This is a genomic window from Microbacterium lacusdiani (genome assembly GCF_054779895.1).
In genome coordinates this window covers 1-55,721 of the sequence record NZ_BAAGXJ010000016.1, presented here as the reverse complement: position 1 = coordinate 55,721, position 55,721 = coordinate 1, and the positions used below count along the sequence as shown (strand labels likewise).

Sequence of the window (55,721 nt, the reverse complement as noted above, 5' to 3'; positions counted from 1 at the left end):
AGCCCACGAGCAGGCCCTCGCCGTAGCGCACGTGGCCGTGCTCGCCGGGGAAGTTGCCGAACGACGGCACGTCCTCCAGGCGCAGCGGGATCGTCTCGGCCAGGCGGCCCGAGGGGTTCACCACGCCGTACAGCACGTCGGCGATCGCGCCGCCGCCGGCCTGGCCGAGCAGCCAGCCCTCGACGATCGCGGGCACCTCGCCCGCGAACGGCAGCGCCACGACGCCGCCGTTGGACAGCACCACGACCACGTTCGGGTTGGCCGCCCGCACGGCGTCGAGCAGCTCGAGCTGCACGGCGGGCAGGTCGATGTGGGTGCGGTCGAAGCCCTCGGACTCCTCGTGCGGCGGCACCCCGAGGAACACGACGGCGACCTCCGCGGCCGCCGCGGCGGCGACGGCCTCGTCGCGCAGCGCCGCCGCGTCGGACGCCGCCTCTCCCGGGGTGCCGATCGCGTATCCCGCCGCGAAGCGCACCTCGCCCTGCGCGAGCGCGCGCAGCTCGTCGAGCGGGATGTCGAGCCGCGTCGGGTTGATCTGCGACGACCCCGCGCCCTGGTAGCGGGGCGTGCGGGCGAACTCGCCGATCACCGCGATCGACGCCTCGCGTCGCAGCGGCAGGATGCCGCCCTCGTTCTTCAGCAGCACGATCGCGCGCCCGGCGACCTCTCGCGCGAGCGCGTGGTGCGCCTCGGCGTCGAGCGGGCCGGCCGCCGCGGGGCGGGCCTGCGCCTTCCGCGCCAGCTCGATCAGCCGGTCGGCCACGACGTCGAGCGCCGCCTCGTCGAGACTGCCGTCGCGCACGGCGGCGACGATCTGCGCGTCGGTGCGGCCGCCGCTCGACGGCATCTCGAGGTCCAGGCCCGCGGCGATCCCCGCGACGCGGTCGTTCACCGCGCCCCAGTCCGACACCACGATGCCCTCGAAGCCCCACTCGTCGCGCAGGATGCCCGTGAGCAGCCAGCCGGCCTCCGACGCGTAGTCGCCGTTGATCCGGTTGTACGAGCACATCACCGTCCATGGCTGGGCGTCCTGGATCACGCGCTGGAAGCCCCGCAGGTAGATCTCGCGCAGCGTGCGCGGGTCGACGTCGCTCGAGACCCGCAGTCGGTCGGTCTCCTGGTTGTTCGCGGCGAAGTGCTTGACCGACGCCCCGACGCCCTGAGACTGGATGCCCCGCACGAGCGCCGCGCCCATCGCGCCGGAGACGACCGGGTCCTCCGACATGTACTCGAAGTTGCGGCCGCACAGCGGCGAGCGCTTGATGTTGATGCCGGGGCCCAGGATGACCGCGACGTCCTCGATCGCGGACTCCACGCCGAGCGCGACGCCGACCCGCTCGGCGAGGTCGGGGTCGAACGTCGCGCTCAGGCCGACGGCAGGCGGGAAGCACGTGGCGGGCACGCTGTCGGCGAGCCCCAGGTGGTCGCCGGATCCCGCCTGCTTGCGGAGCCCGTGCGGGCCGTCCGTCAGCATGATCGACGGGATGCCCGCGCGTTCGACGGCCTTGGTGGTCCAGAAGTCCGCGCCGCTGGTGAGCGACGCCTTCTCCTCCAGCGTGAGGTCCGCGCTGCGGGCGGGCGTGGTCTGATCCGTCATCGGGCTCTGCCTCTCGTCATCGAGTCTCGGTGTGAAATCCATACTTGCGCACGAAAACCTTAATCGTCTAGGTTTTCGTGCAGCACGAGCGGAGATTCCCCGACACGCGCCGATGCGTGAGCCCTCCGCCGGCGGCCAAAGGAGGCGCACATGAGTTCTGTCAGCGGTTCGGCGGCGGGCATCCCGTCGCAGATGACCACGGCGACGGCGGTCGCCCGCGAGCATCACTGGCTCAAGGAGCCGACCGAGCCCGCCAAGGGCGGATACGTCTTCTGGCTGATCGCCGCGCAGCTCGTCTTCTTCATCGCGCTGCTCGGTCCCGCGATCGTCGGCATCGGCATCAAGATCCAGTCGCTGGTCCACGCGGGCGCCATCACGGCGGACGGCGCCACCGCGGCCGCCGCGGTGCTGGGCGGCGTCGGCGCGCTCTTCGCGACCATCGCGAACGTGGTGTTCGGCCGCGTATCGGACCGCACCACGAGCCGCTGGGGCCGCCGTCGCATCTGGATCGTGCTCGGCACCGTGATCATGACCGGTGCGTTCCTGATCATGGCGGTCGCACCCGATCTCACCACCGCGACCGTCGGATGGGCGCTCGCGCAGCTGGGCGCCAACATGGCGCTCGCGCCGTTCATCGCCACGGTCGCCGACCAGGTGCCGAAGTTCCAGCGCGGCAGCGTCACCGCAGCGCTCGGCATCGCCCAGAACGTCGGCATCCTCGGCGGCACCTACGTGGCGCAGTGGTTCGTCGACGACCTGCTCATCATGTTCGTCGGCCCGAGCCTCCTGGCGATCGCGGTCATGGTCGTCTTCGCGGTCGTGCTGCCCGACCGCGCCCTGCCCGTGAAGCCCCCGCGCGCGACCTTCCGCGACTGGTGGGAGACCTTCTGGGTGAGCCCCCTGAAGCATCCGGACTACGCGCTGGCGTGGTGGTCGCGGTTCCTGATCACGTTCGCCGCCTTCGGCTTCACGGCGTTCCGGTTCTTCTACCTGCTGAACCACGTGGGCGTTCCCGAGGCCGAGATCCCGGCCGTGATCTCGACCAGCGTCCTGATCTACACGATCGCCCTCGTGCCCGCGAGCATCCTGGCCGGCCGGATCTCCGACCGGATCGGGCGCCGCAAGGTCTTCGTGTGGAGCTCGACCGCGCTGTTCGCGGTCGGCACCGTCGCGCTGATCTTCGTTCAGGACGTCGCCACGTTCTACATCCTCGAGGCCCTGATGGGCATCGCGTTCGGCATCTACGTGGGTGTCGACCTGGCGCTGGTCGTCGACGTGCTGCCCAATCCGGACGACTCCGGCAAGGACCTCGGCGTGTTCAACATCGCCAACGCGCTGCCCCAGACCTTCGCGCCCATGATCGGCGGCTTCATGGTCTATATCGGCAGCGCGAACGGCAGCAACTACGCGCTGTGGTTCTCGGTCTGCGGCGTGCTCGCGCTGATCGGCGCGCTCGTGATCTTCCCGATCAAGAAGGTCCGGTAGCGCCCGCCGCGCTCCGTGCGGCGGCCCGTAGAATCCCACGGGTCGCCGTACGCGCGGCGCGGACGTCGCGAGGGAGTGCATCCATGAGCCGGGGGGCCTACGCCAAGGGCATCGCCAAGCGCCGGGAGATCCTGGAGGTCGCGCTCGAGGTGGTCGCCGAGAAGGGCTTCCGCGGCGCGTCGAACAGCGAGATCGCGCGCCGCGTGGGCCTGACGCAGGCCGGCCTCATGCACTACTTCGGCTCCCGCGAGGAGCTCTACATCGCGGTGCTGCGGGCGCGCGACGAGCGCGACGGTGCCGCGTTCGGGGGCGACGAGCCGAGGTTCCAGGACTTCCTCGACGTGATCGCGCACAACACCCAGGAGCCCGGCATCGTCCAGCTCTACGTCGAGTTCTCGGCCGAGGCGAGCATCGGCGAGCACGCTGCGCACGACTTCTTCGTCGAGCGCTACGCGTGGGTGCGCGGGCTGTTCGCGCACATGATCCGGCGCGCGCAGGCCGAAGGCGAGTTCGGGCCCTCGATCGATCCCGCCGCCGCCGCGGACATCATGATCGCGACCGCGGACGGCCTGCAGCAGCAGTGGCTGCTCGACCGCTCCATGGACATGGTGCAGCGGCTCAAGGTCGTCTGGGCCGGCCTCGCGGCGCTCTCCTGGCGGAGCGACGCCGACGCGACCTGAGGTCCGCGGCCCGCGAGACCGCGATCGGCCCGCGAGACCGCGATCGGCCCGCGAGACCGTGCACGATGTACGCGGTCTCGCGGGCCGGATGCGGTCTCACCGCGGATCAGGCGCGGATCACTCCTGCGCGGGCGTCACCGAGGGCGTCGGCGTCGGGGTGAGGGTCGGCGTCGGGGTGAGGGTCGGCGTCGGGCTCGGCGCCGGCGTCGTGCTCTCCGGCGTGGGCGTCGGCTCCGGCGTCGGCGTCGGCTCGGGGCTCTGCTCCGGCGTCGGGGTGGGCGTCGGCGTGGCCTCCGCCTCCGGCGCCGTGGTGAAGACGTTCGGGAGCGAGGCGGAGCGTCCGCCGGCCGCGGACGTCGCCACGACGAACCACGCGTACGTCTTCTCCGGCTGCAGGCGCGTCCACTCGACCGAGGCCGTGCCGCCCGAGGCCGCGACGTCCTCGCCGATCACCGCGATCGGGTTGTAGAGCGCGATCGCGTCGGTGCGGAAGCTGGTCGTGCGGGTCGTGATGTCGACCGGCAGCACCATGTTGTCGGCCTCGGGCCCGTAGCGCAGCGCGGGGTCGTACTCGCCCGCCCCGAAGTCGTCGAGGAACGGCGAGTAGGTGTCGATCATCATCTCGCCGCGGTCCACGTCGAACTGCAGCAGGCGCAGGTAGCTCGCGCCGAACCGCAGGCGGTCGGTCGGCGCGTAGCCCCCGATCTCGGTGAGCCCCAGCTCCTCGGCCGTGACCGTGTAGGCCTGGTAGTCGGCGAGCAGCTCGACGACCCCGTGGCTCACCTGGCCCACCTCGGGCTTGACGTTCGTGCCCACGCCGTGGATGTGCCCGGCGAGGATGAGGAACACGTTGGGGTTGTCCTCGACGATCGTCTTGAACAGCATCGATCCGTCCGGGGCGGCGAACCAGGAGTCGCGCCCGTCGCGCTGCGAGCTCGCGGCGAGGTAGTCGTGCGAGAGCAGGATGCCGTTGCGGTCCGGATAGCGCTTGTAGATGGAGTCGGCCCACGAGGCCTCCTCCTTCGTCACGCCGTACGAGAGGCCGACCGCCACGAAGTCGATGCCGCCCGCGGAGAACAGCGTGTAGTTGTTCTGTTTGTCGCCCTCGCGCCACGGGCCGCCGTACTCGGCGTCGATCCACTGGTCGTCGGCCGCCTGGTAGCGGTCGGGGCCGTAGAACCGGTTGAACAGCGTGTCCGCGCCGTTCTCGGTGCCCGAGCGGTTGTCGTGGTTGCCCGCGATGACCTGGTTGGTCACGCCCGCCTCATCCAGGATGGCCTGCTGCTCGCTCGAGACCTCGAACTCGCCCATGACCTGCTGCATCATCGCCGCGTCCTGCGGCGTGCGGATGTTGTTCTCGATGATGTCGCCCGTGTGCGCGACGTACTCGATCCTGCGCTCGGCCGCGTTGTCGGCGATCCAGCGCGTGGTGTCGCCGTAGGCCTTGGCCCACAGGGCGCGCTCGGCCTCGGTCTCCTGCTCCACGGCGCCCTCCGACAGGTACTGCGTGTCGGTGAAGTGCGCGATCGAGAAGTCGTACGTCGCCGGGTCGGCGAAGCCCTCGGCGCCCGGGTCGATCTCGTCGGCGAAGGGGTCCTCGCCCGTGATCATGGCGTGCACCTGCTGGCCGTCGATGTAGCGCTCGTCGACGATGGCCGACAGCTCCGTGGCGCCCTCGACGGCGCCGCGGGCGCTCGCGAGCACGTCCCAGGCCCTGGTCTGCAGGTTCCAGGCGCGCAGCGACACGACGCGCGTCGGGTCGATCTCGCCCTCCCAGCGCAGCACCGGCTCGGCGACGCGTCCCTTGACCTGCACGTCGAAGCGCTGGAACGCCACGTCGCGGCTGGCGGGCGAGTCGAGCGTCCGCCCGTCTCCCGGCGCGAGAGCGGTGGTGTCGCCCGCGGCCTGCTCGCCCGGCACGCGGAGCGTGGTCGGCACGTCGGTCGCGCTGCCCTGCCACGCCTGGTTCGGGGTGAGGATCTCGGCCTGCGTGAACGCGGCCGTGACATCGCCCCCGTCGGGCTCGGCGACCGTGGCCTCGAGCGTGACGGCGTCGCCGACGTCGCGGGTGCCGCTCGCCGGCGCCAGACCCGCGGGCACGTCCGGGATGCCCGCCGAGGCGAACACGATCTCGCGCGTGGCCGAGTTGCCGAGCGCGTCGGTCGCGGTCACCGCGATCGTGTGGTCGCCGGCGCTGAGGCCCGGGCCGATCGGGTCGCCGAGCGAGATCGGCTCGCCGTCGAGCGTGAGCTCGGGCGTGCCCATCAGACCCGTGGCGTCGTCGAGCTGCACGTCGAGCGCGACCGCGGCCGAGATCGTGGCGCCCGCGGCCGGGGTGCTGGCGGCGACCTCCGGTGCGGTGTTGTCGGTGAGCAGCGTGCGGGTCGCGGTCTCTCCGGTCGTGGAGGCGGCCGCGATCGTGTGCTCGCCGTCCGGGATCCGGGTCGTGTCGAGGTCCGCGCGCAGGCCCTGGGCGCCCGCGCCCTCGACCACGAAGTGCAGGTCGACCTCGCGGAACAGGTTGATGTTCGAGCCGCACGTGCCGTCGCCCATCGCGTACGACGTCTTGGGCCGCTGCGGCGTCGCCGTGCCGGCCGCCGGCTCGAGCGCGACGTTCGAGATCGTGAAGTCGTCGCGGTTGCATCCGGTCTCGGTCGTGCCCGTGACGACCTCGATCGTGTTCCAGCCGGGCAGCAGCCACTCGTTGGGCACCACGATGTGGGCGCGCTCGCTGACGAACAGGTCGCCGATCGTGTAGCGGTTGCCGTTGACGAAGATGCGGTTCAGGAACTGCGGGTCGATCGAGTTGGTGCCCACGTCGAAGCTGATCGTGGCCTCGCCCGATCCGAGCGTCGGCAGCGTCGAGACGCCCGGGGCGTCGATCGACCAGGCCGTCTCGACGCTCGGCAGCGCGGTCGTGGAGGTGCCGCACGAGCCGTCGCCCATCGAGTACGCGGCGGCGACGCCCTCGCCGGCCGCGGTGCCCGTGGTCACCTCGAGCTCGAGGTTCGAGATCGCGAAGTCGTCGAGGTTCGCGCCGCAGCTCGAGCTGACATCGCCCGCGACGACCTCGATCGTGTTGGCGCCGGGGACGAGGTACCGGTTCGGCACCGGGACCTCCACGCGCTGGCTCACCCAGTCGCCCAGGATGTCGACCTTGTGCCCGTTCACGAGCAGGTGGTTCTGGTATCGGTGCTCGATCGAGTTCGATCCCACGTCGAAGCTGAAGGTGGACGCACCCGTGCCGAGCGTCTCGGCGGCCGGCGCCTCGGCGCCGTCGACCGTGAGCGACGCGACGCCGCCCTCCGAGACGGCGGGCTGGGACGCCGAGACGGTCTGGACGCCGCGCGCGAGCGTGCCGTCCTCGGGCGCGATGCGCGGGGCGCCGGCCGGAGCGTTGTTGACCGTCACGGCGTGGGTCACGGCGCCGCCGGCCTGCGTGGTCGCGGCGATCTCGTGCGCGCCGTTCGCGAGCGAGCGCGTGTCGACCTCGGCCGACAGGCCGGTGGACGCGCGCGGGTCGCCCTGCACGAAGAAGGACAGCGTCGCCTCCGTGATGTCGTTCGGCTGCGTTCCGCAGTCGCCGTCGCCGAAGGCGAACGTGAACGGGTTGTCCTCGCCGTCGGCGACCTCGCCGAGCAGCTCGAGCCCCACGTCGGTGATCTGGAAGTCGTCGTAGTTCACGCCGCAGGCCGTGTCGGCCGTGCCGGCGTGGATCTCGACGATGTTCTCGCCCGTGACGAGCCACTCGTTCGGCACCGGGATGTCGACGCGCTCCGAGACCCACGTGCGGTCCTGGTCGATCCGGTGTCCGTTGACGACGATCCAGTTGCCGTACGACACGGCCGCGGAGTTGCTGCCGATGTCGAAGCTCAGGTGCGAGACGCCGTACGTGGTGGTGGCGTCGACGGGCGCGCCGTCGATCGTGAGGCCGGTGACCGGGTCGCCGGCCGTCGTGGCGTCCGACGCGACCGTGACCACGCCCTCGAGCCAGGCGGCGTCCTCGGGCGTCAGCGTCGGAGCGGCGGCGGCCGGCGGCGGGGTCGGCTTGGCGGCCGGCGCGGCCGGCGCGGCGTGCGCCGCGGGAGCGATCGCGAGCGGCAGGATGACCGCCGTCGCCGCGACCGCGGCGGCGGCGACGCCGCGCATCCGGTGGAGATCGGGACCTCGGAGACCTCGGGCGGGGCCACGGGTGATCGACCGCATCGGGGCGTCGTCCTTCCTCTTGCACATCGGGGGACGGGCACGCCGGGCGGCGCGAAGCGCGGGGGAGGGGCGGGCCCTCGCTCACTGTGGTGGCGGCGGGTGAACGCGCGGAGAGCAGGCGGCGACGTGCGGGAGACGCGGAGGAGACGCATCGCGGCGCAGGGCCACGGTGCGGATGTCCGGCGCGTCACTCGGCGGTGTGCCGGACCTCGAAGCGGTCGTAGGGCGCCGAGGGGAACACCTGCTCGGTCAGGCAGACCGTGCCGCCGGCGGCGAACACCTCGACCACGGTGCCGTCCGCGACGATGAGCAGCTCCACGTCGCCGACGCCGGCGGGGAGCGGAGCGCGGGCCACGGCGCGGAACTCCGCGTGGAAGCCGGTGTCGCCCGACGCTCCGCGGTCGCACGCGATGACGCGCGCGTCGGCATCTACCGTGACGACGAACTCCTCGCCCGACGCGTTCGACAGCGACGCGGTGGTGCGCCCCGCGCCCCGCGGGGCCGAGAACCTGTGCGCGCGGAGCATCGACGGTGCGGCCGGAAGCACCGGAGCCTGCGCGAGCGCGAGCGTTCCGTCGGCCCGACGCACGAGCGACATCTCGCGCACCAGCGACATCGCCGAACGCCACGGGCCCGTCGGCGTCTCTTCGGCGTACAGCCAGTTGCTGGCCCATCCGACCATCAGGCGGCGTCCGTCGGGCACGTTCGCGAAGGACACGGCCGCGTAGTAGTCGTGCCCGTAGTCCACCCAGTCGAAGTCTGCGAGGTCGTCGGATTCGACGATCCGCTCGGGGGTGAACGTCGTGCCGTCGAAGTCGCCCAGGAAGTACTGCGTGCCCGAGCCCCCCGCGATGCCGCCGGGGTTGAGGCTGACGATGAGGACCCAGCGGGTCTCGCCGGTCTCCGCGACCGTCAGAGGGAAGAGGTCGGGGCACTCCCACACGCCTCCCGTGGCGTGGGCGGGGCCGAACTGCGACGCCTTCGTCCACGAGATGAGGTCGGGCGACGTGTAGAAGAGCACCCGGTGCTCCGTGGCCGCGACGACCGCCATGACCCAGTGCCCGTCGTCGCCGCCGTACCAGAACACCTTGGGATCCCGGAACTCGCTGGATCCGATGTCGAGGACGGGGTTCCCCGCGTAGCGGGTCCACGTCTCGCCCGCGTCGACGCTGAAGGCGAGCGACTGCGCCTGCGTCGTGCGGCCCGATCCGGGGTGCGCCGCGGCCGTGTAGATCGCCACGAGCGCGGTCTCGCCCGGTCCGGCGAAGCCGGCGGTGTTGTGAGCGTCGACCACCGCGCTGCCCGAGAACGCCATCTCGTCCTCGGTGTGAGGGATCGCGATGTCGCGCTCTGTCCACGTCACCAGGTCGGTGGACGTCGCATGGCCCCACGAGATGTTCCCCCACGTGCTGCCCGACGGGTTCGTCTGGAAGAACAGGTGATACACGCCGTCGTGGAAGAGCAGGCCGTTCGGGTCGTTGAGCCAGCTCCGCCGCGCGGTGAAGTGCGCGGACGGGCGGATCGAGGTGGTCGCCGGGCTGGTGGCGGTCGAGGTCACGAAAGGGTCTCCTGGGATTCGAATGCGGTCCGATGCGGCCGGGCGAGGACGCCGATGCAGGGGAGGAATTCAGCAGAGGACGACGGGGAGGGGGGGAAGGCCGGGGCGCCGCGCGGGACGCCCCGACCCCGGATCACTCGCCGCCCTGCTGGAAGCGGTCGTACGCCTGCTGATAGACCCCGATGACGTCGTCGACGCCCATGGTCTGCAGCTGCGACACGTAGCCGTCCCACTCGCTGTCGATTCCGCCCTTCACGACCCACGAGGCGAACTTCTCCTTGACGAGCGCGTTGATCTCGGGGACGGTCAGCGAGATCTGGTCGAGCTCCTCGTTCGAGAGCATGACGGGCGGGTAGCCCTCGTTCGCGCGGTGGGGCTCGTAGAACTCCTGGACGAGCTGCTGCCGCTCCGCCGCGCGGGGCTCGGGTGCGACGACGGTCGCGAAGTCCTCGGCGGTCGTGATGCGCGGCCCGCCGGGAGCGACGCGCTGGCGGCGCTCGCCCTCGGACTCGCCGGCGGCGGCGGGGATCTGCACGAGCATGCCGGTCTCGTCCTCCTCGAGCGTCACGCCGATCGGGCCCCACGCGACCTGCGCCGACATCGCCGGGTCGAACAGGCGGTCGGCCCAGCGGATGGTGGCGGCGGGGTATTCGTTGGCGCGCGTGATCGCCATGGCGCCTCGCCCGATCTCCTGGTTGTTCGCGACGCTCGCGAGACGCTCGCCGTCGACGCCCTCCAGGACGCCCACCAGCGCGTAGTCGTCCATGCGGTCCTCGCCGACGAACTCCTTCAGCTCCCACCAGAAGAACGAGCCCAGGACCGGCGTCTCGGACTTGCCCTTCGCGAGGTAGGCGACGTCATCCTGCGAGAACGACTCTGGGTCGATCAGGCCCTCGGCGTACCAGTCGGCCAGCGCGCTCACGCCGGCGCGGTACTCCTCGGTGTCGGCCGTGAACTCGACCGTGCCGTCGCGCACGATGCGGTGGTCGTTGTTCTCCGGCTGACCGCCCAGCGCCGCGATCAGGTCGTGCGGGTTCGCGCAGAACGAGTCCGTCCGGAAGGAGAGCGGGATCTCGTCCTTCAGGCCGTTGCCGTTGGGATCCTGGGTGGCGAAGGCCGCCAGTGCGTCGTGGTATTCGTCGATCGTGGTGGGCATCGGGAGCCCGAGGGTGTCGAGCCACGCCTTGTTGATGTACAGGAAGTTGGGGAACGCGAGGATCCCGAGCTCCTCGACGTTCGGCAGCGAGTAGATGTGGCCGTCGGATGACGTGATCGCGGCGCGGATGTCGGGACGCTTCTCGAGGATGCCCGACAGGATCGGCGCGTGCTCGGCGATGAGGCCCTCGAGCGGGAGGAGCGTGCCGTTGCTGCCGTACTCCACGATCTCGGCGTCGCTGAGCCCCGTGTTGTAGAGCACGTCGGGCAGATCCTGGCTCGCCAGCATGAGGTTCTTCTTCTCGGCGTACACCTGGTCGACGAGGTTCTCCCACTCGATGGCGATGTTGGTGTCGCTCTGCCACTGCTGCACGAGCTCCATGTCGCCGTACTCGGGGGCGAGCGCCGACTTGGTGCCGCCGAACGTCAGCGTGAGCGTCTCGTCCACGATGGGAAGGCCCTCCGCGTTGAAGCCGTAGTCGGCGGACTTGTCCTCGATCTCGGTGGGGCCTGCGGCGGCGCAGCCGGCCAGGGCGATGCCGGCGGCGGTCAGCCCGGCAGCGGTGACGGTGAAACGACGGTGTCTCATTGACGGTTCCTTCTGTGGGTGGTGGTGGGGGTCTGGGGCGGACCGCTCAGCTCTTCACCGCGCCGAGGAGAGCCCCCTGGGCGAAGTGCTTCTGCATGAACGGAAGGACGATGAGCAGGGGGACCGTCGAGATGACGATCATCCCGTACTTGATGAGCTCGCCCAGGCGCTGGGCGGCGGCGTACGAGTCGAGCGCTCCGGAGCCGCCCGCGGCGGTGACCTCGGACTGGATGAGCACGTTGCGCAGCACGAGCTGCAGCGGGTACTTGGCCTCGTCGCTGAGGTAGATGAGCGCGTCGAAGAACGCGTTCCAGTTGGCGACCAGGTGGATCATGATCATCAGGAAGATGAGCGGCTTTGACAGCGGCAGCACGATCGTGAAGAAGAACCGGAAGTCGTCGGCCCCGTCCAGCTGCGCGGCCTCGCGCAGCTCGTTCGGCACGTTGTTCTCGAAGAACGCCCGCGCGATGATCAGGTTCCAGACGCCGACGGCGCCCGGCAGCACGATCGCCCAGATCGTGTCGAGCATGCCCAGGTCGCGCACGACCAGGTAGCGGGCGATCAGACCGCCGTCGATGAACATCGTGATGAGGAAGACGAGCATCAGCACGCGGCGCCCGAACAGGTCGCGACGCGAGAGCGCGTACGCGCCGAACAGGATGGTGACCACGCTGATCGCCGTGCCGACGACCGTGTAGAGCACGGAGTTGGCGAAGCCGCGCACGATCGTGGGGTCGGAGAAGATCCGGGTGTAGCCCTCGAGCGTGAAGCCCTTGGGCCAGAGCCACACGTTGCCGTTGAGGATCTCGGCCGGCTCGCTGACCGACGCGATCACGATGAAGTACATCGGGTAGAGGATCGCGGCGATCGCGACGAGGAGCGTCCCGACCGCGATCGCGTTGAAGAGCGGATCCGCCGCGCGCTCGCGCCACGAGGAGCGACGAGGGGTGCGGGGGCCGCGCGCGACGGGCGCGTCCGGGGCGATCAGTGCCTGGGTCTGTGTCAGGGTCATGGCTTCGTCACCAGAGGGTCGATTGTCCGGCGCGCTTCGCGACCCCGTTGAAGGTCAGCAGCAGAACGAGGTTGATGAGGGAGTTGAACAGGCCGATCGCGGCGGAGTAGCTGAACTGCGCCTGCTGCAGCCCCGCCTTGTACACGTAGGTCTGGATGACCTCGGACGCCGGGAGGTTCAGGTCGGTCTGCATCAGCAGCACCTTCTCGAACCCGAGGTTGAACAGGTTGCCGATCGCGAGGATGAACAGGATCGTCACGACCGGCATGATCCCGGGGATGTCGATGTGCCGGATGCGCTGCCACTTGTTGGCGCCATCCACGCGGGCGGCCTCGTGCAGCGCCGGATCGATCGCGGTGAGGGCGGCGAGGTACACGACCATCGAGAAGCCGGCGTTCTGCCAGATGTCCGAGCCGATGTAGAGCGGCCGGAACCACTCGACGGAGCCCATGAAGAACACGGGGTCGCCGCCCAGCAGGACGATCGCGTTGTTCACGATGCCGGAGCGCGGCGAGAACAGCAGGAAGATCATCCCGACGACCACGACGACGGAGATGAACGACGGCGAGTACAGCACGGTCTGCGTGAACCGCTTGAAGCGCCGGCTCTGCAGCTGGTTGACGATGAGGGCCAGGACGATCGGCACCGGGAAGGCGATCAGGAGGCCCAGCCCGTTGATCGTGAGCGTGTTCACCATGAGCCGCTCGAACTGGAACGACTGCATGAAGCGCACGAAGTGCTCGAGCCCGACCCAGGGGCTGCCGGTGAAGCCGAGCGCGGGGTTGTAGTCGCGGAAGGCGATCTGCGCGCCGTACATCGGCCAGTACTTGAAGACGACGACGTAGATCAGCGCCGGGGCCAGTAATACGTATAACTGCCAGGAGCGCAGGGCGCGCCGCGCGGCCGACGCGGCACGCCGGTGCGGCGGGATGCGGGTCGGCGCCTCCGGGGCGCGGTCTCGGGTGAGGGTCATCGATGCACCTTTGCAGTCGCGGTCGAGGGGGTGGAGACGGAGTCGCGCGCGATCAGCGCGCACTCGATGGGGATCCGCTGCGGGTCGGACGGGGTGCCGTCCAGCAGGATCTCGAGCGCCCGGCGGGCCATCCGCTCGTAGGGCAGCTCGACGGTGGTCAATCCGGGGTCCAGGTAGGGGGCGAGGGTCTCGTGGTTGTCGAAGCCCACGATCGAGCAGTCCTCGGCCGGGCGCAGTCCGAGCGCCTCGAGTGCGCGGTACGCGCCCCACGCCGTGCGGTCGTTGCCGCAGAAGATCGCCGTGGGCGGCGCGTCCCCCGTCATCAGGCGGGTCGTCAGGGCGAGGCCGTCCTCCACGATGCCGGTGCCGTAGAGCACCAGCTCCGGGTCGGCCTCGATGCCGGCCTCGGCGAGCGCACGGTGGTAGCCGGCGAGGCGGCCGATGCCGGCCGGCAGGTCGCTCACGGGCGGCTGGATGTTGATCATCGCGATGCGCTCGTGGCCCGCCTCGATCAGGTGGCGGGTGGCCGCGTATCCGCCGCCTTCCTCGTCCGGGAATACGCTGGCGAAGCGGCGGTTCCTGTCCTGCGCGTTGACCACGACGGTCGGCACGCCCTCGAGGCCGGGGGGCAGCTCGAGGTTGCGGTGGTACATCGAGGTGTAGACGACGCCGGCGACGCGGTACGACAGCATCATGTCGACCGCGGCGGCCTGGAGATCGGGGTCGTCGAACGTGTCGACCGAGAGGATCACGTTGCCGGTCTCCCACGCGAGCATCTGCGCGCCCTTGAGGAGGCGTCCCGCGAAGGGGGAGCTCGCGACCTCGTCGGAGATGAAGCCGATCATGCCCGAGCGCCCGCTGCGCAGCGACTTGGCGAACGCGTTCGTGCGGTACCCGAGCTGCTCGACCGCGAGCATCACGCGGTCACGGGTCTCGTCGGCGACGCGGCCGCCGTCGACGTTGTTGAGGACGAGGGACACGGTGGCCTGGGAGACGCCCGCCTGCGCGGCTACCTGTGACATCGTCACCGCCTGCGACCTCCGCGCCATCGCGTTCACCTGCCTTCACCTCGTCGTGGGGGTTAATCGTATAACGAGGATCAGCGTACGGCCACGTCCGTCGGAAAGTCAACTGTCAGTCGAGCTCGTTCGCCCAGGGGAGGTCGGCGCCCGCGCGCGAGACCGTGATGGCGGCCGCGCGGACCGCATCCGCGCCCATCCGCTCGAGCGCGGCGCGGTCGGGCGTCGTCCCGCCCCGGGCGAGCGTCGAGTGGATGAGCGACGCCATGAACGTGTCGCCCGCGCCGATCGTGTCGACCGCGCGCACCTGGACCGGGGGCACGTGCACGCGATCGTCGGCCGTCGCGAGCGTCGCGCCGGCCGCGCCCTGCGTGATGGCGACCACGCGTGGTCCGAGCGCGAGGACGGCGCCGAGGACCTCGTCGATCGCCCGCCCCGGGAACAGCCAGGCGGCGTCCTCGTCGCTCATCTTGACGACCGTCGAGAGCCGCGAGACCGCCTCGAAGGCCGCGAACGCCTCGTCGTGGGCTCCCAGCAGATCGGCGCGGATGTTCGGGTCGAACGTCACGTCTGCCGCCCCTGTCCGGGCGAGCAGGTCTCGGATCGAGGACGCCCCGGGCTCGAGGAACGCCGCGATCGAGCCGGTGTGCACGAGGCGCGGCGCGAGCGCGACGGGCGGCAGGGCATCCCATGCGATGTCGAACTCGTATTCGGCGCTGCCGTCGGCCGCGAGGCGGGCGCGGGCCGTCGAGGTCGGGTGCCCGATGGTCGACTCCGGCAGGATCCGCGCGCCGGACTCGGTGAGCCGCTGTGTGATCGCGCGCCCCCGCTCGTCGTCGCCGAGCTGCGTGAGGAGGGCGACGTCGACTCCGCGCCGCCCGAGCCCGAGCGCGACGTTGGCAGGACTGCCGCCGACGTGCTCCACGGTGCCGGTCTCCGACTCGACGATGTCGATGAGCGCCTCGCCGATCACGAGGACCTCGACGTGCTGTGCGGTGTCCATGGTCGTCCCTTCGTTCGAGGCCCGACACTATCGCGCCGCCGGGCGGGCAGAACACACCGGGCAGAGCCGCCCGGGCCGTCCTGCCCTCGCCCCGTCCGTGCGCCGGTTGACAGGATGGGCGCGTGAGACGTCGAACCGGTGACGAGACCCGGGCCCTGCTGCTGAAGGTCGGCCTCCAGATGCTGTTCGAGCGGGGCGCCGCCGCCGGCGTCCAGCACATCCGCCTGCAGGATGTGCTCCGCCGCGCGGGCCTGACGACCGGAGCGGCCTACCGGCTCTGGGCGGACCAGACCGACTACCAGCGGGACCTGGCCGTCGCGATGGTCCGCCTGCGCCTGGCGTCGCCCGTCGAGAGCGCCGCGTCGGCGGTCGGGGACCTGGTGGCGCGCCGGGCCCCGCTCGACGACGTGATCCGCGCCGCGGCCGAGACCCACGTGGCCGGCGCGACGCGGGCGGCGGGGGATCGCTGCGCGCGCGATGCGCAGGCGTTCCTCATCGCGCTCGCGCTGCGGGCGACCGCGACGACGTGGCCCGAGCTGCGCGAGGCGAGCCGGCAGCGCCACGAGGAATCCATCGCGGAGTTCGCCCGGTTCTACGGCCGTCTGATGGGCGTGTACGGCTACCGGATGCGCGCGCCGCTCACGCTGGAGCACTTCACGGCCGCGATGGCGGCGCTGGGCGAGGGGTTCGCGATCCATGCCCTCGAGGGGCTCGATCATCCGGTCGTGGAGATCGCGGAGGGACACGACCTGCCGTCCGGCCGCTGGACCCTGTTCGCGGTCGCGGTGCGAGGGCTCATGGCGGCGTTCATGGAGCCGGATCCGTGCGCGGCGCCGGTCGATGCGGGCCCGGCACGCGAGACGGACCCGGGGCCGCACGAGGCGACGTCCGGGGCCGTCCTGGTCTGACGGCGGACGCCCTAGAACCAGGTCGACGCGCGCACCACGCCGTAATAGGTGTAGGCCGTGGCGTTGCAGGTCGCGCGCGTGCCGCTCTCCCACCAGCGGTCGTACGCGTGGTTGCACTCCTGCCGGAGGTTCGAGAGGAAGCGGCTGTCGCACGTGGCGCGCGAGACGTCGCGGTCCATGATGCAGAGGTCGTGGCGGGCGCACGGGCCGCGGAAGTCGGCCGAGCCGAACGCGTCGGGGGACTTGGTGCAGTAGTCGTGCAGCGTGCGCTGGTAGGTCGTGTTCGGGTTGTAGACGTAGCGGGCGGGGATCGAGACGTGGCCCTCGCCGGCCTCCATCGGGAGGATGCGCGATCCGATCGCGGCGACCGCGCCGGCGCCGGTGAGCGACGCGGCGGCGGTCGTCGGGGTGGCGGGCTGCGCGGCGGTCGCGGGGCTCGCCATGAGCACCGAGAGGCCGACGAACAGCGCGGCGGCCAGGGCCGCGAGTCGCTTCATGATCTTCACAGGAGTCCTCTTTCCCGGCCCCCGGCGGGCCGACAGGACTCATGCTGGCGACGCGTCTCGGCGCGCCGGAAGAAAGATAAGTTGTTTCTCCTCGCGGGTGGGGCGGCCGCCGAATACACACCAGACTTCGTGTGTACTCGAGCCGGCTCAGCGCGCGCGGCGGCGCCAGAAGCCGCGGCGGCGGGGCGCCTCGGCCTCGGCGCGGGCCGCCGCCTCGCGCGCGGCGCCGGCGCGGGCCTCGCGGCGCTCGTGCCACGCGGCGACCTCGGCGTCGACGTCGCGCAGCGCGGTCACGACCGGCGGGCCGCCGAGCAGCTGCAGCCGCGCGTACTTCACGCGCCGGTTGAAGTCCTCGAGCGTCTCGCGCACGTCGCTCTCGCGGTGCATCCCGTCCAGCCACTCGGTGAGCTCGGCGTCCTCGACCCGCAGGGCCAGGGCGGGCGGCGCCAGCCCGCGCAGGTTCTCGCGCTCGATCTTCTGCCGGATCCACCAGTCCGGGTCGTGGCTCGTGCCGAGGCCCGTCAGGGGCTTGCCGGCGCCGGGGAGGTCGTCGAAGTCGCCGCGCCGGATCGCCTGCTGGATCGCCTGCTCGACGACGGCCGCGCGCTCCTCGGGCGTCGACCAGGTCGGCGTGCGCTCCTCGCTCTGGCCGCGCTGCTCCGGCGGCAGGTCCCGCTCCGCGAGGTAGCGGGCCGCCTCCTGACGCGGATCCGGCCGATCGCCCACCCCTCCAGGCTACGTCGGCCCGCCGGGGACGGAGTCCGCGCCGAGCAGGCCGAGGATGCGACGGCGCAGGGCGCCCGCGTCCCCTGCCTCGTCGACGGCCTCGTCGGCGACCAGCCGGCCGTCCCGCAGCACCAGGATCCGGTCGGCGAGGGCGATCGCCTCGTCGACGTCGTGCGTGACCATGAGCACGGCCGGCGCGTGGCGGGCGACCAGCTCGGCGACCGTGCCGTGCATCCGGCGGCGCGTCAGGGCGTCGAGCGCGGCGAACGGCTCGTCGAGCAGCAGCAGCTCGGGATCCCGCACCAGCGCCCGGGCGAGCGCCACGCGCTGCGCCTCGCCGCCCGACAGAGTCGCGGGCCAGTCCCGCTCGTGGCCGGCGAGGCCCACCTCGGCGAGCGCCTCGCGCGCCGCCGCGCGGGGGGGCGCCGTGCGCGGGAGGCCGAGCATCACGTTGCCGAGCACGCGCAGGGACGGCACGAGTCGCGGCTCCTGGAACACGGACGTCGTCCGGAGCGGCACGAGCACCGCGCCGGCGTCGGGCGCATCCAGCCCCTGCAGGATGCGCAGCAGCGTCGACTTGCCGGTGCCGCTCGGCCCGAGCAGCACCGTGAACTCGCGGCGCCGGAGCGTCAGGTCGAGGCCGTCGAGCACGGCACGCCCGGCGTACTGCTTGCGCAGCCCCGTGATGCATGCCGCGGCGGTCTCCATCGCGACGGTCGACACCGCCGCGCCCGCGCTCACCGCGCCACCCGCGGCCGCCACGGCAGCAGCGCCGCCTCCGCTACCCGCACGAGCGCGTCGAACGCGACCCCGAGCAGCGCGTACAGCACGAGGCACACGAACAGGTGGTCGACGCGGTTGTACTCGCGCGCCATCGCGACCAGGTAGCCGATGCCCTCGCGCGTGCCGACGTTCTCGGCCGCGACGAGGGCGGTGACGGCGACCGCGAGGCACACGCGCACCGCCATCAGGATGCCCGGCAGCGCCTGGGGCAGGACGACGCCCGCCACGAGCCGCGCGCCGGTCACGCCGAAGCAGCGCGCGGCCTCGAGGACCTTCGCGTCGATCGCCCGCACGGCGAGGAAAGTGTAGGTGTACATCGGCACCACGACCGCGAACGCGATCACCGCGACCTTGAACGGCTCGTCGATGCCGAACCACGCGATGAACAGCGGGATCATCGCGAGGAACGGCACGGCGCGCAGGATCTGCAGGGTCGAGTCGACGAGCTCCTCGCCGAGCGTCGAGACCCCGGCGAGGAGCCCGAGCACGAGTCCCGCACCGGCGCCGACCCCGACGCCCGCCGCGATGCGCAGCAGCGACGCCTGCAGGTACGTGCCGAGCATGCCGGATCCGGCGATCTCGGCCGCGGCGGCGACCACCGCGCCGGGGCCGGGGAGCACGGCGGCGGGCGCCCATCCGGCCGCCGACACGAGCGCCCACGCCGCCACCAGGCCCACCGGCACGGCCGCGCGACGCACGACGCGCCACCCGGACCGTGCCGGCGCGGCGGCGGCGAGCGGGCGCGGAGCGACGAGCGTCGTCATCGCGGGTCAGCCGTCGAGGTCGGCCAGCAGGTCGGACGGAGCCAGCTCGGTCTGGATGACCCCCGCCCGGCGGAACAGGTCCAGCACGCGCTGGAGCCGCTCCGCGTCCGCGGGGCCCGGCACATGGACCTCGTAGCGCCCCTGCAGCTCGCGCAGCTCGTTCTCGTACGCGTCGCCCACGAGCGCGGTGGGTCCGGATTTCTCGAACACGTTGAGGAAGGCCTCGGGGTCCTCGTGCTGGCGGTCGAGCAGCTCCTGCAGCGTCTCGACGAACGCGACGCCGATCTCGGGATGCGCGTCGATCAGCTCGGACCGGAACGCGTACACGTTGTCGTCGACCGCGTCGAGCGAGCGCTCGGTCGCGAGCACCGTGCCGGTGCGGGCCGCCTGCGCGAAGTAGTCGCTGAACGTGCTCCACGCGTCGATCTGCCCGGACGCGAACGCCGCGACGCCGTCCGACGGCTGCAGCGCGACGCGCTCCACCGCGTCGAACGGGATCCCCGCCTGCTCGAGCGCGTCGAGCAGCAGGTACTCGCCCTTGCCGCCGGCGTTGACCGCGACGCGGCGGCCCACCAGGTCCTCGATCGTCTCGATGCCGGATCCGGGGGCCGCCACGATGCCCGCGTTCTCGGTCAGCACCTCGCGGCGCTGCACCGACACGATCTTCACGGGCAGGCCCTTGGCGGTCGCGCCCGCGATCGGCGCGAACGCGGCGTTCGCGACATCCAGCTGCCCCGCGTTGAACAGCGGCACGTTGGCCGTGAACGCGTACTCGCCGTCGACCCATTCGAGCTCGGCGCCGACCTCCGCGAACGCCTCGGCGAGCTCGCCGGTCTTCTTCGCGACGGCCAGCGGGCCCTGGTTGCCCGGGTCGTTGACCCGCACGACCACCGGCTCGCCCGACCCCGCCGCGGCGTCGCCCGCCGCGGGAGCCGCGGCGCATCCGGCGAGGCTCAGCGCGACCGCCGCCAGCGCGACGATCCCGGCCGCCCTCATCGGGCCGCCTCCGCGCGCAGCGCGGGAGCCGGGAGGTAGACCTGTCCGCCGGAGGCGGCGAACTCGGCGCTCTTCTCGGCCATGCCGGCCACCGCGGCCTGCGCCGCGGCGTCTCCGTACGTGTCGCGGATGTCCTGCGAGATGCGCATCGAGCAGAACTTCGGGCCGCACATCGAGCAGAAGTGCGCGGTCTTGGCGGGCTCGGCCGGCAGCGTCTCGTCGTGGAACTCCTGCGCCGTGACCGGGTCGAGGCCGAGCGCGAACTGGTCGCGCCAGCGGAACTCGAACCGCGCCTTCGACAGCGCGTCGTCGCGCGCGATCGCGCCCGGGTGGCCCTTGGCGAGGTCGGCCGCGTGGGCGGCGATCTTGTAGGTGATCACGCCGGTCTTGACGTCGTCGCGGTCCGGCAGGCCGAGGTGCTCCTTCGGGGTGACGTAGCAGAGCATGGCGGTGCCGTAGCGGGCGATCTCGGTCGCGCCGATCGCCGACGTGATGTGGTCGTAGCCGGGCGCGATGTCGGTGACCAGCGGGCCCAGCGTGTAGAACGGGGCGCCGTCGCACAGCTCCTGCTGGCGCTCGACGTTCTCGCGCACGAGGTGCAGCGGCACGTGGCCGGGTCCCTCGACCATGACCTGCACGTCGTGCGCCCACGCGCGGCGGGTCAGCTCCGCGAGCGTGTCGAGCTCGGCGAACTGGGCGGCGTCGTTCGCGTCCGCGATCGATCCGGGGCGCAGGCCGTCGCCCAGCGAGAACGCGACGTCGTACTGCGCGAAGATCTCGCACAGCTCGTCGAAGTGCTCGTACAGGAAGTTCTCGCGGTGGTGCGCCAGGCACCATCCGGCCATGATCGATCCGCCGCGCGACACGATGCCCGTCACGCGGTCGGCCGTCAGCGGCACGTAGCGCAGCAGCACGCCGGCGTGCACGGTCATGTAGTCGACGCCCTGCTCGCACTGCTCGATCACGGTGTCGCGGTAGATCTCCCACGTCAGCGCGCTCGCGTCGCCGTCGACCTTCTCGAGCGCCTGGTAGATCGGAACCGTCCCGATCGGGATCGGCGAGTTCCGGATGATCCACTCGCGCGTCGTGTGGATGTCGTTGCCGGTCGACAGGTCCATGAGCGTGTCGGCGCCCCACTTGGTCGCCCACTGCAGCTTCGACACCTCCTCGGCGATCGAGCTCGTCACGGCCGAGTTGCCGATGTTCGCGTTGATCTTCACGAGGAAGGCCTTGCCGATGATCATCGGCTCGGACTCGGGGTGGTTGATGTTGCTGGGGATGATCGCCCGCCCGGCCGCGACCTCGCTGCGCACGAGCTCGACGTCGCACTGCTCGCGCAGCGCCACGTACCGCATCTCGGGGGTGATGATCCCGCGGCGGGCGTAGTGCATCTGCGTCACGGTGCGGCCCGGCTTGGCACGGCGCGGCTCGGGCTTCGCGCCCGCCCAGCGCTGCGAGGGCGCGCCGCGGCGCACCGCCGCGCGGCCATCGTCGCTCAGCCGGTGCCCGCGCGCCTCGTACGGCTCGGTGTCGTCGCGCGCGGCGATCCACTCGGCACGCTGCGGCGGCAGGCCGCGCTCGGGCACGCTGCCGGGACCTGCCGTGCGGTACACGCGCAGCGGCGGGTTGGGCGTGCCGTCGGGCGAGTCCTCGAGCGCGATCTCGGTCACGGGGACGCGGATGCCGTGCGCGGCGTCCTCGACCCACGCGAGCGAGTGGGAGGGGTGCTGTTCGGTCCCGTGCTCTTCAGCGGATGCGTCGCCGGGAGCGGCGGGATCGACGGGAGGGATGGATGTCGGGAGAGCGCGCGCCACCATGGGCTGTCCTCACTTCCTACGCCGGTACGAGCCGGATCAGGTTCGACGGTCTCGGGCGGTGTCAGCCCGGTCTCAGCCTCTTCCGAGGCCCCCGTGTGGTCAGGACATGTGTATCACGAGCACCGGGAGTCGGCGCAAATCGGGCCGTGCGTCAGTCGAAGGCGAGCGGGTTCCAGAGACCGGGACGGTCCAGCGGCGCGTAGCGCACATCCGCGCGGCCGTCCTGGATCGACGCGACGCACGCGAGCAGCGACACGGTCGGGTAGCCGTGCGGATGGTTGTCGCGCACGATCGCGCGGTCATCGGTCGGCGGCAGCTCGGCCGTGCGGCCCAGCACCTCGAGCCACGGGCGCCACCAGGCGGCGTCCCCGTCGGTCGGGGCCTGCTCGAAGGCCTCATGCCACGCCGCGATGCGCGGGGTCGCGGGGTCGTCGACGCCGTCGTGCGCCAGCATGTGCGTGCCCGGGGCGAGGGTCTCGCGGCGCAGCTCGGCACCGTCCCAGGACGTCACCCGCACCTCGGCGCCGTCGACCTCGACCAGGTTGAACCCGAGCGTGCGCGGCGCGCCCTCGGGCGACGACCCGGCGACCGAGGCCAGCACGATCCCGCCGCGCGACTCGAGCTCGGCGGCATCCAGTCCCTCGGGGTACCCCGCCCGGTTCAGGAGCACCGCCAGCCGGCCGCCCTCGGCGGCGAGCCAGGCGCCGCCCGCGAGCCGGTCCTGCACGCCCACGAGCCCGGGCCGGTCCGGCCACCACGCGCCGAGCGGGTTCCACGGCCGGTTCGGATCCTCGTCCCGCACCGCGAGCAGGCGCACGGGCTCCGCCGAGGACTCCGGGACGCGGACGATCGCGGTGCACATGGTTCCATTCTCGGGTTCCGCGCGGGACTCGGCTTCGACTCGCCGCGCTCGCTCAGCCCGTTTCGACTCGGCTCCTTCGTCGCTCCGCTCGACGACCACAGGGTGATGCCGCGGGGCGTCGAGGGGCGTGAGCCACAATGAAGGCGTGAACATCGTCGTGGGCGTGACCGGCGGCATCGCCGCGTACAAGACCGTGCAGCTCGTGCGGCTGCTGGTGAAGGACGGGCACGAGGTGCACGTCGTGCCGACCGACGATGCGCTGCGCTTCGTCGGTCAGCCGACCTGGGAGGCGATCAGCCGCCACCCCGTGACGACGTCGGTGCACGACGACGTGGCGCAGGTGCGGCACGTCGCGCTCGGCCAGAACGCCGACCTCGTGGTCGTCGCCCCTGCCTCGGCGAACACGATCGCGAAGATGGCCGCGGGCCTGGCGGGCGACCTGCTCGGCACGACGCTGCTCGCCACGCGCGCGCCCGTGCTGATCGCTCCCGCGATGCACACCGAGATGTGGCAGCACGCCGCCACGCAGGCGAACGTCGCGACGCTCGCCGCGCGCGGCATCCGGATGATCGGCCCCGACAGCGGGCAGCTCACGGCTGACGACATCGGCCCGGGCCGGATGAGCGAGCCCGAGGCCCTCCACGCCGAGATCGGCCGGATCCTGCGGTCGCGCCGCGATCTCGCGGGGCTGCGCTTCGTGGTCTCGACGGGCGGCACGCGCGAGCCCATCGACCCGGTCCGCTTCCTCGGCAACCGGTCGAGCGGCAGGCAGGGAATCGCGGTCGCGCTCGCCGCGGCAGACCGTGGCGCCGAGGTCACGCTGGTCGCCGCGCACGTCGACGAGTCGGTCGCGGCGCCCGCCGTCGCGCACCCGGGCATCCGGATCGAGCGCGCCGGCACCGCCGCAGAGCTGGGGGAGCGGATGACCGCCCTCGCCGGCGACGCGGACGTGATCGTGATGACCGCCGCCGTGGCCGACTATCGCGTCGCCGACGTGGCCGACCACAAGCTGGCCAAGGAGGACGGCAAGCCCACGCTCGAGCTGGTCGAGAACGCCGACATCCTCAGCGGGCTCGCGGCCGCGCGGCGTCCGGGGCAGACCGTCGTGGGCTTCGCGGCCGAGATGCCGACCGCCGACGAGACCGTGCTCGAGCGCGGCATCCGCAAGCGCCGCCGCAAGGGCGCCGACCTGCTCGCGGTCAACGAGGTCGGCTGGGAGGCCGGCTTCGAGCGCGCCGACAACACGGTCACGGTCATCGGCCCGCACGACGCGCCGGTCGCGACCGCGAGCGGCAGCAAGCGCGAGGTCGCCGACGCGCTGCTCGACGCGATCCTGGCGGTCCGCGGGGCGCCGGCGCCCGCTCAGTAGGCTCGTGCGCATGAGCACCGAATGGGCCCACCAGCCGCTGGTGGACGACGCCACGGTCCGCACGAACACCGGCCGCGGCTGGGAGGACTGGGTCGCCGAGATCGACGGGGGTCAGGGCGCCGACGCGGGCCACACCGCGATCGCGCGCTGGCTGGTCGCCGACCTGGGCGTGCGGCCCCTCGCCGCCGTTAGGCTCGGGGCATGGCGACCATCGACATCCCCCGGATCACGCTCAACGACGGCACCGCGTTCGCCGAGCTCGGCCTCGGCACCTACAAGCTGACCGGGGAGGAGGGCATCGCGGCCATCGAGGCCGGCATCCAGACCGGCTACCGCGTGCTGGACACCGCGGTCAACTACGGCAACGAGCACGAGGTCGGCGAGGCCGTGCGCCGCAGCGGGATCGACCGCGACGAGATCGTCGTCACCACGAAGATCCCCGGCCGCCACCACGGCTACGACGAGGCGATCGCGAGCGGCCGCGAGTCCAACGCCACGATCGGCCTCGGCCGCATCGACCTGCTGCTCATCCACTGGCCCAACCCGAGCGTCGACAAGTACGTCGACACGTTCAAGGGCATGATCGCGCTGCGCGACGAGGGGCTCGTGCGCTCGGTCGGCGTCTCGAACTTCACCGAGGAGATGCTGCAGCGCCTGATCGACGAGACCGGCGTCGTCCCGGCCGTGAACCAGGTCGAGCTGCACCCGTACTTCCCGCAGACCGCGCTGCGCGCGTTCCACGCCGAGCACGGCATCCGCACCGAGAGCTGGAGCCCGCTCGCGCGGCGCAGCGAGCTGCTGACCGAGCAGCTCATCACCGACCTCGCCGAGGTGTATCAGGTGAGCCCGACGCAGGTCGTGCTGCGCTGGCACGTGCAGCTCGGCTCGACGCCCATCCCGAAGTCGGCGGATCCGGACCGCCAGCGCGAGAACGCCGACGTGTTCGACTTCACGCTCGACGACGAGCACGTCGAGGCGATCTCGGCCCTCGAGCGCGGACGCCTCTGGGACGGCGACCCGCTCACGCACGAGGAGTTCTGAGAACGGATGAGGCGCCCCCGCGGGGGCGCCTCATCCGTTCGGGCGACGGCCGCTACTGCTCCTCGTCCTCGAGGTCCTCGAAGTCCTCGTCGTCGTCCTCCTCGTTCTCCTCGAAGTCCTCCTCGTCGAGGATCGAGATCATCCACTTCACGCCGAAGCGGTCGGTGAGCATGCCGAACAGCCCGCCCCAGTCGGGCTCGGACAGCGGCAGCACGATGGTTCCGCCCTCCGAGAGGGCCTCCCACCACTCGGTGAGGTCCTCCTCCTCGTCGCCGCTGATCGAGATCGAGTGGCCGCCCGCGCCGTCGTAGGGCACGCCCTGCGGGGTGTCGCTCGCCATCAGCACCATGCCGTCGGGCGTCTCGAGCACGGCGTGCAGCACGAGATCGGCGTCGTCCGGGTGGTGGTCGATCTCGCTCTCGCCGAACGTCTCGATCTCGAGCTCGCCCCCGAACACCGACTGGTAGAACTCCATCGCCTCGCGCGCGGTGTCGTGGAAGTGGAGATACGGGTTGAGCACGGGCACGGCGGACTCCTGACGTGTCTGGCGGGCGGGGTCGCGATCAGTCTCGCCGCCCCGCGTCGCGCGTGGCAAGGGTCTGCGCGCGGCGTGTCCGGGTCAGCGGGCGGCGGCGGGCGGCGCCTCGGCGGCGGCGTCCGGAGGCAGAACGCGCACGGCGTGGCCCCACGGGTCGTCGAACGACAGCATCCGTCCGTCGTGCGCGGTCGGCACGCCGAAGTGCCGCAGCCGATCGTCCAGCGCGCCGAGGTCGTCCGCCGTCGGGACGGTGATGTCGACGAGTCCCAGGCCGAGGGTCATCCGGCGCCGGCCGGCCCCGCGGCTGCGCCACGTGTTCATCGCCATGTGGTGGTGGTAGCCGCCCGCGCTGACGAACAGCGCGGAGTCGCCGAGCGTCGACGTGGTGTCGAACCCGAGCCGGTCGACGTAGAACTCGCGTGCGGTCGCGACGTCGCCGACGCTCAGGTGCACGTGACCCACGCGCGCACCGCCGATCACCGGATCCTCGATCGCGGCGTCGGTGAGGTGCTCGCGCAGGAAGGCGTTCGGGTCCAGGTACAGCGTGTCCATCTCGACGCGGCCGTGGGTCCAGCTCCACAGCGACCGGTCGCGGTCCCAGTACAGCTCGACGCCGTTGCCCTCGGGGTCGGTGAAGTAGAACGCCCGGCTCACGAGGTGGTCCGAGCTGCCCGTGAACGTGCCCGGGGCGTGGCGCGAGACCGAGTGGACCGCGGCGGCGAGGGCCTCCTCGGTCTCGAACAGGATCGCGGTGTGGAACAGGCCCGCCTCGCGGGGGCCGGCGTGGCGCAGCTCGGGCGCGTGCTCGAGCACCAGCACCGGCGTGCCGCCGCGCCCGAGCACCGCGCGGGGGCCGTCGTGCCGCAGGACCGTCAGCGGCACGGCCTGCGTGTAGTAGCGGATCATCGCGTCGAGAGCCGCCACGCGCAGCGTGACCGCCCCCATCGCGGTGTCGGCGGCGAGCCGGTCGGTCATCGTCACCGGACCAGCGCGAACCCGGCGGTCCAGGCGATCTGCTCGCGCGCCGCGAGTGTGAGCTGCAGGAACCCGAGGGCCTCGAGCTCGCGGGCGCGCGACAGCGCACCGGCGTCGACGGCGGCGAGCGAGCCGGCCTCGATGGCCGAGATCAGCCGGGCCTTGGCCTCGGCGTCGTCGCCCGCGACGAGCACCGTGGTCGGCTGCGCGCCGACCTGGCCCGAGTTCAGCGTGCCGGCGAAGGTCGTGTTGAAGGCCTTCAGGACCTTCGCGCCCGGCAGCTGCTTCTGCAGCTCGGCGGCGGCCGAGGAGTCGGCGGGCACCACGAGCGAGTCGAAGGTCTCGAAGTCCACGGGGTTCGTGATGTCGACCACCGTGCGGCCCTCGAGCTCGGCGCCGCGCGTCTGCGCGATCTCGGCCAGCGCGCCGTAGGGCACGGCCAGGATGACGATGTCGCCGGTCACCGCGGCGGTGTCGCCGTGGCCGAGCTGCTGGATGGAGGCGCCGCCCCGGGCGAGCACGCCCGCGATCGCCTGACCCATGTTGCCGGTGCCGATGATGGTGATGTCCGTCATTGCCGTTCTCCTTCGTGATGCTTGTACCTACAAGTAATGAGCCCAACCCGGTTGTGGCTACAACTATTCCCGTAGGATCCGGGCATGGGAAGAGGCCGGTCGTTCACCTCCGAGGAGCGGGACACGTGGGCGCCCGTCGCGGCCATGCTCGAGCTCATGCCGCGGCAGCTCGACGCCCAGCTCCTGGCCGACGAGGGGCTCACTCACTTCGACTACTTCGCGCTCTCGGTGCTCGCGCTGGAGCCCGCGCACCGGATGCGGATGGCCGAGCTCGCGTCGCACACGAACGCGACCCTGCCGCGCCTCTCGCACGTGATCACGCGGCTCGAGAAGCGCGGCTACGTGCGGCGCGAGCGCGCCGCCGACGACGCGCGCGCGACCGACGTCGTGATCACCGCGGAGGGGCGCCGCAAGGTGGTCGGGGCGACGCCCGGGCACGTCGAGAACGTGCGCGCCATGATCCTGGATGCGCTCACGCCCGAGCAGCGCGCTCAGCTGCGCGAGATCACCGCCGCGGTGCTGGCGCGGCTCGACCCCGAGGGCCGGATGGCGATCACGCGCCGCGGCTGACGCCCGCGCTCAGGCGCTCGCGCTCGCCCAGGCGGCTGTGCCGGCGCGAGTACACGAAGTACACGACCACGCCGATCGCGAGCCACACCACGAACCGGATCCACGTGTCGAGCGTCAGGTTCAGCATCAGGTAGAAGCAGATCACCGCCGAGATGATCGGCAGTACCGGCACCCACGGCACGCGGAACGCGCGGGGCAGGTCGGGGCGCGTGCGGCGCAGCACGATCACGCCGATCGAGACCAGCACGAAGGCCGCGAGCGTGCCGATGTTCACCAGCTCGGCGAGCGTCGACAGCGGCACGAACGCCGCCAGGATCGCCACGACCACGCCGGTGATGATCGTGATCCGGTACGGCGTGCGGAACCGCGGGTGGGTCTTCGACAGGCTCACGGGCAGCAGGCCGTCGCGCGCCATCGCGAACGCCACGCGGGTCTGGCCCATGAGCAGGATCATCGACACCACGATCAGGCCGATGCACGCGCCGATCGCGATCAGGTCGCCCATGATCGGCAGGCCCGCGGCGTCGAACGCGGTCGCGAGCGGGGCGCCGTCCTCGGGGTCGATGTCGCGGTAGTTCTGCATGCCCGTGATGACGAGCGACACGGCCATGTACAGCACCGTCACGATCGCGAGCGCGCCCAGGATGCCGCGCGGCAGGTCGCGCTGCGGGTTGCGCGTCTCCTCGGCCGTCGTGGCGACGACGTCGAAGCCGATGAACGCGAAGAACACCATGGCCGCCGCGGCGAACACGCCGCCGATGCCGTACACGCTCGGCTCGAGGCCGAAGATGCCCTGCACGATCGGCAGGTGGAAGACGTCGCCGCCGTCCGCTCCGGCCGGAGCCTCGGCCGGCGGGACGAACGGCACCCAGTTCGAGATCTTCACGAGGAACGCGCCGACGACCACGACCGCGAGCACCACGAGCACCTTCAGGCCCGTGACGATCTGGTTGATCCGGCTCGAGAGCTTGATGCCGCCGACCGTCACGGCGGTCAGGCCGAGGATGAGGAGGCCGGCCGGCAGGTTCACGAAGCCGTCCTCGACCGTCGCGATCGCCGCGGGGATCTCGAACCACGTGCCGTCGAGCACGACCGCGAGGTACTGGCTGAACGACGTCGCGAGCGCCGCGGCGCCGACCGTGAACTCCAGGACGAGATCCCAGCCGATGATCCACGCGAGCAGCTCGCCGAGGGTCGCGTACGTGAACGTGTAGGCGCTGCCCGCGACGGGCACGGTCGACGCGAACTCGGCGTAGCAGAGCGCCGCGAGCGCGCACGCGACGCCCGCGATCAGGAACGAGATGGCGATCGCGGGGCCTGCGTTCGTCGCGGCCGCGTGACCCGTCAGCACGAAGATGCCGGCGCCGACGCAGACGCCGATGCCGAACAGGATGAGGTCGAAGACGCCCAGGTTCTTCTTGAGCTGGTGCTCGGGCTCCTCCGTGTCGGCGATGCTCTGCTCGATCGACTTCGTGCGGAACAGGCTCATGGATCTCTCCTCGTTCGCGGCCGGGCCGCGCGCCGGAGGGTGCGGGCACGGGAGGACAGCCTAGTCGCGGGTCCGCGCGGGGACTACTCGAGGGCGGTCTCGGCGTCGCGCCAGCTGTGCTTCGGCGCGTAGCCGAGCAGGCGCCGGGCCTTGTCGATCGACAGCATGGTGTCGTGCTCGCCGAGGTCGCCCTTCAGCGGCACATCCGGGAACACCTCGGCGACCAGCTCGGCGTTCGGCCGCGTGGTCACGGTGTCGGCGGCGGCGATGATGAACCGGTCGAAGCCCGGAGGGGCGACCTCGAGCGCGCGCTCGACCGCGTGCGCGCCGTCACGCGCGTCGATGTAGCCCCACAGGTTCCACTTGCGCTCGCGCGGGTCTGCGTCGTACGGGAAGCGGGCGTAGTCCTCGGGCCACATCACGTTCGAGAAGCGCAGCGCCGTGATCGACAGGGTCGGGTTCCAGCGCGCGAGCTCGATCGCGAGCTGCTCCTCGAGGTGCTTCACGAGCGAGTAGACCGATTCGGGCCGGGCCGGGTACTCCTCGTCGACCGGGATGTACGGCGGCGGCACGTCGAACGGCAGGCCCAGCACGGTCTCGCTCGACGCGTACACGATCCGGTCGATCCCGATCCGGGTCGCGGCCCAGAACACGTTGAACGTGGTGGCCATGTTGTTGTGGAACGTCGCCACGTCGGGCGCGAGGCCGGGCGCCGGGATGGCCGCGAGGTGCACGAGCGCGTCGATGCCGTCGTGCGTGTCGCCCACGGCCGTGAGCGCGTCGACGACCTGGCCGTAGTCGGTCAGGTCGACCTGGACGAAGTCGCGGTCGCGCGTGCCGACCCGATCCATCCCGATGACGTGGTGGCCGGCGGCGCGGAGCTCCCGCGCGACGACCGACCCGAGCTTGCCCGACGACCCCGTGACTGCGATGCGCATGCCCCCAGCCTCACACGTCCGGCGAGGTTTCAGGCGTTTCGACTCCGCTCGCTGGCGCTCGCTCCGCTCAACGACCGTGGTTCGTCGCCGGTCGTTGAGCGGAGCGCAGCGGAGTCGAAACGGTCGAAGCCGCCGGCGGGGCTCAGCGCCTCAGCGCTTGACGCCGCCGATGAAGTACGCGAGCGGGCCGATCCAGTTGATCAGGATGATCGGGATCCACGCGGGCTTGGTCATCCGGATCTCGCTGTCGCGGCGCGCCCACAGGTCCGAGAACGCCGCGAGCGCGAGCGCGATCTGCAGCAGTCCCACGATGCCGAGCGCGAGCTTGGCGGGCGGGGACACGGTCTTCTTCGCGGTCATGATGCCTCCAGAGCAGTGGGGGAGCCTGGCTTCTAGTGTGGCGCGTGGTGGTGCGCGCCGTCCTCGCCGCGCTTCCAGTAGCCCTTCACCACGATCCGGTCGGGCGCGAGTCCCCAGCGGTCGACCAGCAGCGCGCGGCCGGGCCTCACGATCGCCTGCTCGGCGGCGACGAAGCCGAACACGTCGCCGGCCGGGCGCTCCGCGGCGGTGATCGCGTCGAGCCGCGCGGCGAGCGCCGAGCTCGCCGGAGCGTCGCCGCGGTGGACGTACTCGACCGCGACGGGCGCGTCGATCGGCATCTCGTGCTCGGCGTCGGCGACCTCGACGAGGATCGTCGCGGGAGCGCCGTCCGGGATCAGGGCCGCGTAGCGGCGGATCTGCGGCACGGCGGTCTCGTCGCCCGCCAGGATCCAGCCGTCGGGTGCTCCGGAGATCGACAGCGAGCCGCGCGGGCCGCCGACGCCGGCGAGCGAGCCCAGGGGAGCGCCCGCGGCCCACGGTCCGGCCACGCCCTCCTCGCCGTGCACCGCGAACTCGAGGTCGAGCCATCCGGTGCCGTCGCCGTTCGCGCCCCAGGCCAGCGGCGTGTACTCGCGGCTCGGGAAGGCCCGCATCTGCTCGACCGTGTCGGCCGGGCCCTGCGCGAAGAACACGCGGATGTGGTCGTCGTGTCCCGGCGTGCCGAAGCCCGCGAGGTCCTCGCCCTCGAGTCGGATGCGCACGTAGTCGGCCGCGAGCCACTCGCGCGCGACGAGGCGGGCGAAGCGGAACTTCAGGTCGAGTCCCTGCCGCTCCAGCGTGAAGGCGGGCGGGGCATCGGCGGTCGACGTGGTCATGGAAGTTAGGTTAGCCTACCCAACGGCGGGCCGGACGGTCCTGTCCGGACCGGGACGCGATCCGCGCCCCGAGGCCCCGCCGATCCCTCACCGAGAAGACCGCGGCTGATACCGCGCTCTGGAACAGGAGCCCCGCCATGTCCGTGCCCCGTCCGTCCGTGATCCGTCCCGTCGCCGCGCTGTCGATGTTCGCGGCGTCCGCCGTCGCCCTCGCCGGCTGCGCCGCACCCGCCGCCGAGGCCGAGGTCGAGCCGACCGCCGCGGCCGAGGCCACCTCGGTCGAGGTCGAGGACAACACCGGCACGCACACGATCGAGCTGCCTCCCACGTCGGTCGTGGCGACCGACAACCGGACGTTCGAGACGCTCGCGGACTGGGGCGTGGAGCTCACGGCCGCCGCGGTCTCGCTCATGCCGTCGACCGTCGCGTACAAGGACGACGCGTCGATCATCGACCTCGGCACGCACCGCGAGCCCGACCTCGAGGCCGTCGTGGCGGTCGAGCCCGACCTGATCATCAACGGGCAGCGCTTCGCGCAGTTCCACGACGACTTCGTCGCGCTCGCCCCCGACGCCACGGTGCTCGAGCTCGACCCGCGCGAGGGCGAGCCGCTCGACGCCGAGCTCGCGCGCCAGACCACCGTGCTGGGCGAGATCTTCGGCAAGCAGGACGAGGCCGCGCAGCTCGTCGCCGACCTCGAGGCCGCGATCGAGCGCGCGGCCGCGGCGTACGACGCCGACCAGACCGTGATGGCGGTCACCACCTCGGGCGGCGAGATCGGCTACATCGCCCCCGGGCTGGGCCGCACGCTCGGCCCCGTGTTCGACATCCTGGGCCTGACCCCCGCGCTCGAGGTCGAGGGCGCGAGCGACGACCACCAGGGCGACGACATCTCGGTCGAGGCGATCGCGGACTCGAACCCCGACTGGATCCTCGTGATGGACCGCGACGCGGCCGTCGCCGCGGACGACCCGGCGTACGAGCCCGCCGCGGACATCCTGGAGAACTCCGAGGCGCTCGCCGACGTGACCGCGGTCAAGGAGGGCAACATCCTCTACATGCCCGCCGACACGTACACGAACGAGGGCATCCAGACCTACACGGAGTTCTTCGACGCGCTCGCGGACGCGTTCGAGGGCAAGTGACGGCAGTGACGGGAGCGGGGCCGCGGCCCCGCTCCCGCGCCCGCCTGCTCGACCCCTGGCTGGGGGTCGGGGTGCTCGTCGTGGCCGGGCTGCTCGTCCTGTCGCTGTTCACGGGCGTCTACGACGTCGTGGGCGCCGAGGGCGGCGGCGAGATGTTCCAGATCACGCGCATCCCGCGCACGGTCGCGCTCGTGCTCGCGGGCGCCGCCATGGCGATGTCGGGGCTCGTGATGCAGCTGCTCACGCAGAACCGCTTCGTCGAGCCGACCACGACCGGCACGACGGAGTGGGCGGGCCTCGGCCTGCTCGCGGTCATGATCGTCGCGCCGACCGCCGGCATCGTGCCCCGGATGATCGGGGCCGTGATCGCCGCGTTCGTCGGGACGATGGTCTTCTTCCTGTTCCTGCGGCGGGTGTCGCTGCGGTCGTCGCTGATCGTGCCGATCGTCGGCATCATGCTCGGCTCGGTCGTCGGGGCCGCGTCGACGTTCCTGGCGCTGCAGACGAACATGCTGCAGAACCTCGGCGTGTGGTTCGCGGGCAGCTTCACGTCGGTGCTGCGCGGGCAGTACGAGGTGCTGTGGGTCGTGCTCGCCGTGGTGGTCGCGGTGTTCATCACGGCCGACCGGTTCACGCTCGCCGGCCTCGGCGAGGAGGTCGCCACGAGCGTCGGGCTGGACTACGACCGGATGATCCTGATCGGCACGGGCCTGATCGCGATCGCGACGGGCGTGGTCACGGTCGTGGTGGGCAGCCTGCCGTTCCTGGGGCTGATCGTTCCCAACGTGGTGTCGATGATCCGGGGCGACGATCTACGCAGCAACCTGCCGTGGGTGTGCCTGCTCGGGATCGCGATCGTGACCGTGTGCGACCTGATCGGCCGGACGATCATCATGCCGTTCGAGGTGCCGGTGTCGCTCATCCTGGGCGTCGTCGGGGCGGTCGTGTTCGTCGTCCTGCTGCTGAGGGGACGCCGCCGTGGCTGACACGATGACCGCCGCCGCGCCGGCTCTCGCGCCGCGCCACTCCGGCTCGCTGCCCACGCCGCGGGCGCGCCGCCGCTACGCGATCGTGCTGGGCTCGCTCATCCTGCTCGCGGCGCTGTTCGCCTTCGGGCTGCTGGCCTGGGACAACCCCATGCCGGTCGGATCCGACGGGTTCTGGAAGATCGCGCAGCTGCGCGGCACGGCGCTGGTCACCATGGCGATCGTCGCGGTGTGCCAGGCGGTCGCGACCGTGAGCTTCCAGACCGTGACGAACAACCGCATCATCACGCCCTCGATCATGGGGTTCGAGGCGCTGTACGTGGCGGTGCAGACCTCGGCCGTGTACTTTCTCGGCGTGGCCGGGCTGGTCTCCATCCAGGGGCTCGGGCAGTTCGCGCTGCAGATCGCGCTCATGGTCGGGCTCGCCCTCGCGCTGTACACGTGGCTGCTGTCGGGACGCTACGCGAACCTGCAGGTCATGCTCCTGATCGGCATCGTGATCGGCGGCGGGCTCGGATCCGTGTCCGCGTTCATGCAGCGCCTGCTCACGCCGAGCGAGTTCGACGTGCTGTCGGCGCGGCTGTTCGGCTCGATGGCCAACGCCGACGCGGGCTACTTCCCGCTCGCGATCCCGTTCGTCGCGGTGGCGGCGACGCTGCTGCTCCTGCGCGCCCGCACCCTGAACGCGATGGCGCTCGGGCGCGACGCCGCGATGGGGCTCGGCCTGAACCACCGGCGCGAGCTGATCCTCATCCTGCTGCTGGTGTCGGTGCTCATGGCGGTGTCGACCGCGCTCATCGGGCCGCTGACGTTCCTCGGCTTCCTGGTCGCGACGCTGTCGTACCAGCTGGCCGACACGTTCGATCACCGGCTCGTGCTGCCGGTGGCGGTGCTGACCGGGTTCGTCGTGCTGACGGGCGCGTACTTCGTGATGAAGCACGTGTTCTATGCGCAGGGCGTCGTGTCGATCATCATCGAGCTGGTCGGCGGCACCGTGTTCCTCATCTTCCTGCTGCGAAAGGGCCGCCTGTGATCACGCTGCGCGAGGTGCGCAAGAGCTACGGCGACGAGGTCGCCATCGGGCCGGTGGATCTGCAGATCCCCGCCGGAGGCATCACGGCGCTCGTCGGACCGAACGGGGCCGGCAAGTCGACGCTGCTGACCATGATCGGCCGCCTGCTCGGGATCGACGCGGGCGCGATCGAGATCGCCGGCTACGACGTGGCCCGGACGGCGTCCAAGGATCTCGCGAGGATCGTGTCGATCCTGCGCCAGGAGAACCACTTCATCACCCGGCTGACCGTGCGGCAGCTCGTCGGCTTCGGGCGGTTCCCGTACTCCAAGGGCCGGCTGACGCGGGCCGACGAGGAGATCGTGAGCCGTGCGATCGACTTCCTCGATCTGACCGCGCTCGAGGGCCGGTACCTCGACGAGCTGTCGGGCGGGCAGCGGCAGCGCGCCTATGTGGCGATGGTGCTCGCGCAGGACACCGATTATGTGCTGCTCGACGAGCCGCTCAACAACCTCGACATGCGCCACTCGGTGCAGATGATGCAGCACCTGCGCCGGGCCGCGGCCGAGCTCGGGCGCACGATCGTGATCGTGCTGCACGACATCAACTTCGCGGGGCACTACGCCGACCACATCTGCGCCGTGAAGGACGGGAAGGTCGTGGAGTTCGGAACGCCCGACGCGATCTTCACGGACGAGGTGCTGACCCGCGTGTTCGACACCCCCGTCCAGGTGGTGCAGGGGCCGCACGGCCCGCTCGCCGTCTACTACTGAGGTGGATTCCCCTGGTGCTCGTTGAGCGAGGGAGCGCCAGCGACCGAGTCGAAACGGTCCAAGCCCCCTGCGGCCTAGAGCCGTGCGCCGTCGTCGTCCTCGTCGTGGCCGGGGCCGCCGCCCTTGCGCGCCTCGAACGCCATGAACAGCCCGAGCGACAGCAGGAGCCCCAGCAGCAGGCCGAGCCACCCGCTGCCGAGGTAGGTCGACCCGATGATCGCGCCCGCGATCAGGATCCCCGCGGTGCGCAGGAGGAGCCACATGCCGTCCAGGCTACGCGGCAGGCGATCAGCGGTCGCGGTGGTCCATGGGGTGCAGGCGGGGCGCGCGCCGGGGCTCGCTCACGCCCGACGCGAGGATGAGCCGGATTGCGCGCTGACGCTGGCCCGCCCACGGGGCGAGCAGCTCGAGCATCCCGTCGTCCTCGACGCGGCGGCCCGTGAGGGCGTAGCCGACCTGGTGCGCCAGGTGGAAGTCGCCGACGCTGACGGCATCCGGATCGCCGAGGGCGCGGATGCGGGTCTCGGCGGCGGTCCAGGGGCCGATGCCGGGCAGGGAGGTCAGCACGGCGTCGCGCGCGGGGCCGTCGGTCGCGCGCTCGACCGCGGCGACCAGCGAGGTGCCGCGGCGGGCGGCCTGGACGATCGTGCGGCTCTGCGGCGGCTCGAGGCCCGCGCGGTGCCACGCCCACGACGGGATGCGGCGCCATCCGTCGATCGACGGGGGAGCGAACATCGGCTTCGGCGTGGGGCCGGGGGCGCGCTCGCCGAACCAGGTGACAAGGCCGCGCCAGGCGGCGAAGGCCTGGATCGCGGTCACCTTCTGCTCGGTGATCGACTGCACGAGCGCGTCGAAGACGAGGTCGGAGCGGCCGAGACGCAGGCCGGGGTGGCGGTGGTGCGAGTCGGCGATCAGCGGATGCAGCGACGGGTCGAACCCGGCGTCGTCGTCTTCGGCGCCGCACAGCGCGGGCACCTGCGCGATGGCCCATTCGCGCCCGGGGCCCCACGCCGCGGCGCGGACCGCACCGTCGGCCTGCTGGCGCAGCGCCACGGTCGCGACGCCGAGGGGAGTGCGGGTCGCCCGCCAGAGCACGGCGCCGTCGCGGGTCTGCGTCGGGTCGCCCGGACCCCGCTGGAACACTCCGACGGTGGCGCCCAGGCTCAGGGCACCCCGGGGCCGGTACGCGGTCTCGAGTCGCGGACCCGGATCGGGCCGCGGATCGCGCGTGCGCGTCACGGCCGTGGAGATCATGCCGCCACGCTACGCGGTCGCTCCGACATCCGTCTCATCAGTGGGCCGCCCCCTTGTGGTCGTTGAGCGGAGCGAAGCGGAGTCGAAACGTCCTGAAGCCGCCGGCGGCCGAAACTGCCCGGTCGTTGAGCGGAGCGAAGCGGAGACGAAACGACTGAAGCCGCCCGCGGGGCCCTGTCAGAAGCGGTCGGGCGAGGGAGCGCCGGTGCCGTAGCGCACGGCGACGTCCGCGTGGCGGTCGAAGCGGTAGCCCACGCCGCGCACGGTGCGGACGATGTCCTGGAAGGCGCCGAGCTTGGAGCGCAGGCGACGGACGTGCACGTCGATGGTGCGCTCGCCGGGGGCGTCCGCGTCGTTCGCGTCCCAGAGCGAGCTGACGAGCTCGGCGCGCTCGATCGTGCGGCCCTCGCGGAGGACGAGGTACTGCAGCAGCTCGAACTCCTTGAACGTCAGAGCGGCGGTCTCGCCGTCGATGACGACGCGCTTGCGGGAGATGTCGACCACGACGCCGCGGGCGGCCTCCTCCTGCTCCTCGGCCTGGGCCTTGGTGCGGGCGACGGCGCCGGGCTCGTGCAGCGCGAGGCGCACGACGTCGACGTCGCGGCCGCCGGCCTGCTGCGGGGCGAGGGCGACGGCGGCGTAGGTCTCGGCGCTCGGGGCGAGCTCGGCGAGCGTGCGGCGCAGGGCCTCGACCACGGCGGGCAGGCTGACGCCGTCGGCGGCGGCCTTCAGCTCGTCCAGGCCGACGTACAGGGCGAAGCCGCGGGGCGCGGCGGTCGACTTGGCCTCGGGGGCCGGCTGCGCGGGAACGAGCGGAGGCAGCGGGCGCAGGTGGCCGGGGCGGGGCGCGGCGGAGTTCGAGCGATCGGCGAGGGCGGTGATGTTCGACATCGGGGAAGTCCTTCGGGGGTGCACCGGTGGTGCGGGTGTGCGTCGGTCGGCCGTTCGTGCTCAGATGACGTCTGGCCGGTGCCGGCGGTGCGGGTGGCACCTATCGGCGGGTGAGGATCCGGATGATCCGGACACTCGGCATCGCGGCCGCGGTTGTGCGGCGGGCGAGCCTGGTCAGCGAGGAGAGGTTGTCGACTCAGCGGCACATTCGACAGCACATGCCAACGCGACCGGGCATCATGATCCCGGCAGTCCCGTTCGCCTCCGAGGCGGACAGAAGGTGTGCGTTGACAGACATGCTCCGATTGTGACCGGGCGTGTCGCGACATGTCAAACCGTTTCGGCCTGTGACGGCTTGCGTAACGCAATGTGACAACCCGGGCGTGCCATCGGGGCGCACATCTCGGAGACGACGCGGATCGTCGGGGCTTGCGACACGTCGGACGGATGCCGTCAAGAGGTCGCCACGCGGGCCCTCTCTCGCGCAGGATGGAGGGGTGCGCCGCGACCTGACCCCCTCCCCTTTCGACGGGGAGCTGCCGTGAGGCTCTGGTCGCTTCATCCCCGGCTGCTCGACCGTCAGGGGCTCACGGCGTGTTGGCGCGAGGCGCTGCTCGCCCAGGCCGTGCTGCTCGGCCGCACGCGCGGCTACACGGCGCACCCGCAGCTCGAGCGCTTCCGCGCCACCGCGGATCCGGTCGCCGCGATCGGCGCCTACCTCGACGGCGTGCGCGACGAGGCCGCGCGCCGCGGATACCGCTTCGACGCGTCCCGCATCGCGCGGGTTCCGGACGGGCCGGTCGAACGGATCGCCGTGACGTCGGGCCAGCTCGAGCTCGAGTGGCGGCACCTGATCGCCAAGCTCGCGGTCCGTTCGCCCGACGCGCACGCGCGTGCGCTCGCGGACGCGCCCGATCCCCATCCGCTGTTCTTCGTGGTCCCCGGTGACGTCGCGCCGTGGGAGCGCGCCGTCTGACCACTGGAGACACGCATGGACGAGCATCCCCGCCGATCGCGACGGGCCGCAGCCGCGCGCGGGGAGGGCGCGGCCGCCCGCGTGCCGCGCCGGCTCCGCGTCGCACTGCCCGCCGTGCTGATCCTGGTGTGGCTGGCGGCGGCCGCCGTGGGCGGGCCGTACTTCGGACGCGTCGACGAGGTGTCGTCGAACGACCGCACGGCCTACCTGCCCGAGACCGCGGAGGCCACCGAGGTCCAGGAGCGGCTCGAGGGCTTCACCGAGGGCGACGCCATCCCCGCCGTGGTCGTGTTCGCCGCGGATCGCGAGCTGACCCCGGATGACGTGGCCGCCATCCAGGAGCGGCTGGACGCGGCCGCCCGCCTCGACGTGGTCGGCGGCGAGCCGTCGCCCGCCCTGCCGTCCGAGGACGGCGAGGCGGTGCAGGCGTTCGTGCCGCTCGACGGCGCCGCCGACCTGGGCGACGCGACAGCCGAGCTCCGGGAGGCGCTCGCCGAGGGCCTGCCGGACGGCGTCGAGCTGTACGTGACCGGACCGGCGGGCTTCACGAGCGATCTGGTCGGCGCGTTCGCCGGCATCGACGGGCTGCTGCTCGGGGTCGCGCTCGCTGCGGTGCTGGTGATCCTCGTGATCGTCTACCGGTCGATCCTGCTGCCGCTGGCCGTGCTGACCACGAGCATGTTCGCGCTGTGCGTCGCGCTGCTGGTGGTGTGGTGGCTCGCGAAGGCGGGCGTGCTGCTGCTGAGCGGGCAGACGCAGGGCATCCTGTTCATCCTCGTGATCGGCGCCGCGACCGACTACGCGCTTCTCTACGTGGCGCGGTACCGCGACGAGCTCGTGCGCACGCCGCGGAAATGGACCGCGACCCTGCGCGCGCTGCGGGGATCGCTCGAGCCGATCGTCGCGTCGGGTGGCACCGTGATCGCGGGGCTGCTGTGCCTGCTGCTGAGCGACCTGCGCTCCAACAGCGCGCTCGGCCCCGTGGCCGCGATCGGCATCGCGTTCGCCGTGCTGGCGGCGCTCACGCTGCTGCCCGCCGTGCTGCTGGCGTTGGGCCGCGCCGCGTTCTGGCCGCGCCGCCCGGCCTACGACCCGCGGGCGCCGGAGCCGGGGGAGGGCGGCGGGCTGTGGGCGAGGGTGGGCGGATGGATCGCCCGGCGGCCGCGGACGATCTGGATCGTGACGGCCGCCGTGCTCGCGATCGGATGCGTGGGCGTGACGCAGCTGCAGGCCTCGGGCGTGCCGCAGTCTGAGCTCGTGCTCGGCGCCTCGGAGGCGCGCGACGGTCAGCGGGTGCTGGGCGAGCACTTCCCGGCGGGATCCGGCAGCCCGGCGTCGGTGATCGCGCCCGAGGACGAGCTGCAGGACGCGGCCGAGGTGCTGCTCGCCGAGGACGGCGTGGAGGAGGTCTCGGTCGTCATCGACCGGGCCGGCAGGACCGCGCCCGTCACGGAGGACGGCATCCAGGCGTTCGGCCCGCCGGGCGCCCCGGCCCCGGAGCCCGTGGTGGCCGACGGCCGTGTGCTGCTGCAGGCCACGCTGGCGGATGCCGCGGACTCCGCCGCCGCGGAGGACACGGTGCGCTCGCTCCGCGCCGCGTTCGCGAACGCCGTGCCCGACGCGCTCGTGGGCGGTGTCACGGCGACCGACGTCGACACGAACGACGCGTCGATCCGGGACCGCACCCTGATCGTGCCGCTCGTGCTCGCGGTGATCCTGGTCATCCTGATGCTGCTGCTCAGGTCGGTGCTCGCGCCCGTGCTGCTCGTGGCGACGACCGTGCTGTCGTTCGGCACGGCGATGGGCGTCGCGGGCGTGGTGTTCCAGCACGTGCTGCGGATGCCCGGTGCGGATCCCGCGGTGCCGCTGTTCGGGTTCGTGTTCCTCGTGGCGCTGGGGATCGACTACAACATCTTCCTGATGTCGCGTGTGCGCGAGGAGTCGCTCGTGCACGGCACGCGCGAGGGAGTGCAGCGCGGGCTTCGGCTGACGGGCGGGATCATCACGTCGGCGGGACTCGTGCTCGCGGCGACGTTCACGGCCCTGTCGGTGATCCCGGTGCTGTTCCTGGTGCAGATCGCGTTCATCGTGGCGTTCGGCGTGCTGCTCGACACGTTCGTCGTGCGGTCGCTCCTCGTGCCCGCCCTTGCGACCGACATCGGGCGTGCGATCTGGTGGCCGTCGAGGCTCGGGCGCGGTGAGCCCTGAGCTCACCGCGCGCAGACGTGGGGGCCGGCGTCGTTGACCTCGGCGATCAGGAGCTCTCCGTCGATCTCCTGGTAGACGACCTCCTGGGGCTCGAGGTCGCGCTGCGGGTGCTCGACCGTGCCGTCCGGGTGGGTCATGGTCACGTCCGACCGGTCGAGGCACGCCTCGGCGACGGCCGTGGCGGGGATGCTCGTGCCGGCGAACGTCTCGATCTCGTTGCCCGCGGCGTCGACCATGCGGAAGCTCACCAGACGCTGCCGACCCGACTGGACGAAGCCGCTGTCGAGGAGCCCCACGATGCGGTCGACGAGGATGAACCGCTGCTCGGGGGTGGTGATCCCCGCGAGCACCACGGACGCCTCCGCGGCATTGCGCTGTGCGAGGAAGTCGTCGCGCGCGGCGACGTAGGCCGCGAAGAGACGCTCCTCCTCGCTCGGGGTGTGGACGCAGCCGGCCAGGGCCGGGGCGGCGAGAGCGAGAACGGTGGCGATGAGGATCATCCGGGTCGGCATGCGGCCGACGTTAGGGACGGCGCGAGCCGCGTGGGGCGCCGTCCACAGCAGAAGGTCAGCGGGGCGCGATCCGGGGGCCTGTGGACGGACGTAGCCTGTGGGCGTGACTGAGTTGACGTTCACGAACGACAAGAGCGCCTCGCGCTATGAGCTGCGGCGGGGCGACGAGCTGGTGAGCGTGCTCGACTACCGCGACAACGGCCGGACGATCGCGCTCACGCGGGCGTTCACCATCCCGACCTACCGCGGCCACGGGTACGCCGCCGTGATCACCGAGCGCGCCGTCGAGGAGATCGAGCGCGCGGGCGACCGCACCGTGCTGCCGGTGTGCTGGTACGTGGCGGACTGGTTCGCCGATAACCCCGCGCACGCGGGCGTGCTGGAGGGTCAGCGCGTGCGCTGAGCCCGTCCGGGTTCGGACTCAGGTCCGGGCCCCCAGGGGTGGTCGTGCTCTGCCGCGTGCTCTGCGCCTCGTCATCGCGCAGGGCGCGGGCCGGTGGGTGCCGCGGCTGTCGATCCACGGCGGGGCTTTGACTTCGGGGACGCCGTTGCGCATCCGGATGTCCCATCCGGATCGTTCGAGGTTGTGGTGGTGCCACCAGCAGAGGAGCACGCCGTTGTCGGTGTGGGTGGGGCCGCCTTTGGCGTGGTCTTGGACGTGGTGGATCTCGCACCAGGCGGCGGGGATGGTGCATCCGGGGATGATGCAGCCGCCGTCGCGGGCGGTGATGGCTTTGCGCTGGTGGTGGTTGAACAGGCGTTCTTTGGTGCCGAGGCGGACGATGCGTCCGTTGCGGTCGAACACGACCTTCTGCACCGCGCCGGTGCAGGCGATGCGGTGGGCGAGGTCGGCGGGGACGGGCACGTCGATGCCGTCGATCGACGCGACGCCGGTGGGGGACTGGAGGTCTTCGAGGGCGACGTGCACGAGGAGGGTGGGGGCGTCGCCGCCGAGGGTGGGGGCCTCGAGGGAGCGGGTGGCGGCGTGGAGGGCGGCGACGAGCACGTCGTGGCGTTTCTGGGCGGGGGTGCGGGGGTCGTCGACGGGTTCGTCGTCAGTCCACGGCTCGCCCTCGCCCTTATCTCGGTAGCTGTCGGTGAAGCGGACGGCGGGGTTGCCGCCCGCGTCCAGGATCCGCTGGAGCACCGCGGCGCCTTCGGGGGTGAGGTCTCCGCGTGCGGGGAACAGGCCGTCGCGTTCCTTCCCGATCGTGAACCCGCGCCGCCGGGATGCCTTCTCCGCGTCGGGGGCGGGGCCGTCCTGGTCGAGGTACGCGGCCCACGTGTCCGCCTGCACCTTCAGCTGCGCGAACGTGGGCGGCATCCCGTCGATGAGCCCGGTGGCGCTGGCGACGAGCTCGCGCTCGGCGGCGATCATGACGACCGGGTCGGCGCGGTGCGCGACCCGGTCCAGCGTGCCAGTGATCAGTTCCGCGACCGGCGTGCCGATGTCCCCGTGCCGCATCGCGGCGGCGACCTCGGGATGCCGGGGAGGGAGGACCTCGCCGGTGAGCGCCGTCTCCGCGCGCAGCCGCTTGTCCAGCCGCACCCGCGCGAGGACCTCCCGCGTCGGCGCCTGGGTGAGTCGTTCGAGCAGCTCGATCCCGTTCCGGCATCCGTGCTGCGCGGACAGCCGCTCGTCGAGCATCCGGTCGGAGCGGGCGTCGATCTCCCCGGCGGTGCGGACCCGGATCCCGTCCGTGAGGCGGCCGAGCTCTTCGGCGAGCGGCGCGAACGACACCGTCTCCGCGTCGCTCATCCCCGCGATCTGCGGCTGCACCGACCGCAGCACCTCGATCGCCGCCCGCATCGCCTGGTGCGGGGAGAGAGCTTCGAAGATCGGCTGCTCGGCCATGACCCCAGTATAGTACGCAGCTACGACATTGGAAAGGGTGTGGAGTACTTCAGTTCGAAGATATCTTCGAGCGGTAGCGTGTGCGCATGCGCATCCTGATCATCGGCGGCACCGGCAACATCAGCTCGTTCGTCACGGAGCTCGCGATCGAGCGCGGGCACGACGTCACGGTGCTCAACCGGGGCCAGAGCGCGCTGCCCGACGGCGTGCGCGGGCTGGTGGGCGACGCCGGCGACGCGGCATCCATCGAGCGCGCAGTCGCCGACGAGCAGTTCGACGTGGTCGCGAACTTCCGCAGCTTCTCGCCGCAGCAGGTGGCCGACGACATCCGGATCTTCACCGGTCGCACCCGCCAGTACCTCTACATCTCGAGCGCCTCGGCGTATCAGAAGCCGATCGCGCGGCTGCCGATCGTCGAGTCCACGCCGCTGCGCAACCCGTTCTGGCAGTACTCGCGCGACAAGATCGCGAGCGAGGACCTGCTGGTCGCGGCGTATCGCGAGGCGGGCTTCCCGATGACGATCGTGCGACCGAGCCACACGTACGGGCCGTCGCTGATCCCGCTCAAGGGCGGGTGGACGGCGCTGCAGCGCATCCGCGACGGGCGCCCGATCGTCGTCCACGGCGACGGCACCAGCTGGTGGACGCTCACGCACTCGCGCGACTTCGCCCGCGCGTTCGTGGGCCTCTTCGGCAATCCGCACGCGATCGGCCAGGCCGTGCACATCACGAGCGACGAGAGCCTCACGTGGGACGAGATCGCGCGCCTCCTGGCGGCGCCGCTTGGCCGCGAGCCGGAGATCGTGCACGTCGCGTCGGACGCGATCGCGCGCGAGGTGCCGGCGATGGGGCCTGGTCTCATCGGCGACAAGGCGCACTCGGTGCTGTTCGACAACACGCTCATCAAGCAGCTCGTGCCCGGGTGGGTCGCGACGACGCCGTTCGCCGAGGGTGCGCGCGAGATCGTCGAGTGGTACCTGGCGGATGCCGCGCGGCAGAACGTGGACGCGGACCTGGATGCCGCGTTCGACCGGATGATCGAGCGCTACGGGGCCTGAGCAGGCGCGTCAGCGCGTGCCGAGCAGGAGAGCCTCGCGGGCGAGCTCGCGCGCGACCGGGCTCAGGACGCGCTTGGTCGCGGCGAGCGTGCGGACCTCGCCGAGCTCGGTCAGCACGGCGATCGGCAGCGTCCAGGGCGTCGCGACCAGGTAGTCGCGCACGCTCGCGCCCTCGCTGTCGCGCCATCCGACCGCGTTCAGCGTGTCGGCGAGCTCGGCGCGGTCGATGGGCGCGCCGATCGTCGTGGCGGCGTGAAGCAGGGCCAGCAGCATCTCGTGCGCCGGGTAGCCGTCGTGCGGGTAGGCCGAGATGGCGCGCCGGATGACGCCCCAGAGCACCGTCGGATCGCTGTGGCAGCGCGTTCCGAGCTTGGTGCGCACGAGGTGTCCGCGATACTTGCGGATCAGCCCGAGGCTCTGCAGGCTCTGCCGGAACTCGTGCACGGGATGCGCGTCGGCCTCGCGGTTCACGCCGCGCACCCAGACCCGCATCGACGGGATGACGTCGGCCGCCTGCTTCACCAGCGTGGGCGGCAGGAATCCGGCTGAGGTGAGCTTGATGCCGTCACCCGCGGTGTGGTCGAGGAACCAGAGGTACGGTGCGAGCGCCTCGAGTCGTTCGGCGTCGGACGGCGGGCGGCGCCGCACCAGGAGATCGGCGAGGCGCATCACCAGGCGGTGGCCGAGCTCGGTGCCGTAGAGGCGGTCGACCATGTCGACGAGCCGCCCGTCGACGCCCGCCGTGAGCAGCTGGAACATGAGGCTGTCGAAGGCCGCGTTCAGCGTGTCGGGATCGAACGCCTCGGGATCGTCGAGCAGCCGGGCGAGCGAGGCTCCGTCGGCGCGTCCGCCCGAGTCGTCCGGGGGAGCGGCGCGCCTGCCGTCGATCATCCGGATGGGCGGGTCGACGCGGCGGGGCGCGCGTGTGCTCACGAGCGTGAGGGTGACGGCCCAGTGGTCGCCGTAGTCGTAGACGTAGTGCAGCTCGTCGTCGGGCGTGCCGAGCACCGTGTGCAGCGCGACGCGTCGCTCGGGGAAGGTGCTGTCGTCGTCGGTCTCGCTCTCCTCGTACTCGCCGACGAAGGAGACGAGGTCGTCGCCGAAGAGCGAGGAGTCGTAGGTGAAACGGTGAAGGTGGGTGCCGTTCCAGGCGAACGCGACCTGCAGCACCTCGTGGAGGACGTCGAGCGTCAGATCGGACCGGATCTCGAACTCGCGCCAGATGAGCGGATCGGAGCGGTCGAGCTCCGCGCGGATCGTCAGGATCCGGGTGTTCCGGGTCAGGGGAAGGGTCAGCGGCGTCGATTCCTCGACGCCGGAGATCACCTCGGCGAAGCGCTCGTCGAGGTCGTCGTCGGGCATGTGCCCATGCTAGGCGGGGCACCCGGCGGCGGCCGGGTTCTCCGTGCAGTCGTTCTGGACCAGCGCCGTGTGCACCTCGACGACGCGGATCTCGCGACTCGCGCCGGGCGCCGAGACGACGCCGTCGACGGGGCGGGTTCCGTAGGGGCCGAAGTCGACGACCGCCGTGTACTGCGCGGTGATCGTGAGCGCGTAGGTGCCCTTCTGCGCGTAGGCGTGACTCGTCGCGGTGGGCGTGTACTCGGCCTGGCCGAGCGCCGACCAGGACGCGCCGCCGGTGCCCGACTCGGTCACCGTGCCGTCGCCCCAGTCCTGCCGGAACCCCGCCGGCGTGAAGGTGACCGCCACCGGCAGCCCGAACAGATCGCCCGCCACGGTGTGGGCTTCGCTGCCGGCGATGGAGTTCATCGGCATGTTCTTCGCCGCGATGCCGTCGGGCTCGGTCGAGACCGACGGCGGCGTGGGAACAAAGCTGGCGATGTCGGCAAGCGTGATGACGGCCGGGATCTGCGGCTCCTCAGGCTCGTCCGGCGCCGGTTCGGGGTCGGGCGCAAAGGTCGCGCAGTCGCCACCGACCACGTTGCCGGTGGGGTCCAGGCACGTGATCGGGAAGTCGGACTCGTCGGGCGGGGGTGGAGGGGGTTCGGATGGGTCTGGGGCGTACGAACCTCGGTTGGGTGGGTAGTAGGCCGCGTCAGCGGCGGACGAGCCTGACGCCCCACTGTTGAACTGGTTCATCTGACCGTGCACGTCCACTTGGCTGCCGCTGTTGCCGGGGCAGATGTTCAGCTTCTGGGCATCGAGTGAACAAGGACTGCTCCCGGCCGCCACCAATCCAGATGGTGTGAGACTCAGCACGATCGCGAGGGCCAGGGTGGCCTTCAACACGCTTCATCCAAGGGTTGGTGATTGATGATCGCGAGACCATCTGCGCGTGAAGCGAACTCGGCGTCAACTTGGTAGCGCGTGCGCACATCTTTGGGTGTGACGTCCTCCCCCGCAGCGTTGATAACGCGCCTTTGGGAGTCGTCGATGCATGCGTACAAGTGAACGCTCGCGGCACCGGCGATGATGCTTGCATCAGCGTGCGAGATTGACACAATCTTGACGTCGCCGTCGAAGCGGACACCCGACTCCTCCATCGCCTCAAGCAACTCGCGCTCACTCGAAAGCATGGGGTCGGCAAGGTATGTCGTCGGGTCGGCGCTTTCATCACCCGCGTGGTAGGCGTTCAGTTCGTCTACGTACGCCCGATAGGTTTCCTCGGCGGCGGCAAACGCCTCATCCTCGCTCGCGAACCCAGTGGGCGTCGGCGTCGGCGCGGGTGTCGGTGCGCATCCGGTCAGCCCGGCAAGGACGAGCCCAGCGACGACCAGCGAGACACGACGCGACAGCATGCCCCCACGCTACGGATTCATGGCGTCGGCTGTCGCGGTTGTCCCCAGCCATGCCAGGATCCGGTCGGCTGCGGGGTCCGGGTTCTTGATCATGGCCTCGTGCCCGACGCCGGGCACCTCGACCAGCGTTCCGCGGGGGAGCGCGGCCGCGACCTGCTCGCACCAGGCGTGCGGGGCGACCTCGTCGTCCTCGCCGCGCAGCACGAGCGCGTCGGCGGCGACCCGCGGGTATGCGAGCTCCGGCTTGTGGACGAGCATCGCGCGCATCTTGAGCCGCAGATTCGGCCCGGCGCGCAGGTACTCGCGCGCTCCGACGACGAAGACCTTCGGGCTCTCGTCCAGCAGATCCCGCCCGAGTCGCGCGAGCTGGGTCCAGGCGTTCCGCTGGCCGATCTCGACCGTGGGGCCGATCAGCACCAGTCGTGCGTCCAGGTCCGGGTGGCGAGCGGCGACCTCGGCGATCACCTGCGTGCCCATGGAATGCCCGATCAGCACCGGCGCGGCGATCCCTTCGGTGCGCAGGAACGCGGCGACGATGTCCGCGAGTCGCTCGACCGTGGGTGTGCGCGGCGGCTCGGGCGCCTCGCCGTACCCGGGGAGGTCGATCGCGATGACGCGTCCGTGTTCGGCGAGCCGCTCGGAGAGCCCGTTGAACACCGTGCGTCCCATGCCGATGCCGTGGACGAGCACGAACGTCGTCCGTCCCGAGCCGCGGGCTTCCCGGATCAGCGTCGCGCCCTCGTACGTGAAGGGGCGGGCGGGCTGGATCGTGGGATCGGAGGACATGCAACGAACGTAGTCGGCGACACCTGTGGGGCCGGTGCGCTTGACGCGGGACACTGGCCTCATGAAGGGCGTCAAGAAGCGGTTCGTGCGGGTGCTCAACCGCACGCTCAACCCGCTCACACTTCGCGCGGCGAAGAGCGGACGCGGACCGTTCTCGCTGGTGGAGCACGTCGGACGCAAGTCGGGCCGGACGTTCGAGGCACCGTTGATCCTCGCCGAGGTCCCCGGCGGCTTCGTCGCCGAGCTGACCTACGGCGACGACGTCAACTGGTACCGCAACGTGGTCGCCGGCGGTGGACGGATCCTCCACCGGGGGCGGTGGTATCGGATCACCGGCGTCGAGCCGTACGGCGTGGAGGAGGGGATGAGCGCGTTCGGGGCTCCGGCGTCGTGGGTGCCGCGGCTCTTGCGGCGGCGGGAGTTCCGGCTGGTCCGGGTGGAATGGCACGTGACGCGCGAGTGACGTCGCGCCTGCTTGCGATTAGCGCATCAGATGCGTCGTCGCGTTCGAGCGTTGCTACTAGCCTGACTCGTCGTGTAGTTCGCCACCGTGTCGGTGGGTCGCTCTAACGTGTTCAGGCGGCCCACGGCGTGGGGCGGAAGCTGCCAACGCCCGCCGCATAGGGTTGTGCCCGGAGGAGCGGACATGGGTAAGTACACGGTCGTCGAGGTTTGCGCCGGCGCAGGCGGGCAGTCACTCGGGCTGCACAAAGCGGGCTTCGAGCACCGACTCGCGATTGAGATCGACGAGACGGCGGCCCAGACACTGCGCACTAACGGCGGGTGGCAGGTCGCTGTAGGTGACGTGGCTGATCTTTCGGTCTGGAACCCGGCAGACTACGAAGGCGTCGATCTCTTCGCAGGGGGCGTGCCATGTCCGCCGTTCTCAGTGGCGGGGAAGCAATTGGGCTCCTCGGATGAGCGTGATCTCTTCGCCTGGGCGATCGAGCAGGTGGCGATCATCAAACCTCGTGCCGTCATGCTCGAGAACGTACGGGGCCTGTCGTCGAACCGTTTTGCTGCCTATCGACAGCGAGTGCTTGATCGTCTCGCAGAGCTCGGCTACGTGGGGGGCTGGCGGCTGCTGTTTGCTGCGGACTTCGGAGTTCCCCAGCTGCGGCCTCGATTCGTACTCGTTGCGCTCAAGCAGGATGACGCGAGGTACTTCCGCTGGCCCGAGGGTAGTGGCGAGCGCGTGACCGTTGGTGCCGCGCTGCGTGACCTTATGGCCGAACGCGGCTGGAAGTACGCCGACGAGTGGGCTGCTCTGGCCTCTGATATTGCTCCGACATTGGTCGGCGGGAGCAAGAAGCACGGCGGGGCGGACCTCGGCCCGACACGCGCCAAACTCGCGTGGTCGAAGCTCTATGTCGATGGACGAGGTGTGGCAGACGAAGCCCCGGGGCCGGACGCGCCGTCTCCCCACGTCTCGATGCCGCGACTCACGGTGGAGATGGCTGCTCGCATTCAGGGCTGGGGTCCGGACGACAGCTGGCCGCTCGCTGGACGGAAGACGTCCCAGTACCGGCAGGTGGGGAACGCGTTCCCTCCGCCCGTTGCTGAAGCAATCGGACGCGCAATCGTCGACTCGTTTGAACGCGTGCGGGAGGCTGATGCACCCGCCCTCGGCGCGGACTTGCACGACCCGGTGTACCGGAGGCTTGCCGAAGCTGGCGACTTCGTTACCTACGATGAGCTCCTCGAAGTGCTTCGGCGCGATGACCGGGAAGCGCTTGAGCGTCGGATCGCGGCGATCCATCGCGACTTTCAGATCGAACCGAATGAGACCGGCACCGCGGTTCGCCTGGGCGCGTTCAGAGGTTTTGTTGGGCAGGACAATCATCACAGGCACGAGTTCTTCGCAACCCAGCGAAGCCGGGTCTCGTAGCCTGGGCGAGTGACGCTTTTCGATCTGACTGTCGACCCGCCGACCGGCGATCGCGAGCTGGACGCCGTTTGTGACGCATTGCGCGGAGCGGACCCCAACGGTACGCGATTTGGCAGGGTGCTTCGCTCGACATTTGACCAACTGTATGACGGGCAGCACACCGGCCGATACTCGTGGCAGCAGCTACATAAGACTGAGCGCACGCACTTCGGCACACTCGTTGAGATCAACCTTCGCCGCGAGTTCGACGATGTCATCGACGACGGTGACAAGCTTGACTATGCTATTGCGGGCACCGATGTCGACTGCAAGTACTCACAAACTTTCGGAGGGTGGATGATCCCTCCAGAGGCGTTCGAGCGTATCTTGCTTGTCGTCCATGCGAACGATGCCGCCGCGGAATTTGCGGTTGGGGTTATTCGTGCAAGGCCAGATTTCTTGCGCGCGTCCCGGAACAGGGATAACAAAACCAGCTTGAACCCATTGGGACGAGCTGCGATCCGATGGCTCCATAGACCCGGTGAGTTGCCACCCAACGTGCTACTGCAGGCGGACCCGGCTGATATCGAGGCTATCTTCGCGAAGGCGTCTGGTCAGCAGAAGGTGAACGAGCTGTTCAGACGCATCCAGCGCCGGCGTATCGGCCGAAATGCAGTGGCCACGGTAGCGCAGCAGGACGACTATATGAAGCGTGTCCGCGCGAACGGTGGAGCTCGGAGCGCGTTGCAGCGCGAGGGCTACCTGATTCTTGGCGGGGACTACGCGGGGCAGAGAGCCATCGCGCGAGACCTTGGCATCGACGTACCCATGCCGGGAGAAATGGTGAGCGTGCAAGTCGCGCGAGCGCGGGATGATGAAGTCAACACCGCACTAATCGATGGTGCATTGTGGCGTGTCGCAGATCCGCGATTCGATCGAGTCATGGCGGCACCAGTGGTTCCCCACGGTTAGTCCAGGGCTTGGAAAGCAGTGACCGCGCGGCACGCTGTAATCGAGGGACCCTCGTGTTCCCAGAAGCGAAGCACTAACCACCGAGCGTTTCTCGAGGGCCTCGGCATTCCGGACGTCTCACGCGGAGACCAGGGGGCCTGATCTTCCGACCGTCGCCGACCGGGGAGCGGGCACTGAAGCCAAAAGCAACCATCGACGAACACGGCGATTCTCCTGCGGGTGAACACGACGTAGGGTCGTAGAACACACTCGGGTAGTGAAAGTCGAAGATCGCAGCGATAGCGGAGGCCCGCGCGACGCAGCAAGGAGCGCAGCGCGAGTTCGGGGCTCTGCCGCCATCGCAGCAACGTCCATGCGTGCGGATTGGATGACGGCTGCTGTAGGTAGGGTGTGGCTTAGGGAAGGCTTGCGATGGGATCAATGACGGACCGCTACCTGTGGTGGCAGAACACGCTGTCCGAAAAGTTCCTGTTCGAGCAGAGCGGAGCGTTCGTCTTCTTCATCGACGACGCCGAACTGCGGCGGATTGCGCCTGATCTCGAGGATCCCGCGCCCGATCTTGCGCTTGCCGTTCGCGACTCGAGCTCGCTCACTCGTGGCGCGTACTTCGGCCGCGTGGAGCGAGAACGGCGGTTGTGGGAGCGCGGAGACCGGGCGACGCCTCCGCCCGTTCTTCCGGTGCTGGCGCTCACGGTGCTGGCGGCCACCCGCATGCGCTCAGATGAGAAAGCCCGGTCGACGAACTACTACCTTCGTTTGGCGCAGTCGCTCGACCCTACGGCCGGACCGAACGAGGTCATGGCGTTGCGAGATGAGGTGCGAAGCGCGTTTCAGGACGTCGTTTCCATGTGGGTTTCACTGGATGAGTGGGTTATTAGCCAGGGCGGACGGGTCGGGGCGTCGACTATCCGGACGCACGAGCGGCTCACGCGGATTGGGTACCCGCAGTCGCAGGCCCTTCTCACGCGAAATGACCGTGCCGAGCTCACCCGCCTCTTCACCGCGATGGGCCTCGAGTCGAACAGTCTGCCGGACGAAAAGACCATGCTCGGCGCGCTTGAAGTCTGGACCTCACGTAAGCAGAATCGGCTGGGGGAAACATTCATGGCCGCGCTCGAGGACGACCAAAGACGCGGTCTGATTGCCGCCGTCGTCCTCGCGTTTGGTGCGGCCTGGGACGGTTATGTCATCACCCGAGATGGCCGACGTCGCATAGCAATCCGCCTGGGCATTGACCTCGAAGCGTGGACCACGGAGTGGCTCTTCCCGGTTCAAGACGAAGTCGGCTCGCCCATCCTGCTCGATGGGCTGACTAGCGCTGATCCGCAGGTCTCGCTGTCGCAGGAACCGCCGTACCAGTACTACGTCGCCGAGCACGCGCCCGCCGTTACACCGGAGCTGATACACCAGGGGTTTCGGCTGCGAGGCTCCCAGTTCGCGGCCGAGTTCCCGAGGACTGACGTTCTCATCTTCCTCCGCGACGCACAGACCGGCGCGTGGTCCTCGACCGCTGGCATCACACCCTTCGAGACCCACGTGATTGCCGCCTCCGCCGCCGAGTCATCCGCAGTGTCCCGCGTCCTCAAACGTGCCGGTGGTGACGACTGGACGGTGCGACGGCAGAGCGCCAACCCGCTCCTGCCCGGGTTCACTATCTTCGAGGGCGTGCGGTTCACGGACGACAAAGCGCTGCAGGCCGCGCTGAGCGAGGAGCCCAACCTCCGGGTACTCGGCGTCGCGCCGACCCTCGTCCCGCGCGCGCGGTTCGTTCGCGGCCTGCCCATCGACCGTGACCTCGCCGCGAACCACTATCTGCTCGGTGGCGAACCGGACGTACTGATGCCGACTCCGGAAAAGCCCGACTGGGCCGTCCTGAGTCTCAACGGCGTCGAGGAACTCATCATGGCGAACGGATTCCCCTTCCAGCTTCGCCGCTTCCCCTTTCCGGAGGGCAACGTGGACGTCGTGGCTGGCGGTCAGAGCCTGCGATTCACCCTGCGGGCGGAGTCCGCGCTCGCCTCGGCACCGCATGGGACCGGCGCAGCGGGTTGGTCGGGGGACGGCACACTTTCCGTGGACGCCGCGACCATCCGCATCCGCGGTGGCATCGTCGACGCCGTCATCGACGCGCCATTCGTCCTTTGCCGGCGGGACCGCGAGGAAACCTGGCTGCTCTTAGAAGGAGGGCAGGCGCATCGCTGCATCCAGCCGGGGCCGCCGACGTTTGCTAGTGAGGCTGGGTTCCCTTATACGCCGGCTTACTTCGAGGTTCCCTTGCGCCCATCCGCGCAGTGGATTGCTCAGCGAGCAGGCGAAGTTTGGCATCTTGCGCGACTGACGCCGGGAACGCCCCGCGAGGTGCGGGCGTCCTTCGATGTGCTTGGCACATGGGCGCGGACCGCCGACGCCACCGGAGCTGCCTACTGGGCGCTGCAGCTGGGACTGGCCAATGAATGAGTCGGTCGGAGACATCCTGCTGCGGTGGATGAGCGAGGTCGGCTCTGGCACTATCGCTGACCTCCGCAACCGCATCGACTGGATTAGCAGGACGGTTAACCTAACTCTGCCGCCGCGGTCGAGCGGACGCTGGCTTCGTGACATGTCGTCTCTCGGTCACTGCGAAGTGGATTGGGACAGCGGGCATTGGTATATGGCGCCGACCGCGCTTGTCCGTCTGCCGGGCGCGGACGGTCTCGCCGTCCTCACGGGTGCGCGACGCCTACGGACGACTCGCCCGCTCGAGGAGTTCTGGGGTGGACTCGCGCCAGCGCGCCGGGAGCCGCCCGAAGACGAGATGCCGCTTCCCATCACCTACTACGTCACGTTCAGAACTGAGGCTGAGCTGACCGAGGGTGCAGCAGAAGCTGGAGTTGCGCTCGCGGGGTTGGCGTCGGCCCATATCGCCAGAGCTCTCACGGAGACGAAGCCACACGTCATTACGGGGCCGCCCGCCTATAGGTCGGAGCTCACGCGCCTTGTGGAGAGCAATCCGCGCAAGTGGGAGCCTGTCAGCGCTTCTGACATCAATCCGCCCGACGGACTGTACAGCGAGCGGGTCCACGGTAGGCGGCGCTATCTGACCCGACGCGACGGCGAGTGGTTCGAATGCAACCTATCCAGCGGGAGCTTCGCGGAACTCGCTCGCGAAGGGAAGTCCGCGCTGCGCTGGCGACCCGACCAGGGGCGAGTCGGCGCCGACCTCGGTACCGTCTTCGTCGACTGGGGAGCACCTCTGCCGGTCCTCCACAGCCGTGCGCTTGTTCTGTGCACTGGGCTTCCTCCAAAGTTCGGCAACATCGCGACCACCGCTATCTACGAGAACGTGCCTCGCGACGTCGCGGCGCGCATCTGCACATCGCTCGGCCAATCCCTGGTCATCGACTGAGAGGTCTGTCTCCGCATGAACGCTCCCGTTCCGCGTCATCTCGATGCCGTCAAGACGTTTGAGCGCCTCCGCGAGGCGTACTTCAAGTACTACGACACGCCGTTCGGGCTGGCGGACCCCAACCTCCAGGCGGAGCGGCGGGCACTCCTAGACCGGGATGGCGGTGTCTTCCGCGAACCGCTGCTCGAGCTTCGGCCGGAGTACGAAGGCACCGGAAGATCGCTGACGGATTCAGTGAGCGCGGTCGGAGCGGCACCTGAACTGGCCGAGTTCGCCTCGCGGGGTCTGCTCAAGGGCGTGCCGGCCCTTTACGGTCACCAGGAAGCCGCACTTGCCGCTGGTGTCACGTCCGGCACGAACATGGTCATCACCGCAGGGACAGGCTCCGGAAAGACCGAGTCCTTCATGCTGCCGTTGCTCTCGTCGCTACTTGATGAGTCGCGCGAATGGACGGGAACGGCGAGCAGCGGGCCGAGCTGGTGGAAGACCCCTGGTGCGAGCTTCGCGACCCAACGGCAGGGCGACGCTGGGCGAGCGGCAGTCCGCGCCATAGTGCTCTACCCGATGAATGCGCTCGTAGACGACCAGCTCATCCGGCTGCGCAAGGCACTCGACAGCGACGACGTCCGCGCATGGCTCGACGAACACCGCAATGGGCACCGCTTCTACTTCGGCAGGTACACAGGCGCGACGCCGGTTACCGGCAAGCGCACCAACCAACTCAGGGTGAACGAACTGGCCGCTTACCTCCGCGCGACGGCCGCGCGTGGGGAGCGCGCCAGAGAGCTCGCGACCCAGAACTCGGACGAGGACATGCGATACTTCGTGCCCCGGCTGGACGGTGCTGAGATGCGCTCCCGGTGGGACATGACTGACGCTCCGCCGGACATCCTCATCACCAACTACTCGATGCTGAACGTCATGCTGATGCGAGAGCGCGACAGCCACTTCTTCGAGTCGACGCGCGAGTGGCTCGAGAACCCAGCCAACCGGTTCACGCTCGTCGTCGATGAGCTCCACACCTATCGCGGTACCGCCGGTAGTGAGGTTGCTTATCTCCTTCGCCGCCTCAAGCGACGCCTCGGCCTCGACGAGCGCCCGGGCCAGTTCCGCGTGCTCGCAGCCTCTGCCTCGCTGGACCCCAAGCGCGATGAGGACTATCTGCATCAGTTCTTCGACGTCGCGCCAGGCTCGTTTGAGTTCGTTGAAGGCACGAACAAGGTTCCTTCGAAGACCGACGCCGCATCAAATGAAGACCCCGCCGCTCTCGCGGCATTACCTGCTAACGCCGCGGCGAAAGCCGCGCGGGACGCAGGAGTCGTCGAGTCTCTGCGTACCGCGCTCCACGCGAAGAACGGGGCAGCCAAGAGTGTCGATGACATAGCCGCTGCCATCTTCCCCACGGCGGACGCGTCGGTGGCCAAGACTGCCGTCGCTCGAGTTCTGGAAGGACTCTCGGCAGCACCGGACGACCGGGATCCGAAGCTCCGTGCCCATCTCTTCTTCCGCAATGTTGCCGGAATGTGGGCTTGCACTGACCCTGACTGCGCCGCGGTGGAGAATCCTGACCCTGACCGACGCATCGGCAAGCTCCACGCCGAGCCCGCAACGAGGTGTGAGTGCGGGGCGCGAGTTCTCGAGCTGCTTTACTGCCAGAACTGCGGCGACGCGTTCCTCGGCGGGTTCGCGCCGGAGGGGGAGCCGCAGGAGCAGATGGTGAAGACGATGCTCCTGGCAGACGTTCCTGAACTCGCGAAGCTCCCAGACCAGGTGAGCCTTCAGCGGACCGCCGACAACTACATCGTGTACTGGCCCCGGCCGGAAGCGCGCCTCACTCAGGTCGACGCAGTCGAATGGACACGCGATAGCGGCGCCGTTAAGTGGCTCTTCGGACATGCGGTGGGGGTGAGGCTCGCCGGGTGATGGTCGGCGGGTAGGGGTCGAGGTCCCCG

At 70.7% G+C, this 55,721-nt stretch carries 52 protein-coding genes and 1 riboswitch (1 of these 53 running past the window's edge); of the genes, 20 read left to right on the top strand and 32 right to left on the bottom strand.

What is annotated here, in order from left to right; all coding sequences use genetic code 11:
• On the bottom strand, positions 1-1,597 hold the 5' portion of the coding sequence (locus tag ACYVGN_RS10100; protein ID WP_460790532.1) for a glycoside hydrolase family 3 C-terminal domain-containing protein. Its footprint begins 635 nt before the window's first position; 1,597 of the gene's 2,232 nt are visible here — the first part of the coding sequence; the start codon lies at positions 1,595-1,597; the stop codon falls past the left edge of the window.
• 150 nt (positions 1,598-1,747) lie between these two features.
• Between ACYVGN_RS10100 and ACYVGN_RS10095 the strand changes: the two genes are divergently transcribed.
• Positions 1,748-3,082 (top strand): MFS transporter, encoded by a 1,335-nt coding sequence (locus ACYVGN_RS10095; RefSeq protein WP_460790531.1) that lies wholly within the window; start codon positions 1,748-1,750, stop codon positions 3,080-3,082.
• An 83-nt stretch (positions 3,083-3,165) separates the two neighbouring features.
• Positions 3,166-3,762: a TetR/AcrR family transcriptional regulator gene (locus ACYVGN_RS10090; RefSeq protein ID WP_460790529.1), complete on the top strand. Its 597-nt coding sequence runs from the start codon at positions 3,166-3,168 to the stop codon at positions 3,760-3,762.
• A gap of 117 nt (positions 3,763-3,879) precedes the next feature.
• On the opposite strand, the gene ACYVGN_RS10085 is transcribed toward ACYVGN_RS10090, so the two are convergent.
• The 7 genes from ACYVGN_RS10085 to ACYVGN_RS10055 all read right to left on the bottom strand — a co-directional run bounded on the left by ACYVGN_RS10085 (position 3,880) and on the right by ACYVGN_RS10055 (position 15,277).
• The gene (locus ACYVGN_RS10085; protein ID WP_460790527.1) at positions 3,880-7,911 is read right to left on the bottom strand and encodes a metallophosphoesterase; all 4,032 of its coding nucleotides are present in this window, start codon (positions 7,909-7,911) and stop codon (positions 3,880-3,882) included.
• A 244-nt stretch (positions 7,912-8,155) separates the two neighbouring features.
• Positions 8,156-9,526 carry a glycoside hydrolase family 32 protein gene (locus ACYVGN_RS10080; RefSeq protein ID WP_460790525.1) on the bottom strand — a complete coding sequence of 457 codons (1,371 nt, stop codon included), beginning with the start codon at positions 9,524-9,526 and terminating at the stop codon, positions 8,156-8,158.
• 133 nt (positions 9,527-9,659) lie between these two features.
• Entirely contained in the window at positions 9,660-11,270 is a 1,611-nt protein-coding gene (locus ACYVGN_RS10075) for an ABC transporter substrate-binding protein (RefSeq protein WP_460790523.1), read from the bottom strand.
• Between the two features lie 46 nt (positions 11,271-11,316).
• Entirely contained in the window at positions 11,317-12,282 is a 966-nt protein-coding gene (locus ACYVGN_RS10070) for a carbohydrate ABC transporter permease (protein WP_460790522.1), read from the bottom strand.
• 7 nt (positions 12,283-12,289) lie between these two features.
• Complete coding sequence (locus tag ACYVGN_RS10065; RefSeq protein WP_055988872.1) at positions 12,290-13,255, bottom strand: ABC transporter permease; 966 nt, start codon at positions 13,253-13,255, stop codon at positions 12,290-12,292.
• Positions 13,252-14,277 (bottom strand): LacI family DNA-binding transcriptional regulator, encoded by a 1,026-nt coding sequence (locus tag ACYVGN_RS10060; RefSeq protein ID WP_460790520.1) that lies wholly within the window; start codon positions 14,275-14,277, stop codon positions 13,252-13,254. The genes ACYVGN_RS10065 and ACYVGN_RS10060 overlap by 4 nt, the downstream gene beginning before the upstream one ends.
• Positions 14,278-14,389: 112 nt before the next feature.
• Positions 14,390-15,277, bottom strand: a complete 888-nt coding sequence (locus ACYVGN_RS10055) for a carbohydrate kinase family protein (RefSeq protein ID WP_460790519.1) — start codon at positions 15,275-15,277, stop codon at positions 14,390-14,392.
• 122 nt (positions 15,278-15,399) lie between these two features.
• Between ACYVGN_RS10055 and ACYVGN_RS10050 the strand changes: the two genes are divergently transcribed.
• Positions 15,400-16,185: a hypothetical protein gene (locus ACYVGN_RS10050; RefSeq protein ID WP_460790518.1), complete on the top strand. Its 786-nt coding sequence runs from the start codon at positions 15,400-15,402 to the stop codon at positions 16,183-16,185.
• Positions 16,186-16,196: 11 nt separating this feature from the next.
• Here the strand turns inward: ACYVGN_RS10050 and ACYVGN_RS10045 are convergent, their stop codons facing one another.
• The 7 genes from ACYVGN_RS10045 to ACYVGN_RS10015 form a co-directional block, all read right to left on the bottom strand.
• Positions 16,197-16,682, bottom strand: a complete 486-nt coding sequence (locus tag ACYVGN_RS10045) for a phospholipase A2 (protein WP_230668113.1) — start codon at positions 16,680-16,682, stop codon at positions 16,197-16,199.
• 156 nt (positions 16,683-16,838) lie between these two features.
• Positions 16,839-17,417: a DnaJ family domain-containing protein gene (locus ACYVGN_RS10040; protein ID WP_460790516.1), complete on the bottom strand. Its 579-nt coding sequence runs from the start codon at positions 17,415-17,417 to the stop codon at positions 16,839-16,841.
• A 9-nt stretch (positions 17,418-17,426) separates the two neighbouring features.
• On the bottom strand, positions 17,427-18,158 hold the full coding sequence (locus tag ACYVGN_RS10035) for an ABC transporter ATP-binding protein (RefSeq protein WP_460790515.1): 732 nt from the start codon (positions 18,156-18,158) through the stop codon (positions 17,427-17,429).
• Positions 18,155-18,964, bottom strand: a complete 810-nt coding sequence (locus ACYVGN_RS10030; RefSeq protein WP_460790513.1) for an ABC transporter permease subunit — start codon at positions 18,962-18,964, stop codon at positions 18,155-18,157. Before ACYVGN_RS10030 ends, ACYVGN_RS10035 begins: the two co-directional genes overlap by 4 nt.
• Positions 18,965-18,970: 6 nt before the next feature.
• Positions 18,971-19,960, bottom strand: coding sequence for an ABC transporter substrate-binding protein (locus ACYVGN_RS10025; protein ID WP_460790511.1), 990 nt, complete (start codon positions 19,958-19,960; stop codon positions 18,971-18,973).
• Complete coding sequence (gene thiC / locus ACYVGN_RS10020) at positions 19,957-21,777, bottom strand: phosphomethylpyrimidine synthase ThiC (protein WP_460790510.1); 1,821 nt, start codon at positions 21,775-21,777, stop codon at positions 19,957-19,959. The genes ACYVGN_RS10025 and thiC overlap by 4 nt, the downstream gene beginning before the upstream one ends.
• Positions 21,774-21,882, bottom strand: a riboswitch (TPP riboswitch). (Overlaps the previous gene by 4 nt.)
• A 46-nt stretch (positions 21,883-21,928) precedes the next feature.
• Positions 21,929-22,639: an NRDE family protein gene (locus tag ACYVGN_RS10015; protein WP_460790508.1), complete on the bottom strand. Its 711-nt coding sequence runs from the start codon at positions 22,637-22,639 to the stop codon at positions 21,929-21,931.
• Between the two features lie 145 nt (positions 22,640-22,784).
• Here ACYVGN_RS10015 and coaBC point away from each other — a divergent pair, with 145 nt between their 5' ends.
• The gene (gene coaBC / locus ACYVGN_RS10010; RefSeq protein WP_460790506.1) at positions 22,785-24,008 is read left to right on the top strand and encodes a bifunctional phosphopantothenoylcysteine decarboxylase/phosphopantothenate--cysteine ligase CoaBC; all 1,224 of its coding nucleotides are present in this window, start codon (positions 22,785-22,787) and stop codon (positions 24,006-24,008) included.
• Positions 24,009-24,209: 201 nt separating this feature from the next.
• Positions 24,210-25,049 carry an aldo/keto reductase gene (locus ACYVGN_RS10005; RefSeq protein WP_055988863.1) on the top strand — a complete coding sequence of 280 codons (840 nt, stop codon included), beginning with the start codon at positions 24,210-24,212 and terminating at the stop codon, positions 25,047-25,049.
• A gap of 52 nt (positions 25,050-25,101) precedes the next feature.
• Here the strand turns inward: ACYVGN_RS10005 and ACYVGN_RS10000 are convergent, their stop codons facing one another.
• The 3 genes from ACYVGN_RS10000 to ACYVGN_RS09990 all read right to left on the bottom strand — a co-directional run bounded on the left by ACYVGN_RS10000 (position 25,102) and on the right by ACYVGN_RS09990 (position 27,137).
• On the bottom strand, positions 25,102-25,575 hold the full coding sequence (locus tag ACYVGN_RS10000; protein WP_460790504.1) for a VOC family protein: 474 nt from the start codon (positions 25,573-25,575) through the stop codon (positions 25,102-25,104).
• 93 nt (positions 25,576-25,668) lie between these two features.
• Positions 25,669-26,562, bottom strand: a complete 894-nt coding sequence (locus ACYVGN_RS09995; protein ID WP_460790615.1) for a VOC family protein — start codon at positions 26,560-26,562, stop codon at positions 25,669-25,671.
• Positions 26,563-26,564: 2 nt separating this feature from the next.
• Positions 26,565-27,137, bottom strand: a complete 573-nt coding sequence (locus tag ACYVGN_RS09990) for an NADPH-dependent F420 reductase (RefSeq protein ID WP_460790502.1) — start codon at positions 27,135-27,137, stop codon at positions 26,565-26,567.
• 84 nt (positions 27,138-27,221) lie between these two features.
• On the opposite strand from ACYVGN_RS09990, the gene ACYVGN_RS09985 reads away from it, so the two are divergent.
• Entirely contained in the window at positions 27,222-27,707 is a 486-nt protein-coding gene (locus tag ACYVGN_RS09985; RefSeq protein ID WP_134747015.1) for a MarR family winged helix-turn-helix transcriptional regulator, read from the top strand.
• Here ACYVGN_RS09985 and ACYVGN_RS09980 read toward each other — a convergent pair.
• The 4 genes from ACYVGN_RS09980 to ACYVGN_RS09965 form a co-directional block, all read right to left on the bottom strand.
• Entirely contained in the window at positions 27,691-29,196 is a 1,506-nt protein-coding gene (locus tag ACYVGN_RS09980) for an amino acid permease (protein WP_134747013.1), read from the bottom strand. The two genes, ACYVGN_RS09985 and ACYVGN_RS09980, sit on opposite strands and share 17 nt — an antisense overlap.
• Positions 29,197-29,279: 83 nt before the next feature.
• Complete coding sequence (locus ACYVGN_RS09975; protein ID WP_134747011.1) at positions 29,280-30,134, bottom strand: NAD-dependent epimerase/dehydratase family protein; 855 nt, start codon at positions 30,132-30,134, stop codon at positions 29,280-29,282.
• Between the two features lie 150 nt (positions 30,135-30,284).
• Positions 30,285-30,494, bottom strand: a complete 210-nt coding sequence (locus tag ACYVGN_RS09970) for a PLDc N-terminal domain-containing protein (RefSeq protein WP_055988857.1) — start codon at positions 30,492-30,494, stop codon at positions 30,285-30,287.
• A gap of 32 nt (positions 30,495-30,526) precedes the next feature.
• Positions 30,527-31,330, bottom strand: a complete 804-nt coding sequence (locus tag ACYVGN_RS09965) for a siderophore-interacting protein (protein WP_460790499.1) — start codon at positions 31,328-31,330, stop codon at positions 30,527-30,529.
• A gap of 137 nt (positions 31,331-31,467) precedes the next feature.
• Between ACYVGN_RS09965 and ACYVGN_RS09960 the strand changes: the two genes are divergently transcribed.
• The 4 genes from ACYVGN_RS09960 to ACYVGN_RS09945 are packed head-to-tail and all read left to right on the top strand — an operon-like array spanning position 31,468 to position 35,246.
• The gene (locus ACYVGN_RS09960; RefSeq protein ID WP_460790497.1) at positions 31,468-32,475 is read left to right on the top strand and encodes a siderophore ABC transporter substrate-binding protein; all 1,008 of its coding nucleotides are present in this window, start codon (positions 31,468-31,470) and stop codon (positions 32,473-32,475) included.
• Between the two features lie 5 nt (positions 32,476-32,480).
• The gene (locus tag ACYVGN_RS09955) at positions 32,481-33,461 is read left to right on the top strand and encodes an iron chelate uptake ABC transporter family permease subunit (RefSeq protein ID WP_460790613.1); all 981 of its coding nucleotides are present in this window, start codon (positions 32,481-32,483) and stop codon (positions 33,459-33,461) included.
• Positions 33,462-33,465: 4 nt separating this feature from the next.
• Positions 33,466-34,494: an iron chelate uptake ABC transporter family permease subunit gene (locus tag ACYVGN_RS09950; protein ID WP_460790612.1), complete on the top strand. Its 1,029-nt coding sequence runs from the start codon at positions 33,466-33,468 to the stop codon at positions 34,492-34,494.
• Positions 34,491-35,246 (top strand): iron ABC transporter ATP-binding protein, encoded by a 756-nt coding sequence (locus ACYVGN_RS09945; RefSeq protein ID WP_460790495.1) that lies wholly within the window; start codon positions 34,491-34,493, stop codon positions 35,244-35,246. Before ACYVGN_RS09950 ends, ACYVGN_RS09945 begins: the two co-directional genes overlap by 4 nt.
• A gap of 74 nt (positions 35,247-35,320) precedes the next feature.
• Here ACYVGN_RS09945 and ACYVGN_RS09940 read toward each other — a convergent pair whose 3' ends face one another.
• The 3 genes from ACYVGN_RS09940 to ACYVGN_RS09930 form a co-directional block, all read right to left on the bottom strand.
• On the bottom strand, positions 35,321-35,509 hold the full coding sequence (locus ACYVGN_RS09940) for a hypothetical protein (RefSeq protein WP_460790493.1): 189 nt from the start codon (positions 35,507-35,509) through the stop codon (positions 35,321-35,323).
• Between the two features lie 25 nt (positions 35,510-35,534).
• Positions 35,535-36,500, bottom strand: a complete 966-nt coding sequence (locus ACYVGN_RS09935) for a DNA-3-methyladenine glycosylase family protein (protein ID WP_460790491.1) — start codon at positions 36,498-36,500, stop codon at positions 35,535-35,537.
• 177 nt (positions 36,501-36,677) lie between these two features.
• Positions 36,678-37,391, bottom strand: a complete 714-nt coding sequence (locus tag ACYVGN_RS09930) for a winged helix-turn-helix domain-containing protein (protein WP_460790489.1) — start codon at positions 37,389-37,391, stop codon at positions 36,678-36,680.
• A gap of 541 nt (positions 37,392-37,932) precedes the next feature.
• Between ACYVGN_RS09930 and ACYVGN_RS09925 the strand changes: the two genes are divergently transcribed.
• Together ACYVGN_RS09925 and ACYVGN_RS09920 are read left to right on the top strand one after the other, a co-directional pair.
• The gene (locus tag ACYVGN_RS09925; protein ID WP_055988850.1) at positions 37,933-38,367 is read left to right on the top strand and encodes a pyrimidine dimer DNA glycosylase/endonuclease V; all 435 of its coding nucleotides are present in this window, start codon (positions 37,933-37,935) and stop codon (positions 38,365-38,367) included.
• A 15-nt stretch (positions 38,368-38,382) separates the two neighbouring features.
• The gene (locus tag ACYVGN_RS09920; protein WP_460790487.1) at positions 38,383-40,575 is read left to right on the top strand and encodes an MMPL family transporter; all 2,193 of its coding nucleotides are present in this window, start codon (positions 38,383-38,385) and stop codon (positions 40,573-40,575) included.
• Between the two features lie 2 nt (positions 40,576-40,577).
• Here ACYVGN_RS09920 and ACYVGN_RS09915 read toward each other — a convergent pair whose 3' ends face one another.
• On the bottom strand, positions 40,578-41,087 hold the full coding sequence (locus tag ACYVGN_RS09915) for a hypothetical protein (RefSeq protein ID WP_460790485.1): 510 nt from the start codon (positions 41,085-41,087) through the stop codon (positions 40,578-40,580).
• Between the two features lie 103 nt (positions 41,088-41,190).
• Here ACYVGN_RS09915 and ACYVGN_RS09910 point away from each other — a divergent pair, with 103 nt between their 5' ends.
• Positions 41,191-41,490: a GNAT family N-acetyltransferase gene (locus tag ACYVGN_RS09910; RefSeq protein ID WP_055988848.1), complete on the top strand. Its 300-nt coding sequence runs from the start codon at positions 41,191-41,193 to the stop codon at positions 41,488-41,490.
• An 18-nt stretch (positions 41,491-41,508) separates the two neighbouring features.
• Here the strand turns inward: ACYVGN_RS09910 and ACYVGN_RS09905 are convergent, their stop codons facing one another.
• Positions 41,509-42,942 (bottom strand): HNH endonuclease signature motif containing protein, encoded by a 1,434-nt coding sequence (locus tag ACYVGN_RS09905; protein ID WP_460790483.1) that lies wholly within the window; start codon positions 42,940-42,942, stop codon positions 41,509-41,511.
• An 86-nt stretch (positions 42,943-43,028) separates the two neighbouring features.
• On the opposite strand from ACYVGN_RS09905, the gene ACYVGN_RS09900 reads away from it, so the two are divergent.
• Positions 43,029-44,000: an SDR family oxidoreductase gene (locus ACYVGN_RS09900; protein WP_460790481.1), complete on the top strand. Its 972-nt coding sequence runs from the start codon at positions 43,029-43,031 to the stop codon at positions 43,998-44,000.
• Positions 44,001-44,009: 9 nt separating this feature from the next.
• On the opposite strand, the gene ACYVGN_RS09895 is transcribed toward ACYVGN_RS09900, so the two are convergent.
• The 4 genes from ACYVGN_RS09895 to ACYVGN_RS09880 are packed head-to-tail and all read right to left on the bottom strand — an operon-like array spanning position 44,010 to position 47,545.
• Positions 44,010-45,362, bottom strand: coding sequence for a plasmid pRiA4b ORF-3 family protein (locus ACYVGN_RS09895; protein WP_460790479.1), 1,353 nt, complete (start codon positions 45,360-45,362; stop codon positions 44,010-44,012).
• 9 nt (positions 45,363-45,371) lie between these two features.
• Positions 45,372-46,250, bottom strand: coding sequence for a hypothetical protein (locus ACYVGN_RS09890; RefSeq protein WP_460790478.1), 879 nt, complete (start codon positions 46,248-46,250; stop codon positions 45,372-45,374).
• Positions 46,244-46,759 (bottom strand): hypothetical protein, encoded by a 516-nt coding sequence (locus ACYVGN_RS09885; protein WP_460790476.1) that lies wholly within the window; start codon positions 46,757-46,759, stop codon positions 46,244-46,246. Before ACYVGN_RS09885 ends, ACYVGN_RS09890 begins: the two co-directional genes overlap by 7 nt.
• 9 nt (positions 46,760-46,768) lie before the next feature.
• Positions 46,769-47,545: an alpha/beta fold hydrolase gene (locus ACYVGN_RS09880; RefSeq protein WP_460790474.1), complete on the bottom strand. Its 777-nt coding sequence runs from the start codon at positions 47,543-47,545 to the stop codon at positions 46,769-46,771.
• Between the two features lie 61 nt (positions 47,546-47,606).
• Here ACYVGN_RS09880 and ACYVGN_RS09875 point away from each other — a divergent pair, with 61 nt between their 5' ends.
• The 3 genes from ACYVGN_RS09875 to ACYVGN_RS09865 all read left to right on the top strand — a co-directional run bounded on the left by ACYVGN_RS09875 (position 47,607) and on the right by ACYVGN_RS09865 (position 50,384).
• Positions 47,607-48,008 (top strand): PNPOx family protein, encoded by a 402-nt coding sequence (locus ACYVGN_RS09875; protein WP_460790472.1) that lies wholly within the window; start codon positions 47,607-47,609, stop codon positions 48,006-48,008.
• A 183-nt stretch (positions 48,009-48,191) separates the two neighbouring features.
• Positions 48,192-49,433 carry a DNA cytosine methyltransferase gene (locus ACYVGN_RS09870; RefSeq protein ID WP_460790470.1) on the top strand — a complete coding sequence of 414 codons (1,242 nt, stop codon included), beginning with the start codon at positions 48,192-48,194 and terminating at the stop codon, positions 49,431-49,433.
• A gap of 9 nt (positions 49,434-49,442) precedes the next feature.
• Positions 49,443-50,384 carry a NaeI family type II restriction endonuclease gene (locus tag ACYVGN_RS09865; RefSeq protein WP_460790469.1) on the top strand — a complete coding sequence of 314 codons (942 nt, stop codon included), beginning with the start codon at positions 49,443-49,445 and terminating at the stop codon, positions 50,382-50,384.
• On the opposite strand, the gene ACYVGN_RS09860 is transcribed toward ACYVGN_RS09865, so the two are convergent.
• Positions 50,381-50,731, bottom strand: a complete 351-nt coding sequence (locus tag ACYVGN_RS09860; RefSeq protein ID WP_460790467.1) for a very short patch repair endonuclease — start codon at positions 50,729-50,731, stop codon at positions 50,381-50,383. The two genes, ACYVGN_RS09865 and ACYVGN_RS09860, sit on opposite strands and share 4 nt — an antisense overlap.
• Before the next feature lie 73 nt (positions 50,732-50,804).
• Between ACYVGN_RS09860 and ACYVGN_RS09855 the strand changes: the two genes are divergently transcribed.
• The 3 genes from ACYVGN_RS09855 to ACYVGN_RS09845 are packed head-to-tail and all read left to right on the top strand — an operon-like array spanning position 50,805 to position 55,692.
• A complete protein-coding gene (locus ACYVGN_RS09855; RefSeq protein WP_460790465.1) occupies positions 50,805-52,841 on the top strand; it encodes a hypothetical protein in 2,037 nt (678 codons plus the stop codon).
• Complete coding sequence (locus ACYVGN_RS09850) at positions 52,834-53,769, top strand: hypothetical protein (protein WP_460790463.1); 936 nt, start codon at positions 52,834-52,836, stop codon at positions 53,767-53,769. The genes ACYVGN_RS09855 and ACYVGN_RS09850 overlap by 8 nt, the downstream gene beginning before the upstream one ends.
• A gap of 15 nt (positions 53,770-53,784) precedes the next feature.
• Positions 53,785-55,692, top strand: a complete 1,908-nt coding sequence (locus ACYVGN_RS09845; RefSeq protein WP_460790461.1) for a DEAD/DEAH box helicase — start codon at positions 53,785-53,787, stop codon at positions 55,690-55,692.
• Positions 55,693-55,721: the final 29 nt, after the last annotated feature.

Excerpts from the sequence above, each read along its gene's own strand:
- ACYVGN_RS09900 (WP_460790481.1), top strand. The coding sequence starts at position 43,029 with ATGCGCATCCTGATCATCGGCGGCACCGGCAACATCAGCTCGTTCGTC.
- thiC (WP_460790510.1), bottom strand. The coding sequence starts at position 21,777 with ATGGTGGCGCGCGCTCTCCCGACATCCATCCCTCCCGTCGATCCCGCC.
- ACYVGN_RS09985 (WP_134747015.1), top strand. The coding sequence starts at position 27,222 with ATGGGAAGAGGCCGGTCGTTCACCTCCGAGGAGCGGGACACGTGGGCG.
- ACYVGN_RS10070 (WP_460790522.1), bottom strand. The coding sequence starts at position 12,282 with ATGACCCTGACACAGACCCAGGCACTGATCGCCCCGGACGCGCCCGTC.
- ACYVGN_RS09940 (WP_460790493.1), bottom strand. The coding sequence starts at position 35,509 with ATGTGGCTCCTCCTGCGCACCGCGGGGATCCTGATCGCGGGCGCGATC.
- ACYVGN_RS09850 (WP_460790463.1), top strand. The coding sequence starts at position 52,834 with ATGAATGAGTCGGTCGGAGACATCCTGCTGCGGTGGATGAGCGAGGTC.
- ACYVGN_RS09950 (WP_460790612.1), top strand. The coding sequence starts at position 33,466 with ATGACCGCCGCCGCGCCGGCTCTCGCGCCGCGCCACTCCGGCTCGCTG.
- ACYVGN_RS10065 (WP_055988872.1), bottom strand. The coding sequence starts at position 13,255 with ATGACCCTCACCCGAGACCGCGCCCCGGAGGCGCCGACCCGCATCCCG.
- ACYVGN_RS10025 (WP_460790511.1), bottom strand. The coding sequence starts at position 19,960 with ATGAGGGCGGCCGGGATCGTCGCGCTGGCGGCGGTCGCGCTGAGCCTC.
- ACYVGN_RS09870 (WP_460790470.1), top strand. The coding sequence starts at position 48,192 with ATGGGTAAGTACACGGTCGTCGAGGTTTGCGCCGGCGCAGGCGGGCAG.
- ACYVGN_RS09975 (WP_134747011.1), bottom strand. The coding sequence starts at position 30,134 with ATGCGCATCGCAGTCACGGGGTCGTCGGGCAAGCTCGGGTCGGTCGTC.
- ACYVGN_RS09970 (WP_055988857.1), bottom strand. The coding sequence starts at position 30,494 with ATGACCGCGAAGAAGACCGTGTCCCCGCCCGCCAAGCTCGCGCTCGGC.
- ACYVGN_RS10015 (WP_460790508.1), bottom strand. The coding sequence starts at position 22,639 with ATGTGCACCGCGATCGTCCGCGTCCCGGAGTCCTCGGCGGAGCCCGTG.
- ACYVGN_RS10055 (WP_460790519.1), bottom strand. The coding sequence starts at position 15,277 with ATGGACACCGCACAGCACGTCGAGGTCCTCGTGATCGGCGAGGCGCTC.
- ACYVGN_RS09855 (WP_460790465.1), top strand. The coding sequence starts at position 50,805 with ATGACGGACCGCTACCTGTGGTGGCAGAACACGCTGTCCGAAAAGTTC.
- ACYVGN_RS09990 (WP_460790502.1), bottom strand. The coding sequence starts at position 27,137 with ATGACGGACATCACCATCATCGGCACCGGCAACATGGGTCAGGCGATC.
- ACYVGN_RS10045 (WP_230668113.1), bottom strand. The coding sequence starts at position 16,682 with ATGAAGCGACTCGCGGCCCTGGCCGCCGCGCTGTTCGTCGGCCTCTCG.
- ACYVGN_RS09965 (WP_460790499.1), bottom strand. The coding sequence starts at position 31,330 with ATGACCACGTCGACCGCCGATGCCCCGCCCGCCTTCACGCTGGAGCGG.
- ACYVGN_RS10060 (WP_460790520.1), bottom strand. The coding sequence starts at position 14,277 with ATGTCACAGGTAGCCGCGCAGGCGGGCGTCTCCCAGGCCACCGTGTCC.
- ACYVGN_RS09885 (WP_460790476.1), bottom strand. The coding sequence starts at position 46,759 with ATGCTGTCGCGTCGTGTCTCGCTGGTCGTCGCTGGGCTCGTCCTTGCC.
- ACYVGN_RS09845 (WP_460790461.1), top strand. The coding sequence starts at position 53,785 with ATGAACGCTCCCGTTCCGCGTCATCTCGATGCCGTCAAGACGTTTGAG.
- ACYVGN_RS10075 (WP_460790523.1), bottom strand. The coding sequence starts at position 11,270 with ATGAGACACCGTCGTTTCACCGTCACCGCTGCCGGGCTGACCGCCGCC.
- ACYVGN_RS09895 (WP_460790479.1), bottom strand. The coding sequence starts at position 45,362 with ATGCCCGACGACGACCTCGACGAGCGCTTCGCCGAGGTGATCTCCGGC.
- ACYVGN_RS10090 (WP_460790529.1), top strand. The coding sequence starts at position 3,166 with ATGAGCCGGGGGGCCTACGCCAAGGGCATCGCCAAGCGCCGGGAGATC.
- ACYVGN_RS09960 (WP_460790497.1), top strand. The coding sequence starts at position 31,468 with ATGTCCGTGCCCCGTCCGTCCGTGATCCGTCCCGTCGCCGCGCTGTCG.
- ACYVGN_RS10085 (WP_460790527.1), bottom strand. The coding sequence starts at position 7,911 with ATGCGCGGCGTCGCCGCCGCCGCGGTCGCGGCGACGGCGGTCATCCTG.
- ACYVGN_RS09915 (WP_460790485.1), bottom strand. The coding sequence starts at position 41,087 with ATGCCGACCCGGATGATCCTCATCGCCACCGTTCTCGCTCTCGCCGCC.
- ACYVGN_RS09935 (WP_460790491.1), bottom strand. The coding sequence starts at position 36,500 with ATGATCTCCACGGCCGTGACGCGCACGCGCGATCCGCGGCCCGATCCG.
- ACYVGN_RS10005 (WP_055988863.1), top strand. The coding sequence starts at position 24,210 with ATGGCGACCATCGACATCCCCCGGATCACGCTCAACGACGGCACCGCG.
- ACYVGN_RS09875 (WP_460790472.1), top strand. The coding sequence starts at position 47,607 with ATGAAGGGCGTCAAGAAGCGGTTCGTGCGGGTGCTCAACCGCACGCTC.
- ACYVGN_RS10030 (WP_460790513.1), bottom strand. The coding sequence starts at position 18,964 with ATGACGACGCTCGTCGCTCCGCGCCCGCTCGCCGCCGCCGCGCCGGCA.
- ACYVGN_RS09930 (WP_460790489.1), bottom strand. The coding sequence starts at position 37,391 with ATGTCGAACATCACCGCCCTCGCCGATCGCTCGAACTCCGCCGCGCCC.
- ACYVGN_RS10095 (WP_460790531.1), top strand. The coding sequence starts at position 1,748 with ATGAGTTCTGTCAGCGGTTCGGCGGCGGGCATCCCGTCGCAGATGACC.
- ACYVGN_RS09980 (WP_134747013.1), bottom strand. The coding sequence starts at position 29,196 with ATGAGCCTGTTCCGCACGAAGTCGATCGAGCAGAGCATCGCCGACACG.
- ACYVGN_RS09905 (WP_460790483.1), bottom strand. The coding sequence starts at position 42,942 with ATGGCCGAGCAGCCGATCTTCGAAGCTCTCTCCCCGCACCAGGCGATG.
- ACYVGN_RS09920 (WP_460790487.1), top strand. The coding sequence starts at position 38,383 with ATGGACGAGCATCCCCGCCGATCGCGACGGGCCGCAGCCGCGCGCGGG.
- ACYVGN_RS09880 (WP_460790474.1), bottom strand. The coding sequence starts at position 47,545 with ATGTCCTCCGATCCCACGATCCAGCCCGCCCGCCCCTTCACGTACGAG.
- ACYVGN_RS09995 (WP_460790615.1), bottom strand. The coding sequence starts at position 26,562 with ATGACCGACCGGCTCGCCGCCGACACCGCGATGGGGGCGGTCACGCTG.